Origin of the sequence: Lacrimispora algidixylanolytica (assembly GCF_003609635.1) — a bacterium.
Classification (GTDB): Bacteria; Bacillota; Clostridia; order Lachnospirales; family Lachnospiraceae; genus Lacrimispora; species Lacrimispora algidixylanolytica.
Genome location: NZ_MCIA01000021.1, coordinates 1 through 47725 on the forward strand (window position 1 = coordinate 1; position 47725 = coordinate 47725).

General features: G+C 30.7%; 23 protein-coding genes and 2 pseudogenes. 23 read left to right on the forward strand and 2 right to left on the reverse strand.

Features of this window, described 5'->3' with window-relative positions:
- The first annotated feature begins 244 nt into the window (after positions 1 to 244).
- The 6 genes from BET01_RS12260 (at position 245) to BET01_RS12285 (ending at position 24739) form a co-directional block, all read left to right on the forward strand.
- Positions 245 to 898 carry a 4'-phosphopantetheinyl transferase family protein gene (locus BET01_RS12260; protein WP_158585046.1) on the forward strand — a complete coding sequence of 218 codons (654 nt, stop codon included), beginning with the start codon at positions 245 to 247 and terminating at the stop codon, positions 896 to 898.
- A gap of 392 nt (positions 899 to 1290) precedes the next feature.
- On the forward strand, positions 1291 to 1986 hold the full coding sequence (locus BET01_RS12265) for a thioesterase II family protein (protein WP_120197114.1): 696 nt from the start codon (positions 1291 to 1293) through the stop codon (positions 1984 to 1986).
- Positions 1987 to 2003: 17 nt separating this feature from the next.
- Complete coding sequence (locus BET01_RS12270; RefSeq protein ID WP_120197115.1) at positions 2004 to 6473, forward strand: non-ribosomal peptide synthetase; 4470 nt, start codon at positions 2004 to 2006, stop codon at positions 6471 to 6473.
- Positions 6474 to 6750: 277 nt separating this feature from the next.
- Positions 6751 to 9828 carry a cyclic peptide export ABC transporter gene (locus BET01_RS12275; RefSeq protein ID WP_120197116.1) on the forward strand — a complete coding sequence of 1026 codons (3078 nt, stop codon included), beginning with the start codon at positions 6751 to 6753 and terminating at the stop codon, positions 9826 to 9828.
- A 33-nt stretch (positions 9829 to 9861) separates the two neighbouring features.
- Positions 9862 to 15354, forward strand: a complete 5493-nt coding sequence (locus BET01_RS12280; RefSeq protein WP_120197117.1) for a non-ribosomal peptide synthetase — start codon at positions 9862 to 9864, stop codon at positions 15352 to 15354.
- Between the two features lie 61 nt (positions 15355 to 15415).
- Positions 15416 to 24739, forward strand: coding sequence for a non-ribosomal peptide synthetase (locus tag BET01_RS12285; RefSeq protein ID WP_120197118.1), 9324 nt, complete (start codon positions 15416 to 15418; stop codon positions 24737 to 24739).
- A gap of 89 nt (positions 24740 to 24828) precedes the next feature.
- On the opposite strand, the pseudogene BET01_RS12290 reads toward BET01_RS12285, so the two are convergent.
- Positions 24829 to 25979, reverse strand: a pseudogene (locus BET01_RS12290) (IS3 family transposase).
- A 179-nt stretch (positions 25980 to 26158) separates the two neighbouring features.
- Between BET01_RS12290 and BET01_RS12295 the strand changes: the two are divergent.
- From BET01_RS12295 to BET01_RS12350, 12 genes are all read left to right on the forward strand, one after another.
- Entirely contained in the window at positions 26159 to 27466 is a 1308-nt protein-coding gene (locus tag BET01_RS12295; protein WP_120197119.1) for an ACP S-malonyltransferase, read from the forward strand.
- A complete protein-coding gene (locus BET01_RS12300) occupies positions 27435 to 31004 on the forward strand; it encodes a condensation domain-containing protein (RefSeq protein WP_120197120.1) in 3570 nt (1189 codons plus the stop codon). Before BET01_RS12295 ends, BET01_RS12300 begins: the two co-directional genes overlap by 32 nt.
- 16 nt (positions 31005 to 31020) lie before the next feature.
- Positions 31021 to 32790, forward strand: a complete 1770-nt coding sequence (locus tag BET01_RS12305; RefSeq protein ID WP_120197121.1) for a non-ribosomal peptide synthetase — start codon at positions 31021 to 31023, stop codon at positions 32788 to 32790.
- A 44-nt stretch (positions 32791 to 32834) separates the two neighbouring features.
- Positions 32835 to 34025 (forward strand): alpha/beta fold hydrolase, encoded by a 1191-nt coding sequence (locus BET01_RS12310; RefSeq protein ID WP_120197122.1) that lies wholly within the window; start codon positions 32835 to 32837, stop codon positions 34023 to 34025.
- Between the two features lies 1 nt (position 34026).
- Positions 34027 to 35649, forward strand: coding sequence for a radical SAM protein (locus tag BET01_RS12315; protein WP_158585047.1), 1623 nt, complete (start codon positions 34027 to 34029; stop codon positions 35647 to 35649).
- A gap of 63 nt (positions 35650 to 35712) precedes the next feature.
- Entirely contained in the window at positions 35713 to 36567 is an 855-nt protein-coding gene (locus tag BET01_RS12320; RefSeq protein WP_120197124.1) for a 3-hydroxyacyl-CoA dehydrogenase family protein, read from the forward strand.
- Positions 36568 to 36596: 29 nt separating this feature from the next.
- Entirely contained in the window at positions 36597 to 36863 is a 267-nt protein-coding gene (locus BET01_RS12325) for an acyl carrier protein (protein ID WP_243117208.1), read from the forward strand.
- Entirely contained in the window at positions 36850 to 37887 is a 1038-nt protein-coding gene (locus BET01_RS12330) for an HAD-IIIC family phosphatase (RefSeq protein WP_120197125.1), read from the forward strand. The genes BET01_RS12325 and BET01_RS12330 overlap by 14 nt, the downstream gene beginning before the upstream one ends.
- A 29-nt stretch (positions 37888 to 37916) precedes the next feature.
- Positions 37917 to 39050: an acyl-CoA dehydrogenase family protein gene (locus tag BET01_RS12335; RefSeq protein ID WP_120197126.1), complete on the forward strand. Its 1134-nt coding sequence runs from the start codon at positions 37917 to 37919 to the stop codon at positions 39048 to 39050.
- Positions 39051 to 39328: 278 nt separating this feature from the next.
- The gene (locus BET01_RS12340) at positions 39329 to 40105 is read left to right on the forward strand and encodes an electron transfer flavoprotein subunit beta/FixA family protein (protein WP_120197127.1); all 777 of its coding nucleotides are present in this window, start codon (positions 39329 to 39331) and stop codon (positions 40103 to 40105) included.
- Positions 40098 to 41063, forward strand: a complete 966-nt coding sequence (locus BET01_RS12345) for an electron transfer flavoprotein subunit alpha/FixB family protein (protein ID WP_158585048.1) — start codon at positions 40098 to 40100, stop codon at positions 41061 to 41063. The genes BET01_RS12340 and BET01_RS12345 overlap by 8 nt, the downstream gene beginning before the upstream one ends.
- Positions 41064 to 41323: 260 nt before the next feature.
- Positions 41324 to 42292, forward strand: coding sequence for an ABC transporter substrate-binding protein (locus BET01_RS12350; protein WP_120197129.1), 969 nt, complete (start codon positions 41324 to 41326; stop codon positions 42290 to 42292).
- A 215-nt stretch (positions 42293 to 42507) separates the two neighbouring features.
- Here BET01_RS12350 and BET01_RS22600 read toward each other — a convergent pair.
- Positions 42508 to 42745: pseudogene (locus BET01_RS22600) on the reverse strand (IS110 family transposase); the annotation flags it as partial.
- A 16-nt stretch (positions 42746 to 42761) separates the two neighbouring features.
- Here BET01_RS22600 and BET01_RS21875 point away from each other — a divergent pair.
- From BET01_RS21875 to BET01_RS21880, 5 genes are all read left to right on the forward strand, one after another.
- Positions 42762 to 42917, forward strand: a complete 156-nt coding sequence (locus tag BET01_RS21875; protein WP_207667610.1) for a hypothetical protein — start codon at positions 42762 to 42764, stop codon at positions 42915 to 42917.
- Positions 42918 to 43223: 306 nt separating this feature from the next.
- A complete protein-coding gene (locus BET01_RS12360; RefSeq protein ID WP_120197130.1) occupies positions 43224 to 43997 on the forward strand; it encodes an ABC transporter permease in 774 nt (257 codons plus the stop codon).
- Entirely contained in the window at positions 43997 to 44740 is a 744-nt protein-coding gene (locus BET01_RS12365) for an ABC transporter ATP-binding protein (protein WP_120197131.1), read from the forward strand. The genes BET01_RS12360 and BET01_RS12365 overlap by 1 nt, the downstream gene beginning before the upstream one ends.
- 314 nt (positions 44741 to 45054) lie before the next feature.
- Positions 45055 to 46677 (forward strand): recombinase family protein, encoded by a 1623-nt coding sequence (locus BET01_RS12370; protein ID WP_120197132.1) that lies wholly within the window; start codon positions 45055 to 45057, stop codon positions 46675 to 46677.
- 817 nt (positions 46678 to 47494) lie between these two features.
- The coding region (locus BET01_RS21880) for a hypothetical protein (protein WP_207667611.1) at positions 47495 to 47725 on the forward strand (231 nt) is incomplete at its 3' end.

Here is a 47725-nt window from a genome sequence, read left to right on the forward strand (position 1 = left end):
TGTTTAAAAGATTTTATCAACCATATAAGTTATAAATTAAATAAAGACGAATTATAAAAAAATAGTAAGACTTATTTCCCAATAAAAATAGATTTGGTAAAGTTGTAATAGAGACTAATAAGTTATATGCAATAATATAAAAAAGTAGTATAGTATTATTAGAGTTAGCCATATAGAAATAAATTATCTTGAGAGTCAGTGAAGATTTCTATAGCATTTATATATGATGGGGAAGGAAGTTTTTATGGATAGTTATATAATGTTTTTGGAAGATGATGTTTTTGATATGAAAGATTCTTTGATTTCACATATATCTTTTGAAAAGCAAGAGAAGATTAGACGTTATTATTTTGAAATTGATAAGAAGTTATCGTTTTATGCTGAATTAATGATACGTTTGGCACTTTCAAAATTATTAAAACTTCCACCACAAAAATTTAGACTGACAACTACGAAAAATGGAAAACCTTTTGTAATAGATTATCCAAATGCTTATTTTAATGTATCACATTCTAAAAATGCTATACTTTGCTCTATCAGTAATACCGGAAACGTTGGAGTTGATATTGAACAAATAAGTAAAATGTCAGAGGATTTAATTCCATATATTAGTCATCCTAAAGAAATGAATTATCTGAGTTCACTTCATCAAGAAATACAAAATTATGCATTTTACAAAATATGGACGCGTAAGGAAGCATTTGTAAAAAGAAATGGATTAGGAATCTGCCAAGATCTAACATCTATAAATACTCTTGTAAATGGAGACATTTATCAGTATTTTACCTGGAAAGAAGAAAACTATTTATGCTCTATTTGTTGTGATAAAAACGAGAAAAACATTAAATACTATGTTACTGAAGATATTATAAGAAAATATATGTATTCGTTTGTTTGAAATAATTACACTTTTTTGTAAGTGTATAAACAAAGAGTAGAATTGAGAAAAAAATTTTTTGATACTAAAAATCAATAAACAATTATGGAGAAAGAGTATTGTTCTATTAATTAATAATAATTTATATTTAAACTTTCATTGAAATAATAAAAATTTTTATTACTGATGTAAATAAATAAATTAAAATAATAATAAACTATCTTTTTGAATGAAAATTACATATAATGAATATAAAAATAATAGGCAGTAAATGTTAATTATGAGATTCTTAATTGATAGATATTTTTTATAATTAAATAAATGTTAGATTTTATAATACAATATTTATTTAATAAAAGATATGATATTATATTTTTTATTAATCATAAGATAAAGTAGGGGTGGTAAAAATAATGAAATTGTTTTGTATACCATATGCTGGGGGATCAGAGACTATTTTTTATAGTTGGAGAAAATATTTAGGGCATTCAATTGAATTGGTTCCTATACAATTAAAAGGTAGAGGAAGAAGATTTAGTGAATCTTTATACAAAAGTGTAGAAGAAGCAGTAGATGATATATTCGTTAATATCAAAGACAAAATAGTAGATGATGATTTTTGTATATATGGTCATAGTATGGGAAGCCTTTTAGCATATGAACTATATTATAAACTAAGTGATGGAGATTTTAAATTGCCTAAACATATCTTTTTTTCAGGACATAAAGCACCTAGTAAGATGTTACATAACAGAACTATTTTAGAACTTTCTGATAATGATTTTATAAACTATATAACAAAGTTCGGTGGAATGTCTGAAGAAATACTAGATTATCAAGAATTACTACAAATATTTCTTCCTGTAATTAAGAATGATATTAGAATACTTGACAATTATAATTATGAGGAGAAATTAGCGAGAATTAATTGTGATGTTTCGATTTTTTATGGTAAAAAAGATGATATTAGTATGGAAGATATCTTAGCTTGGAAGAATCATGTATGTAAGAGTATTGAGCTTTATTCGTTTGAGGGAAATCACTTTTTTATCAATGATAACATAGAATACATTACTAATATTATAAGCACGATTTTAGAAAGGTACTAAGTAAGGGGGGGGTTTTTGTGAATTATATAGAAAAATATTACTATAAATTAACTCATCCACAAAAAAGAGTTTGGTATGTAGACAAAATAAATTCGGGCTCATCCATTCATAATATTGGTGGCTGTTTGTTTATTGATAAGTATATTAATTTTGAAATAATGAGCAAGACGCTTAATATTATTATAAAAGAAAATCCGGAATTAAGAATTAGGTTTACGGTGAAAAATGGAGAACCAGTTCAATATATTCATGATTTTCTTGAAGAAGACATGGAATTTGTAGACTTTTCGAACTATAAGAATCCAGAGTTAGAGCAGAAGATTTGGGCAGAAGAAATATTTAAAATACATTTTTTACTGGAGGATAGTCAGTTATATAGATTAAAAATATTTAAAATAAGCAAAATTAAGTATGGTGTATTATTAACTATTCACCATATAATAGCGGATGGATGGTCTATAAGCCTTTTAGAACAGAAAATTTGTGAAGTATATAATAAATTAATAAAGGGAGAGTCGGTAAGTTTTTGCAAGAACTATTCTTATTTGGATTTTGTAGAGGATGAAAACAAGTATTTATCTTCTTATAGATTTGAGAAAAACAAAAAATTCTGGATTGAAAAATTCATTGATTCACCGAGAGATTTTTTGTATAAATCAACGAATAGTATAGAAGGTGATAGAGCGTCCTATAGCATAAATGAAAGAATGACATCAGGAATTAAAAAATTCTTAGTTGAAAATAAATGCTCCTTAAATACATTTTTTATTATGATTATACTTATATATATATATAAAATTAGTAATAAAAAGGATATAATCATTGGCGTTCCAGTATCTAATAGAATCGGAAAGCAAAAACAAGTAATAGGGATGTTTACAAGTACAATGCCATTTAGATTTATTGTAGATTATGAGCTTAAAATAGGAGAGCTAGTTGGTGTAATAAAAAAAGAATTGGGCATGTGTTTTTTTAATCAAAAATATCCATATGATTTATTACTTAAAGATTTGAATATAAATAGTGCGGGATATGACAGCTTATTTAATATATCCGTTAATTATTACAATTCTCAGTTTGTAAATGAAATTGATGGGAAGTCTACAAAAATCGAGGAATATTATAATGGAAACCAAAGCTATTCTTTACAATTGGTTATTAAAGAATGGGATAATAATAGAATTACAATAAATTTTGACTATAAAATATGTGAGTATTCAAAGGCTGAAATACATACGATGCTTGTATATATATCAAACATCATTCAAGAAATATTAGCAAATCCGAACATTAAAGTTAAGAATATTGAAATGCTTAGTAAGAATGAAATCGATTACAAATTGTTTCAAGTAAATGAAACATTTACTCTCTATCCGGCAAAGACTGTCAGCGAGCTATTTGAAGAAGAGGCTATAGCTAATCCGAATAGAATTGCATTAGAATTTAATGACAAGTTGATGTCTTATCAGGAGCTTAATAAGAAGTCTAATCAATTAGCTAAATATCTAATGATAAATGGAATAAAGAATAACTCTGTAATAGGAATTATTGCAAGTCATTCTATGGAATTAATAATAGGAATGCTAGGAATCATGAAGGCAGGAGGCGCTTATGTACCAATAGATCCTAATCTTCCTGCCGAGCGTGTAAACTATATGCTTGAAGATTCAGGATGTCACATACTACTAACTAATATGGAACTTCATAAAGAAACTGATTTTGTGGGAATTATTACAAATTTAAGTGGATTTAAATATGAATTGTATAGTAGCAGCACTTTTATTAAACCAGATGTTCCGTTAGATAATTTAGCTTACATTATTTATACGTCCGGATCGACAGGTAAACCTAAGGGAGTAATGATTGAACATAGGGGATTGACTAATTATATTTGGTGGGCTGCTAGAATGTATTTAAAAGACAAAAATGAAGTTATGCCATTATATTCATCAATTTCATTTGACCTAACCGTGACTTCAATATATACACCATTAATTTCTGGAAATCGTATTATAGTTTATGATTCGGATGAGACAGAGTTTATACTATATAAAATTTTGAGAGAAAATAAGATATCTGTGTTAAAACTAACACCGGCGCACCTAGTATTATTAAAAGATAGTGATAATAGTAAGAGTAGAATAAAAAGATTAATTGTTGGAGGTGATGATTTAAAAACAAATGTCGCTGATAACATTTACAACAGTTTTGGAAAGAAAGTAGAAATATATAATGAATATGGACCTACAGAAACAGTTGTGGGCTGTATGATATATAAATATACCCAAGAAACAAGTAACAATATGTCAGTACCAATTGGTTATCCAATAGATAACGTTCAAGTGTATGTATTAAACAGTGAGTTAAGTGTAGTACCTACTGGTATGGTAGGTGAATTGTATATTTCAGGTGACGGTGTGGCTAGAGGATACTTTAATAGCAGTAGTTTAACTTACGAAAAATTCATTGCTAACCCATTTATTAAAGGGAAAAAAATGTATAGAACTGGAGATGCAGCAAGGTATCTTGAAAAAGGTTGTATTATTTATGAAGGTAGAATTGATAATCAGGTAAAAATTAGAGGACATCGTATCGAACTTGGCGAAATAGAAGGACGTTTGATAGAGAATGAATATATACAGGATGCCGCTGTATTATACAGGCAAGACATGATTAAAGATAATGTACTAATTGCTTATGTAGTATGCAAAAAGAACATACTTGATTTAGAGATTCGAATATGGTTAAGAAAATTTTTACCTAGTTATATGATTCCATCATATTTTGTTTTTTTAGATAACTTACCATTAACAGCAAACGGTAAGATTGACCACAACTTACTTCCAATCCCTCAAATTGATAATGAATGTCCAAATCAACATTTCTCTAATACGGAAAAAATGTTTGCAATAGTGCTGAAAGAATTTCTGGGAGTTAATGATGTAAATATGAAAGATAATTATTATCAGTTAGGAGGGGATTCAATTAAAGCCATACAGATTTCTTCGAAACTTAAATCATTAGGATTGGATTTAATGGTAAAAGATATATTAGGCCTTGACACTATTGAAGAGACGGCTAGCAGAATAAAATATAATAATAGTGCAAATTTTATCGACCAGAATATATGCGAAGGTAATTTTAATGTCTTGCCGATTGTAAAGTGGTTTTTTAATCAAAAATTTATTAACGAGAGTATTTATAATCAATACTTACGTCTGAATGTAAAGAATATTGATATTGATAAGATGGGTTCGATTATTAATAAGTTAATTGAACATCATGACGGGCTAAGAGTAAATTATAATAGAGAATTGGGAATGCTTTATTACAATAATCAATACTTAACTGAGAAAAAAACACTCCGTTATTTAGATTTATCAAAGCATTCCTATGATGATCAAGTTAATGAAATCAATAAGTATAAATTGTGTAAGTTTGATATTGAAAATTCGTTGTTATTTAAATTTATTGTATTTGACTTAGGCAATAGCACTTACAGTTTATTGTTTGTTTCTCATCATCTAGTAATTGATGGTATTTCATGGCGAATAATTGTTAGCGATTTTAATACTCTACTGAATCAAGTATTAAATGGTCAGGAGTTCACATTACCAATGAAAACAAATTCGTTAAAAGATTGGTCGGACCAACTAATTCATTATAGTAAGAAAAATTATAACGTTGAAATAGGGTATTGGGAGAATATATTAAAAAGAACAAATTCTTATTCTATGCATTTAGTTGATAACATTGAAAAAGTAAAAGGTACATCTGTGTTAAGTGAACTAGTAGATGAAAAAACTACAAATGGTTTAATAAAAACAGTAAACGAAATTTATGGCACAGATTTTAGTGATACATTACTTATTGCTATGATTCTCGCCATAAATAAAGTAACTGGTAATGAGCAAGTAATATTAGAGTTAGAAAAGCATGGAAGGGAAAATATTATTGAGAGTATTGATATTTCCAGAACTATTGGCTGGTTTACTAATATATTTCCAGCATTTTTTGAGGTAAATTATGAAGAAATGGACTGTAATATAAAATCTATTAAAGAACAAATTAGAAAAATACCTAATAATGGTTTTGATTTTAGCATACTCAGTTATGAAAAAAATGAGTTTAGTTATAAAAGTGATAAACTTATACGCTTTAATTACTTAGGTGATTTAGATAACATTATTGATAAAAATATTATAAATTTTGATTTTGGCCTGGGAATGGATGAAAAAAATCATGTATCTTGTTTAATGGATATTGCAATTATGGTGGTTAATAAAAAAATCAGAATAGATATTACTTATAATAATGGTTTAAAATACGAAATAGTAAGAGACTTTTGCCAAGACTATATAAAGATTATGGGCTTAATTTTAGAAGAGAGTAACAATAAGTGTGTAAAAGAATTAACTCCGTCAGATTTTGATGTGGCTAATATTTCGCAAGAAGATTTAGATAGTTTGTTCACTTTGGGAAACTAAGAGTGGTTAGAGAATAGGACAGGCTTACATGCTATGATTATGGGAAATAGTATAGGAAAGTTTAAATGCTGTTGGCAATCTGTTATTTAATTCTTAAACGTAGGTATGCTATCTTTTGAGGCGTAAAACTTGTAAGTAATGCATAGTGCTATATATTTTAAAGTAGCCAAATTATTTAAGAAGAAATAGTGGCATTACACAAGAAGGAATGGTGTTAAATAAAGTTAATTCTTGGTAAATTCATAGTTGCCAAATTGGTTTTAAGGGGGATTGAGTTTTGAAAAAATTATATAAATTTATGATTTTTATATTTGTCTTTATTTGCACAATTCTAATTTTATTGAATAATAACGTTTTTGGATATTCTAATAATAATGATGATTGCTTTGATGACGGCGAAGAAAAAAAAATAGAGGAACTTATTTACGAAGAGATGAATGCAGCTAAGATTCCCGGAATGGCAGTAGCTATAGTTAGTGGTGATAAAACAATTTATCAAAACACTTTCGGGTATGCAGAATTAGAAAAGAAGAAGCCAATAACTTCTAAATCGCTGTTTGAAATAGGTTCTAATACTAAAGCTTTTACTGCTTTAGGCATTTTACAATTACATGAGAGTGGATTAATTGACTTAAATGATACCGTAAATAAGTATATCCCGTGGTTCAAAGTAAAATACAAAGGAAAAGTTGCAACGATTACTATCGAAGAATTACTTCATCATACAAGTGGTATTCCATTTAATTGTATTGACAAAATACCAATATCCGATGCTGATAGTGCCATTGAAGAAACTGTAAAAAATATAAACAATATTGAATTAGATAGTCAACCAGGCTTTGAGTTTCAATATTCATCAGTAAATTATGATGTTCTAGGTTTTATAATCCAGAATGTTACAGAGACTAGTTATGAAAGCTATATTGAAGAAAATGTATTAAAACCTATGGGGTTACAAAACACATCTTTAAATGCAAGTCAATTTTCATCAAAAAATATTGTTGAAGGATATAAAATTAGTTATTTGGTACCTCGCGTTTATAATGCACCTATATATCGAGGAAATAAGCCAGCTGGATACATAGTATCTAATATTGAAGATATGGAAAAGTGGTTAAAAATACAAATGGGTTCACTTGATAAATCAAAGTTTAACTTCGATTTAATTAAAGAGTCACATTTACCCAACTACAAAATCAAACCACTGAAAGATGGTTCTACTTATGCAGCAGGCTGGTTTGTTTCTCGAAATGAGGAGACATTTTTTCATGGAGGAAATAATCCGAATTTTTCTTCATATATTCTTTTCAGACCAAAAGAACAGTTAGGAATTGTTATACTCAGCAATATTAATTCTACATATACCTCAATTATTGCAAACGAAATAGATAATTTACTTAATAAAAGTGATAAATATTATGATACTAAAGATTTAAATATGACTGTAGATATAATTTCGCTTATACTTATAACAATTGAAATTATAGATATTATTTTGGTTTTGAGTTTAATTATAAGAATAATACTAGAAATACGTAATAATAGAAGAAGATTGTATTCTAGTGGATTAAAAGATGTTTTTAAGATTTTTTCTTCAATACTATTTGTGATGGGCATATTTTATTGTATATATAAAATACCATATGTTTTTTATAAAGGTGTTTCATGGGAATTTCTTTTTGTTTGGTTGCCTGTTAGCATACAATCAGTACTATTTTTATTAATTATATGTATATTATTGACAAATTTTTATTTGCTATTAATTACATTTTATAGAAAAAACAAACGTCTCCCACTAATATTATTATCATTTCTGAGCATTATTAGTGGATTTGGTAATGCGCTCGTAATTTTTATTATTAATTTATCTCTTAAATGTAGTAATAGTATGAAAATAAATTTATTTATGTTATTTATGATAGGTTTAATTTTTTATGTATATGGTCAAAAATTAATGAGAGAATGTTTGATAAATTATACAAACGATATAGTGTATACAAAAAGGCTAGAAATAGTTAGAAATATATTATTAATACCTCTAAATAAATTTGAAAATATTCAAAAGGAAAAAATAAAATCTTCGTTAATTAATGATACAGAGATAATAAGCAAATATGCTAATATTCTAATTAGTGGTCTTACGAGTTCAGTTACATTAATATTTTGTTTTTTATATTTAGCATTTATTGATTTTAATGCTTTTATACTATCAAATTTAATAATGATAATAATTGCTTATATATATTATTATGCTGGAAAGTATGCCAATGTAATAGAAGAGCAATCTAGAGATATACAGAATTTATTTTATAAATTTGTTAGCGATTTAATAAATGGTTTTAAAGAACTGAGTCTTAATGAAAAGAAAAAAAATGATTTTATAATTGATATAGAAAATTGTTGTATAAAATACAGAAAAAAAAGGAGGCAGTCGGCATTAGCATTTGCAAATGTACTAATAATGGGGGAGCTATTATTTACTTTAGCAATAGGTGCTATTGCGTTGGTTTTTCCGTTAATTATTGATGGATTGTCAAGCGAAAATGTATCAAGCTATGTATTTATTTTGCTCTATATGACAGGACCGGTACATGGCATATTACATATGATTCCTGAAAGTATAGAAGTGAGAGTAAGCATGAATAGAATTGATGTGTTGTTAAGTCAACTTTCATTTTCAAGTGATTGTGAAACGAATAATGCATGCATAATAGAAGGGGATAAAATCCTAAGGCTAAATGAGGTGGAGTATATCTATAATATAAAAGATGAAGGTGGTTTTAAGTTAGGACCGATTAGCTATGAGTTTAAACCTGGTGAAATAGTATTTATTACAGGTGGAAATGGTAGTGGTAAATCAACTTTAGCTAAAGTAATAACGGGTCTATATACTCCCAGTAAAGGTGATTTGTACTTAAACGATGTGCATGTAACAGCAAATTTACTAACAAGTAGTTGTTCTGCTATTTTTAGCGATTATCATCTGTTTGATGCACTCTATGGTATAGATTATTCTTCGAAAGAAGAAGATATTAGATGGTGTTTAGAAGTTCTAGATCTTGATAAAAAGGTTAGTATAGAAAAAGGAAGGTTTAGTACTACAAAATTATCAACTGGTCAAAGAAAACGGCTTGCTTTACTAGTTTCTTATTTAGAAGATAGACCTATTTATCTGTTTGATGAATGGGCAGCTGATCAGGATCCTGAGTTTAGATACTTCTTCTACAAATTCTTACTTCCCGCTTTTAAAAAGAGAAAAAAATGTATTATTGTTATAACGCATGATGAATCTTACTTTAACTGTGCAGATAAATTAATTAAAATGGAATTGGGTAAAGTATGTGATGTTGAATAAAAAAAGTATATACAACGAAAGAGAGGAACTATCATGGTAGCCTTAAGAAAAGAAGATATAGAGGATATTTTACCACTATCAAGTACTCAAGAAGGGATGTTGTATCATTATATAAGCGATCCAAATAGTATAAATTACCATGAGCAAATAAGGCTAGTTTTAAAAGGTGATATTAAAGCTGATATTATGCAAATGGCTTGGGATTTTGTGGTGGAATCTAATGAAATTTTAAGATCAGTATTTAGATGGGAAAATCTAGAACGGCCATTACAAATTATATTAAAAACTTATAAATCAACAATTAGTTATTATGATTTTACTGAGAATATAAGTGATAATAATTCTGTAGACGTCGTATTAAAGAGAGATTTTAGCAAAAGGATTGATATATCAAGTGAAAATGTGAGATTATATTTATGCAAACTCGATGGACATTTTGAAATGATTATTAGTAATCATCATATTCTGTATGATGGTTGGAGCAGCAGCATAATTTTAAAAGAACTAACATATGCATATACGTGCTTTTATAATGGAGAAGAACCAAATAAAAGAGAAAAAAGTAAAATTAAAGAGCATATAAAAATAATGAATAAGCAAGATAAAGGAATGCAAAAAGACTATTGGTCTGATTTTTTTCAAGGTTACAATTTAATGCTTTATAAAAAAGAAAACAAGGGGATAGTAAAAGATTTTACATATAAAATATCAGACGAATTAAGTTTAAAATTAAAAGTATATGCTAAGGAAAGAAAAGTATCATATGCGTCTATTTTATATAGTGTATGGGGAATTTTATTACAAAAGTATAGAGGTGTAGATGACTTTATATTTGGCACTACTGTATCAGGAAGAGGCAGTAGAGTAGTAGGTATAGAAGAAAATGTTGGTATGTTTATTAACACAATTCCTTTAAGAGTTACAGCTAATAATGGAGATACTCTTTTAAATATTATTACAAATGTGGGCGCAGAATTGGCTCAGAGAGAAGAATATGAAAATACACCTTTGCTAGAAATTAAGGAATATAGCCAAATAGAATCAAAGGACGAGATATTTGATTCTATTGTTGTCATAGAGAACTATCCATTAGAAACAGTGCTGATGAGTGACTGTCTGTTAAAAATTAAATCATATTCAACTGTAGTTAGAACAAATTATGATTTGACATTAGGAATTATGTTGTTTAAAGAACTTGAACTGAATTTCCATTATTACAATAATGTATACAGTGATAAAATTATTAGAAATATGGGGAGACAGTTTGAAGAAATATTAAAAGTAATCCTAGAGGATGATAGCTTAATTTATTCAAAGTTAAATATAACATCGGAGCAAGATAAAAACAGGTTTATACATCATCTAAATAAAACTAACTTGGAATACCCTAAAAATAAAACACTTACAAAACTTTTCTCGGAACAAGTATCTAGAAATCCGGAAGATGTCGCAATTGTATATGAGGATAAATCACTTACTTACGCAGAATTGGATGACAGAAGTAATCGATTAGCTAATATTTTAATAGAAAAAGAAATTACTAGTAATGCTATTGTCGCATTGTTACTAGATAGGTCATTAGATATGATTATAGGAATTATTGCTGTTTTAAAGGCGGGAGGAGCTTATTTACCTATAGACATTAAATATCCTAATGAAAGAATTAAATATATGCTTGATGATAGTAATGCAGCAGTGGTGATAACTCAAAGTGATTTCATTGATAATATTATGTTTAATGGTCCCATTATTAATATCCATGATGAAAAAGCATTATTAAATGACCGGTATATTGAAAACTCAAATAGTCCTAGTGATTTAGCATATATTATATACACTTCTGGTTCAACAGGAAAGCCAAAAGGGGCATTAATCACTCATAAAAATGTGGTAAATCTAGTATATGGCCTATCAAATACAATATATAGTAAATATAGTAGAAGATTAAACGTTGCATTAATGGCCTCGTATGTTTTCGATGCATCAGTTCAGCAGATATTTACCGCTTTATTGCTAGGACATAGACTACATATAATACCCACAAATGTTAGATTGAGCGGAAATGAATTAATAAAATATCTAAATAAGTATTCAATTGATATCTGTGATGGGACACCGGTACATATAGGTATTTTAACTGAAGCAAATTTCGAAAATACACGTATAAATGTTAAGCAATTTATTATTGGAGGAGATGTACTATTATCTAACGTTGTTAAAGAATTCTATAATAAGTTTCCAAAAGACGATTTTTGTGTAGCAAATATATATGGACCTACAGAGTGTTGTGTAGATACCACAATTTATCAAGTTGAACGAAATAATATTGATCAACTTACAAAAGTTCCGATAGGCAAGCCTTTGCCAAATACAATAGTCTATTTATTAGATAAATATGAAAATATGGTTCCTGAAGGAGGAGTAGGAGAAATATGTATTTCTGGTGATGGTGTAGGAAACGGATATCTTAACTCCTCCAAATCGACTGAAAAAAAATTTATTAAGAATCCATACGTTGAAAATCAAATACTATATAAAACTGGAGATTTAGGAAGATGGTTACCTGATGGTAATATTGATTTCTTAGGTAGAATTGATAATCAAGTAAAAATAAGAGGGTGTAGAATTGAATTGGGTGAAATAGAGAATAAAATACTTAATTATAATAAAAAAAGTAATTTTGATAAACAAATTAAGTATTGTAAGAGATGTTTGCTCCCTTCTAGTTATCCAAACATACAATTCGATGATGAAGGTGTTTGCAATATTTGCAATAATTATGATAAGTATAAAAGCAAAGCGAATAATTATTTTAAGTATAGTGAGGATTTTTATAAGATCATAAATAAAGCTAAGAAGTGTAAAACTTCTGTATATGATTGTTTGTTATTGTATAGTGGCGGTAAAGATAGTTCTTATGTTTTATATAGGCTTGTTGAGATGGGATTAAAAGTACTCACGTTTACTTTTGATAATGGATACATATCTGATACGGCATTTAAAAATATAAGCAGGATTACTAGTGAATTAGGTGTAGATAATATTATTTCAAAAGTAGAAAATATGGACAAGATATTTTTGGAGAGTCTAAAAGAAGAATGCACTGTATGTACAGGTTGTTTTAAGGCACTAACAGCAATTAGTACAAAAATTGCTTTTGAAAAAGGAATAAATGTAATTATCACAGGGTTATCAAGAGGACAAATATTTGATACGAAATTACAGGAACTGTATAATCAAGGAATTTTTGATGTAGATGAAATTGATAACAAACTCCTGCTTTTCCGAAAAATGTATCATGCTGTAAAAGATGAGACTACTAAACTGTTAAATGTTAAATTAGATGATGAACAAGCTTTTGATAAGACTTATTTCATTGACTTTTACAGATATGAAAATAAATCTTCTAGCGAAATTATAAATTACTTGAAAAATAAAGATGATTTTTGGAATCTGCCTACAGACACGGGATTTTGTTCTACAAATTGTTTTATTAATGATGTGGGTATTTATGTTCACATAAAGAATAAAAAGTTTCATAATTATGCTTCACCATTGGCATGGGATTTCCGCTTGGGCTTAGCAACACAGCAGGATATTATTGCTGGACTTAAAGAAGAGTTTGATTTAGATAGTATAAATAATATATTACAGAAAATAGGATATCAAAATATAAATATTGACGATAGTATTATTCAATCAGTTGCTGTTATTGACAGAGAAGATAAAAGTGGTAATAAATACCTGTGTGCTTTTTATACTTCAAATGTAAAAATAAGTAATCTGGATCTTAAAAGATATTTATCTAATGTATTACCGTCATATATGATACCTTTCCATTTTATGCAATTAGATGAATTACCTTTGACTAATAATTTAAAGTTAGACAAAAGGAAACTACCAGTTATTAATCTTAGTGAAACTATAGAAGAATATCAAGAACCAAAAAGCGAGATTGAAATAAAATTAGTTAAAATATGGTGTAATATTCTAGAAATTGAAAAAATTAGTTGTAAAGATAACTTTTTTGAGAATGGTGGGCATTCATTAAAAGCTATGACTCTTATTAATAAGATTCGAAAGGAATTGAATAAAAAAATATCCCTGGAGGAGCTCTTCGAAGCACCTACAATTAAAGAATTGGCTCATCTGATAGAAATTAAGGAAATGGATTATTATGTGCAGATACCAAAGATTGAACCAAGAGATTGTTACGAGGTATCATCCGCACAAAAAAGATTATATGTTTTTCAAGAGCTAAATAAAGATAGTACTGCATATAACATTCCTTCACTATTTAAAATGACTGGTGAGATTAATACTCAAAAGATAGAAATAATATTTAAGGAGTTAATTAATCGACATGATTCGTTAAAAACCTATTTTTCAGTTAGAAATGGTGAAATAGTACAGTTGATAAAAGACAAGCTGGAATTTGAATTAATTGTAATTGAAACCAATGATAGTATAGATGAGTTTTCTGATAAATTGATAACCCCATTTATGCTTGATAATGCTCCTTTATTTAGAGCGTATGTAGTGGAGACAAATGGTAATAGCTATCTTTTTTTAGATATGCACCACATAATATCAGATGGGGTTTCTGTAACTGTACTTATAAAGGAATTTATAGAATTATTTGAGGGGAAAGAATTGGAGCCACTCAAGCTTCAATATAAAGATTTTGCGGCTTGGCAAAATAACTTTTTGAAATCGGATGCAATAAAAAGGCAGGAGAGATATTGGCTTAATACATTTAATGGTATGTTGCCAGTGTTAAATATGCCAATAGATTATGATAGGCCTAATATACAAAGTTTTGAAGGAGATAGATATGATACTAGAATTGACGAAAATACAACGGAGTTATTAAGAAGTATTTCAGCAGAAACTGGAACTACGACAAATATGCTACTATTAACAGCCTTTTACATATTACTTTCAAAATATAGTGGACAAAAAGATATTGTCATTGGTATTCCCGTAGCTGGTAGACAACATGCAGATTTACAGGAAACAGTAGGTATGTTTGTAAACACTTTGCCACTAAGGAATAAACCTGAGGAGCATAAATCATACTTAGAATTTTTGAAAGAGGTGAAAGAGAGTTCCGTACAAGCTATTGAAAATCAGAGTTATCAGCTTGAATTTTTGGTAGAACGTCTATCATTGAAACGGGATGCTAGTAGGAATCCTTTATTTGATATTATTTTTAATTCTAATGATGTACCTAATGAAGAGATTTATATGAAGAACTTTTCAATGAAGATGTATCCCGTTAATTCAAGGGTTGCAAAAGTTGATTTGGAACTGGCATATACAGAAAAGGAAAAGGATATAAAATTGGTTTTTGTATATGCTACCATACTTTATAAAAAAAGTACTATTATTGATATAGCTGAAAATTTTATAAGTATTCTAAGAAAAATAGGAGCCAATAGAGACATCCTTATAGGAGATTTGAGTTGTATTAAAGAAGATTTTGAAGAAGATAATGAACTAGATAAATTAGAGTTTATATTTTAATCAATTTTTAATGACATTTTTAATAGAATACATCAGATTAAAATTGTGAGAGGAATAATATATGGATAAAAATTTATTAGCGACAAACTATTGGAAAAATGAAATTAAACAATCTTTAAACAGCGAAAAAATTATATTAAGTCATTTTAATGATGTTACGAATCGTAGTGCCAAATATAAAATGACAATTGAGGGTTCTACTGTAATAGCCTTAAACAATATTTGTGGGAATAATAAACTGCTAATGTATGTTTTCTTTGTATCTGTTTTTAACATAACTTTGTATAAGTATTTCATGGAGAATGACTTTGTAGTAGGTATAGCAAGTTATAAAGGAAGATTAGGTAAAATAGAAAATAATATTTTATTGCCGCTAGTGTCAGAATTACATGAAGAATATGTGTATGAAGATTATATGAGGAACATAAAAAATAAAATATCGAACCACTATAAGTATCAGGATTACTTGACATCACAATCGTTATTGGATAGTGGAGTTAAGGAAGTGTTGAATATTGCATCCGCTAATATTTGTATGAGGGAATTGCATTCTGAAAAGCTAATAGATTTAGTATGTAATTCAAATCAAAATGAGCTTCTCTTTCTATTTAATAGTATAAATAAAAAATGTATTGAGTTGAGTGTTATTTATAATGATGGTAGAATTACAAGTGCAAATATCAACAACATATGTAAAACATTCAAATTAATTCTAGATACAGTGATTACAAATCATAATATAAAAATTAAGGATATAGAATTGTTATCAGAGGTGGAGAAGAATAAAATATTACAAGATTTTAATATTACAAAAACTGATTATTTAAAAAATGTCACAGTATATGAGCTGTTTGAAAAACAAGTAAAAAAGACTCCAGATGAGATTGCAGTGGTGTTTGGAGACAGGAAACTAAATTATAGAGAATTAAATGAAAAATCCAATAGTCTTGCTAGGATATTACGAAATAAAGGAGTAAAGCCAAACTCCATAGTTGGATTAAAAATGGAAAGATCATTGGAGATGATTATAGGAATAATGGGGATATTAAAGGCTGGTGGTGCATATTTACCAATAGACCCTAATTATCCGATTGAGAGAATTAAATATATTTTAAGAGATAGTGGTTGCAATATTATTTTGACTGAAAATGGAGAGAAAAATGAAAGTGATTTCTCTGGAGAGTGCATTGACTTATCAAATGATGATATATTCAGTGAAGAGGTAAGTAATCTGAATAAAGTGAATTGCCCTAATGATATGATATATGTTATTTACACCTCTGGAACAACTGGAGAGCCGAAGGGAACAATGGTAATGCATGGCTCATTTACGAACTTAATTGAATGGTATTGCGTTGAATTCCAGATATCTAAAGAAGACAATATCCTTTTAATGGCATCAATAAGTTTTGATTTGGCACAGAAGAATATATATGCGCCATTACTTGTAGGTGGTAAGCTGATATTGGCTAATAAAGGGCTTATTAATTATGAAAGTGTTATAGGAGAAATATATAATAATAAAGTAACTATAATTAATTGTGCGCCTAGTGCATTTAATCCTATAGTGCAACTTTGCTCTGATAGAGATTTTATTAGATTAAAAAGTCTAAAATATGTTTTTTTAGGTGGAGAACCAATTAATCTAAAAGTGTTAAGTGATTGGACTAAATCAAACTATTTTAATGCTGAGATAGTAAATACTTATGGTCCCACAGAGTGTACAGATATTGCAACATTTTACAGAGTTAGTGTTAGCGATAATGGTGCTGTACCCATTGGAAAGCCTATAAATAATGTAAAGGTATATATTTTAGATAAAACTAGAAAAACGCGACCAATTGGTGTTGTAGGAGAAGTTTTTATATCCGGAGTAGGGGTTTCAAGGGGATATTTACATAGACCGAGTATAACTTCTGAAAAATTTGTGGATAATCCATTTGATGTTGGCTCTAAAATGTATATGACGGGAGATTTAGCGGAGTGGCGTTCCGATGGAAATATAGAATTTGTTGGAAGAATAGATGATCAAATTAAAATCAGAGGAGTTAGATTAGAACCTGGTGAGATAGAAAGCAGACTATTACAGCATGATGATGTTCAAGAAGCAGTTGTTCTTGCAAGAAAAGGAAAAGATGGGGAGCATTATCTTTGTGCGTATGTAGTAAGTGAAAAGGTACTATGTGACCTAGATCTTAAGACATACTTAAAAGAAATATTGCCAGAATATTTAGTGCCATCTTTCTTTATTCAAGTAGAGAAAATGCCATTAACAGGAAACGGAAAGGTTAATAAGAGAATGCTCCCAGAACCAAACTCTGAAGTTTCCATAAGAAATTATGAAGCACCAATTAATAAGACTGAAAAAGATTTAGCTAAAATATGGTGTGATGTGTTAGACGTGGATAGGGTAGGAAGAAACGATGATTTTTTTGAACTTGGAGGACATTCGCTAAAAGCAACAATACTTCTTTCAAAAATTCATCATATATTAAATGTGGAGATAACAATAAAGTCTATTTTTAACAATTCTACGCTTCACAAAATGTCAAAAGTTATTGAAGATCTAAGCATAGTTGAATGTAAAAACATTGAGCGAGTTAAAGAACAAGAGTATTATATTTTATCATTAAACCAAAAGTGGATGTATACTTTACAATTTCATAATCAAAACAGCATTAATTATAATATATCAGGAGCGGTTAAAATTGAAGGAGCATTAAACATTCCTAAATTAGAGTTAGCATTTAGGCAATTAATTAACCGACACGAAATATTGAGGACTTCATTTCATGCGTTAGATTCAGGGATAAAACAAAAAGTAAATAAAGAGGTTGATTTTGAGCTGATTCATTATAATGCTGAAGAGATGAATGTTATGCGAATTATAAAGGAGTTTATTAAACCGTTCGATTTAAGCAAATCCCCTCTTATTAGAGGTGGTATAATTGAAATTGTAGATAATAATTCAACATGTAAAAAAGCAATTTTTATTATTGATATGCATCATATAATAGCTGATGGTATTACATTTAAAATATTAATAGAAGAAATTATTTCTATATACGAAGATCGTGAATTACCTGAACTTAATATTCAATATAAAGATTATGCGTATTGGCAAAACGATCGTATTAATATGGAAACTTTTAAGAAGCAAGAAATATATTGGCTGAAATATCTTGAAGGGAAATTACCTATTTTAGATATTCCCACAGATTTTGTAAGACCAAGTGTACATGATGCTAAAGGGGATGTTATTGAAATAGTAATGGATAAGGATTTGACGGAGAAGATAAATAAACTTGCATATGATACTAGAACAACTTTGTATATGGTATTATTAAGCGCATTTAATATACTTCTGTATAAATACACAGGTCAAAATGATATTATTATTGGAACTCCGGTTTCTGGAAGAAATCATGTGGATTTACAAAACATTATGGGGATATTTGTTAATACACTTGCAATTAGAAGCAATATAGATTTTAATCAAAATTTTCAAGATTTTATTAATGATGTGAAAATTAATGTCATTAATGCATATGAAAATCAAGAGTATCCTTTTGAAATGATTGTTGAAAAAATGAAAATTCCTAAAAACTTAAATCTAAATCCAGTTTATAGTGTGATGTTTGCTTTACAAGATCCAGTTAATATTAAAAAAGAAATTGGAGCGGCAAATATAAGTGAGCACAAGTTTAGTAGTGCTGCTGCTCAGGTTGATTTGCAAATTGAGGCTTTTGAAGATAATGGGAATATACGGTTTAAAGCTAATTACTCTACAGACCTTTTCAAAGAAAATACTGTAAATAATATGATGATGCGTCTCAAAAAAATTTTGAACAAAATAGTTGAAAATCCGACAATAAAATTGGGGGATATCGATATACTCACTACTCAAGAAAGAGACCAGATTTTATGTAATTATAGCAATGTAGAGCAGGTTTCTGATAGATATATTTCACTGATTCAATTATTTGAAAAACAAGTAAAAAGAACTCCGTATAATGAAGCTGTGGTATTTGAAAATAAAGTATTAACTTATCAAGAATTACATGAGAAATCTAATCAAATAGCACACTATCTGATAGCCAAAGGAATAAAAGCTGGTGATGCAATAGGTCTCCAAGACAAGAAAAGTCTCGAAACAATAGTAGCCTTATTAGGTATATTAAAAGCTGGTGGAATGTATATACCTATTAGCACAGAATTTAAAACTAAAAAAATAAACCAAATTATAGCAAATAGTGGCTGCAAAATAATAATAGAAGGTGGTGAACAATTAAATAAGCTAACCTCGTTACATTCAGTAAAAGATGTGAAATTAGATATGATGTCTGAGTCTGCAGTGTGTATTATTTATACGAGTGAGTATACAGAAAGCCCCAAAGGTATTATCATTACGCAAGAAGTAGCAGTTAATTCAATTATTAATATAAATCAAAGGATTATGACTAATGAGAATAGTAGAATTGCTTCATTGCATTCACTTTGTTCCGAATTTTCGCTATATGATGTATTTGGCGTGTTGATAAGCGGTGCTACTTTAGTGCAAATCTCTGATTATAATAACATAGATAAGCTCTGTTTCAATTTAGATTTTAATAAAATTGACATATTAATATCTACATCAGTCCTCATGAATAGAGTAATCAGCAAGTTAGATAATAATTATGTAAATACTAATCTTCGTTATCTTCTACTATGCGATAACTGGCTACCTATTAGAAATAGTATTGCACTGAGAGAGCATTTTATTAATATACGGACTATAACTTTGGGTGGAGTATTAGAAGGATCTGCTTGGGCCATACATTATCCTTTTATGAAATTGAAAAAAACATTAAATAAACTATTACTTGATAATTTAAGATTCTTTGTGCTGGATGTTGAAAAAAAATTGTGTCCCATCGGTGTAAGAGGGGAACTATACATTGGTTATGATGAGACCAAAGTTTTAGAAAACTTCAAATCTGAGACAAATAGTTCTTTGATATTAAATAATAAAGTGGATTATTTATTCAAAACTGGAGATTATGCTGTTTTACGTAATAATGGAGAAAAAAACAATAAAATCTATATCGAGCTGTTAGGTAATAATATTTCACAAGTGACTATTAAAGGTTATTGTGTAGATAAGAGAGAAATTGAAGCATGCTTACGCAGATTCTGTCAAATAAAAAATGCAATTGTTGTAACTAAGATGGATATGAACGGAGATGAATATCTTTGTGCATATATCGTTGCAGATGACTCTATTGATTATATAGGACTTAAGACATATTTATTAGGTCTTTTGCCATTTTATATGGTTCCGCAAGAATTTATGAAAATTGATAGAATACCTATTAATGATAGTGGGGAGATAAATTTTGCTGCTTTACAAAATATGGAAATAAATTCGAATAGTGAAAAAAAGTTAGATTATATTTCGCCAATTACTAATACTCAGATGAAGCTCGAAGAAATGTGGAGGACTTTTTTTAATATTGATCGTCCATTAGGTATTAAAGATAATTTTTTTGATCTTGGTGGACACTCTCTAAATGCTGCCTTTTTTATTAGCAAATTAAAAAAAGAAATGGATACTGTATTAGGTATAAAAGAATTATTTCAATATCCTACAATAGAAACTTTGGCGGATTATATTGATTCTATAACAAAACTAAAAGAATCCCAAATAAGAAAACTGGAAAAAAAGGAGTTTTATGAATGCTCTTCGGCACAAAAGAGAATGTTTTTTATTAATCAAATAGAAAGTGCATCAGTAGCCTATAATAATCCCATGTGCTTGCGTGTGATCGGAAATCTTAAAATTGATAAATTATATGAGGCTATACACTTATTGATTCAAAGGCATGAGGGACTTAGAACCTCTTTTGAGTTACACAAGGGAGATGTAATGCAAAAAGTGCATGAGTATGTAGATTTAGAAATTATTAATTCAGAAGCTGCTAACTCAAATTATGAAAAGGACTTTATTAAGCCATTCAATTTAAGCAAGGCGCCTCTTTTCAGAGTAAATATTATAAAAATCTCATATAATGAGTATCGGTTATTGTTTGATATGCATCACATAATATCGGATGGAATATCCATGTGGATATTAGTAGATGATTTAGTAGCGCTTTATCAAAATAAATCATTGGAAACATTAAGTGTACAGTATAAGGATTATGTTGTATGGCAACAAGAAATGAGAACAGCAGAGGCATTTAAACGTCAAGAGAATTATTGGCTTGAAATGTTTAAAAGTGAAATTCCAGTTATAAATTTACATTATGATTATTCACGGCCTCCAATGCAAAGTTTTGAAGGTGCTCATTTAAAATATAGCTTGGATAGTGAAATTGTTAATAAATTAAGAATGTTATGTAAACAATCTGGAGCTACTTTATATATGATCTTGTTGGCTGCACTTAACGTATTGTTTTATAAATATACTGGTCAAGAAGATATTATAATTGGTTCTCCCGTTGCTGGAAGAAATCACGATGACGTAAAAGGAATAGTAGGTATGTTTGTTAATACACTTGCTATGAGAAATTATCCGCAAGGAACTAAAACTTTTAGAGATTTTGTTGATGAGGTTAAAGTAAATGCGCTTAATGCCTATGAAAATCAGGAATATCCATTAGAGGTACTGCTTGAAAAAATAAATATAGAGAGGGATTTGAGTAGGAATCCATTGTTTGATGTTGTTCTAGTTCTTCAAAATATGGAGCCAAGAGAATTAGATACAGAGGATTTGAAGTTTTTGACTTATGAAATCGATAACAATATTTCTAAATTCGATATTCAAATTACTGTGGAAGAAAAAAAGTATGATCTTGATATTGATATAACATACTGTACTAAATTATTTAAAGAGGAGACTATTGATAGTTTATATGCTCATTTAAATAATATTTTTAACATCGTTTTGGAGAATAGTAATATTCAATTACAAGATATTGATTTATTGTCTAAAAATGAAAAGATGCAGCTATTATGTGAATATAGTAATACAGGTATTGCATATCCATCAGATATGACAATTAATCAACTGTTTGAGAAACAAGTACTGAGAGTTCCCAATTATACTGCATTAATATACGAAAATAAAACATTAACTTATAGACAATTAAATGAGAGAGCTAATCAGATTGCGAGATTATTAATACAGTATGGTGTTGGTCCAGACACGGTGGTTGGAGTCGTGATGAATCAATCCATTGAACTAATAGTTGGGATTATTGGAATCTTAAAAGCTGGCGGTGCATATCTCCCTGTTGATCCGGATTTTCCAGTAGATAGGATTAGTTATATGTTTCAAGATAGTGATATTAGAATAATTCTTACTCAGTGTGAAATTAAGGAGACTTTACATTTCGGAGGTGTAAGTATATGTCTTGATGATGATGATATATATAATGGAGAAACCACAAATTTGGGAAAAGTTTGTTTACCATCTAATCTAGCTTATATTATTTACACTTCTGGAACAACAGGAGTCCCTAAAGGTGTAATGATAGAGCATAAAAATGTTGTGAGTCTATTATATAATCAAAATTTTCAGTTCGATTTTAGTGAGCATGACATATGGACAATGTTTCATTCGGCATGTTTTGATTTCTCTGTTTGGGAGATATTTGGGGCACTTTTATATGGAGGAAAATCACTTATAATATCTAAATCTGTAGCTCGGAATGCAAGTAATTGTTTGGAAGTAATAAAGAAACATAATGTTACAGTATTAAATCAGACACCATCAGCATTTTATAATCTTATTAGTGAAGAAATGAAGACTAACGTTAAGCAATTAAACTTAAAATATGTTATTTTTGGTGGAGAGACATTGAAAACGTTAATGCTAAAAGAATGGAAGCGGAAGTATCCAAATATAAAATTAATTAATATGTATGGTATAACGGAGACTACAGTTCATGTAACTTATCATGAAGTAACTGACCTTGATATACAGACTGAATTAAGTAACATAGGAAAACCACTACCAACAACTTCAGTATATATTCTGGATAAAAACAAAAAACTTCTGCCAGTTGGAGCCGTAGGAGAAATGTACATAGGAGGAAGTGGAGTTGCTAGAGGTTATTTAAATAGTGATTCACTCACAGCAGAGCGTTTTATAAAAAGTCCGTTTGAATTTGAAGAGAGGCTATACCAATCCGGAGATCTTGCCTGTTATTTACCAGATGGAAATATAGAATATTTGGGAAGAGCTGATAATCAAGTTAAAGTAAGAGGCTTTAGAATTGAACTGGGAGAGATTGAAAATTGTCTACTAAAACATGAAAATATAAATGAAGCCATTGTAATAATTAGAGAGAGGAGTTCAAAAGACAAATATCTTTGTGCATATATCGTTGTAAATGAAACCGTTTCTGCAACGGCATTGAAAAATTATTTGTCTACTTTTTTACCTAGCTATATGGTGCCATCATATTTTGTTGAAATGGATAAATTGCCGCAGACTTCAAATGGCAAGGTGGATACTAAAAAATTACCGATACCATTAGGAAATAGTGTTGAGGGAACTATGATTGCTACTCCAAAGAGTGATACAGAAATTGTTTTATCAAATATTTGGAAAAAAGTATTAGAAATAGAAATTGTAGATTGTAATGAAAACTTCTTTGATTTAGGTGGCAATTCACTGCTTGTTTTACGCTTGTTTGATGAAATAGCTAAGAATTATCCAAATAAAATTTCAATAGCTGATGTATTCTCATATCCCACTATTACTAAATTGGCAGAATTTATAGATGTTAATAGATATCATAATAAAGATATAGTATTATCATTTGTAAAATTCCCAGATAAATATTTTTCTTATAGTAATAATGAAAGTTCAGTAATAAAATTTAGCGTTACAGGAAAGTATTATAAAGGTATTAAGATATTGGGGGAGACAGCGCATACAGATACATATACAGTACTACTTGCTTTCTTTAGCTATATAATATCACATGCAGCAGAGACTTCTTATGTATGTATTCAGACGATGATTGATGAACAAAATGTAATAGAAGAGCTTAATGCCGATATAATAAAAAATGAAAATGAATTTGATTTAATAAATAAGTGTAAAGAAGATTTGCAGCTTAAGGTTGGAAATAGATACAACTTAGAAGACCTCTTTAAGATGAGAAATTCAAAGAGCGGAAATAGTATTTTACCATTATTTTATAGAAAGGATTTGTTATTATCAAAATTTATGCTTACTGATATCTACGATATAATTCTGGAAGTTTGTGATCAAGAAGAGCGTATTGATTTTATATTTGATTATGATGCGTGCAGATTAGATGGAAATAAGCAAGAAGTATTAATTAATAGTTATATTAATCTTATTACAGAGGTATGTAATATTTCTTGAAATTTGAGTGAGTAGTAATGTTTTATTAATATGCACTATAGTCAAGTAAGTAGACACGATTATTAGAAAAAACTTTCTGGAACCAGTTACTAAGCTTGACTCCAGAAGAGTTCTTCTTTTTCATTAGGAGTTAGCATTCCAAGAGAACCATGTGGTCTTCTAGAGTTGTAGAGACCTTCAATATACTCAAATATGGATAACTGTAGCTCCTGTAAAGAGTGATAGGTTTTACGATTGGTTTCTTCTTTTTTTAAATATTTGAAGAAAGATTCACAGCAGGCATTGTCAAAGGGATAACCTTTCTTAGAAAAAGACTGCACTACATTAAGAGAATCTAATAACTGTCTGAATGTAAATGCAGTATATTGAGATCCTCGATCAGAATGGAACATGAGCCCAACAGGGCATTTCCTTTTATCATAAGCTTTTTTGAATGCAGTCATTACCAGTTTGACATCAGGTCTAGCTGAAATGTTCCAAGAAATGACTTTGCGAGAAAATAGATCCATTACAATGCAGAGATAATACCATTTCCCGGAGACTTTGATATAAGTGAAATCACTTGCCCAGACAATGTCAGGAGATTTCTGGTTGAATTCCTGACGGAGATGATTGGTGCAATCACCATTATCTTTATGCCGATAGTTACGATATGGCTTCTCCGTGGACATTCGTGGTTATTGAAGTGTTTTCATCAGTCGGTACACTCGTCCAACACTGATGTGGATGCCATGATCACGCCGGAGGACATAGGTAATCTTATATGCACCAAGACGCTTGTTATAATCAGCGTAGATTTGGAGAATTCGTTTGGCTATCTCCTGATTTTCTTTGGTGCGGTCAGCAGGTACTGAGTGGAAATGCTTATAATATGTACTTCTGCTGACACCTAATACATTGCAAAGAATCTTTATGTCATGCTGAAAACGAAGCTTATGAACAGCATCTAATAGTTGCTGGAGTGTGGCGTGAAGATGGCAATCGCTTTTTTTAATATGAGTAGTTCCTCCTCAAGCTGAGCATTGCGTTTTTGTAGATCTTTCACTTGTTTGGCGGTCAAGACTTCGCCATCATCTGTTTTGACTGTTGAGTATTGTTTGATCCAACGGGTAAGAGCAGTTAGAGATACCCCGTATTCTTTACAGAGAGCAGCCTGAGTTTTACCGCCAGATTGATAAAGGTTAACGAGAGTACGTTTGAAGTCCTCGTCATACCGTGTTCCAGTTTTACTTGTGGACATGAGTAGATACCTCCTTTTTGTGTCTACTTAATTGTAATATATGGTTACTTATCGTGTCCACTTTTATAATATAGATCCAATATACTGGCCTGGTGGTATTAAGCGAAAAAATTATTTTTTAATAGCTTTTAAGGATAGCTACTGGGTCAGTAAATAAAACGGCGTGAAGGGATAAAATAATGGATAAAATAGTATTCCTATTTCCGGGACAAGGTGCTCAGTACATTGGAATGGGCAAAAGCCTTTATGATGAATATGCTTTAGTAAGAGAAACATTTGATGAGGCTAGTGACTTATTAGGATTAGATTTAAGAAATATTTGTTTCAATGGAAGTTTTGGAGAGTTGAATAAATACGACAACACATTTATATCTGTATTAACAATTGGTATTGCAATCTTTAGAATTTATATGCAAGAAGTCGGTATTCCTCCTAGTTTTATAGCTGGTCATAGTTTGGGAGAATATGCAGCTTTGACTTGTTGTGGAGCAATGGATTTTGAATCTGCGCTTAAGATTGTACAATACCGAGGAAAATTGTTACAAAAGGTTGCGGAGCAAGAATCTGGTGGAATGACCATAATAAATAATATAGAATATGATATCGTTGAAAAAATTTGTAGAGAAATTTCTAAAGAGAAACAATTAGTAGGGGTGTCTTGCTATAATACAGAAAAACAGACAGCAATATCAGGACATAGACTTGCTGTTTCGAAAGTAGAAGATATACTTTTAGGGATTAATGCACAGATAACACCTCTTATAGCAAGTGCACCGTTCCATTCTCCATTATTAGAAAGAGAAAGTGAAAAGCTCAAATCTGAACTACTAAAATATAGTTATAGAGATTTAAAGTGGCCTGTTATATCAAACGTAAATGCTAAGCCCTATGGCGGGAAAGAATCTATTATAGAAAATTTACAAAAACAACTCAGAAGCCCTGTGAGATGGCTAGATACATTAGATTATTTGCAGGAACAAGGTGTTACCATGTACATAGAAATGGGAACGAAACCAATACTGAAAAATATGTTAAGTATTAATAAAAGAGAAAGTCTTGCTTTTACCTTCGGCAGTAAAAAAGACAGAGATGAATTAAAAACGTTTATCGAAAAAGAACATCAAGCTAGAAAGGTAGCGATTGAGCAGAAATCAGTAATAGCAAGATGTCTAGCCATGGCAATTAGTACAAAAAATAATAATTTCAATGAAGAGGAGTATCTAGTTGGTGTAATTCAAAAATATGAAGAGATGAGTAAAATTCAACAGTATATTGAAGCTAAGGGGGAAATTCCTTCGGTTAAACATATGCAGAAAGTTCTTAAAATACTAGTGGAAATATTTGAGACTAAGAAAGTTCCTTTTCAAGAGCAAATGAGCCGAATTAAATATGTGTTACAAGAAACTCAAACAGAGGATTTGTTGAGTGACTTCTTAAGAAGGGAGTTGAAAGTGAATGGAAGGCAAATTGAACAAAGTGGATTTTAACCAGTTGAATGCAAAAGACGAAATTAGTGTATCCAAAATGTCCAAAAATGATATTGCGATAATTGGTATAGCAGCAGAGATGCCCATGGCTAATAGTGTAGAAGAGTTCTGGAAAAATATTGAAAGTGGAAAGGACTGTGTAAGGCCTATTCCTGTGGAACGTCAAAATCATATTAATTCTTATCTCACATTTATCAATCAGAATAATAACAGTATCGATATAGAAGAACAGGGCTACCTCGATGAAATAGATAAATTTGATTATGGCTTTTTTAATTTATCACCTAATGAAGCAAAAGTAATGGATCCAAATCATAGAATGTTTCTTCAGACGGCTTGGCATACTATAGAAGATGCCGGATACAGTGGTGATAGAATTAGGGGAACAAAAACAGGAGTATATGTAGGATTTTCCAGAAGTCTAAGGGATAACTATGAAAGATTAATATATGAAGTTAATCCAAATGTGGCAAATGGGTCTGCAACAGCTAATATACCTTCTATATTGGCCAGCCGAATTTCCTACATACTAGATTTAAAGGGCCCTGCATTAGTTATAGATACAGCATGTTCATCTTCTCTTGTTGCAGTTCATTTGGCTTGCCAGGGATTAAAGACAGGAAATTGTGAGATGGCTATTGCTGGAGGAGTGAAATTATCACTTCTTCCTTTAAGGAATATAAGCGAAAAAGTGGGGATAGAATCTCCTGATTATAGAACACGAAGTTTTGATGATAGCGCTAATGGAGCGGGGGCTGGCGAAGGGTGTGTCGCAATGCTGCTCAAACCTTTAGAAAAAGCACTAAGAGATAGAGATAACATATATGCGACGATTAAAGGAACTGCTATAAATCAGGATGGAAGCTCCCTTGGTATAACTGCACCAAATTCTTTAGCGCAAGCGGAAGTTATGGTTGCAGCTTGGAAAGATGCAAGAATAAATCCTGAAGAAATATCTTACATTGAGGCTCATGGTACAGCTACAAAACTTGGGGATCCAGTCGAAATTGAAGGCATTAGTGAAGCTTTTAGGAGGTATACGAATAGGAAGCAATTTTGTGCTATTGGTTCAGTTAAATCTAATATTGGTCATTTAGATACCACTTCCGGAATTGCAGGAATGTTAAAAGCGATTATGGCGTTAAAACATAAAAGAATACCTCCTACAATACATTTTATCAGACCAAATCGTAACATTAATTTTCACCTCTCTCCAGTGTATATAAATGAAACAATTCAAGACTGGAATACAGAACATCATACAAGGCTGTGTGGAATTAGCTCTTTTGCATTGAGTGGCACTAATTGTCATGTTGTTCTAGAAGAAGCATCTTCCCAGATTATTGTGGAAAAAAGGATGCCGTTACAGGTTTTGACGATATCTGCAAAGACCAAAGATTCATTAAGGTGCCTAATTGATTCATATAGTTTATTCGTAAATAGTAATGAAAATGCTAATTTACAAAATATTTGCTATACAGCAAATACGGGAAGAGAACATTATTCTCATAGAATAGCAATTATAATAGAAAATATAGAGGATTTAAAAATAAAGTTATCATTATTAAAAAAATCCGAACTAAAAGAAAATGTGCCAAAAGATATTTTTTATGGAAAAGTTTATACCAATGAACTTAAAGTAGAAAAGAATAACTTTGAGAAAAAGTTATCGGTATCTTGCAAGGAATTGTTGATGGATTCATCTGGAAAAAGAAATGACATACTCCATGAGATGTGTCTTTTGTATGTAAAAGGTATGTTTTCAGATTGGAATGCTGTATATAAGGAATTAGGGTGTTGTAAGATATCTTTGCCTTTATACCCGTTTGCTAAAGAAAAATGCTGGATAGACTTTCCGCTTACATCAAATGTTATTAATCTAAAAAAGCCTCATGCTAATGAAAATAATATTGGAGGAGAGAATAAATTTGTTACCAATATAAGCTTAGAAGGACGAGCGGATGGGGCATATACAATAGCAGAAAAGAAGATAGCGCGGATTTGGTGCGAAATACTTGGTTTTGAAATGATTAATATTAATCACAATTATTATGATTTAGGAGGTGATTCGATTAAAGGAATAACCATAATAAACCAAATCAATAAACAATTTAGTGTTAATATTGCTACGGTAGAATTTTATAAGCATTTGACTGTTAAAGATCTTAGTCAATACCTTGAAAATGAAGCTTTAAATTCAAATGATTATATTGTACTGAAAAGAAGTAATCTAAAAAAGTATTATCAAACGTCATCTGCTCAAAAAAGAATATTTATGCTTAATAAAAACCATTTAGATATTTACAATTTTTTTAATGCTTTTATTATATTGGGGCAATTAGATATGGAGCGTTTGAAAAAAGCTCTAGAGAAACTTGTACATATACATAGTGTGTTACGAACTTCTTTTCAAGAGATAGGTGGAAATATAATGCAAATTGTACATGAAACAATGGATTTTAATCTAGAAGAAGAAACAATAAAAGAAGCAATCGTACAAGTAGATATAGAAGAAATAATTAAAAAATTTATAAGGCCTTATGATTTGGAAAATTCACCATTATTTAGAGTAAAAATAATAAGATTTTCAGAAGAAAAACATCTGATGATTTTCGAAATTCATCAGATTATAAGTGACCGTTTATCAATGATGATATTTGAGAATGATTTTCAAAAATTATATACTAATAATTGTTTGGAAGAAACAAAGTTTCAATATATAGATTTTTCCGAATGGAAAAATAAACTTATGAAGACTGATTATATTAAACTTCAACTGGATTATTGGAAAAATATTTATATGGGTTCAATTCCAACTGCGAAGCTACCAACAGATTATATCAGGTCATCAAACCGAAATTTCAAAACAGCTAGTCATGTCCTAAAAATAGATAGGTGTTTAACCAATGCATTAAAAGAACTTGCTTCAAAAAATGGAGCCACATTAGATATGATTCTTCTAGCAGTATACTATATTCTGCTTAACAAATATTCTGGCCTAGAGGATATTGTAATCGGATTCCCAGTAACTGGGAGACCATATAATGAATTACAGAATGTAATGGGGCCTTTTGCTAACATACTAGCAATACGGACGTTTCCTTCAAGCAATAAGCTCTTTTTGCATTTTTTGAATGAAGTTAAAGTTAGCGCTTTAAGCGCATTTGCTAACCAAGATTGCGAGGTTGACGACTTAGTAAAATGTCTTGCTGTAGAACCAAGTAAAGCAGGAAATCCATTATTTGACGTTATTTTTATAATGCATATTTTTGATTCTATGGATATAGGTACTGAAAACTTAAAATTTGAAAGTTGTGAGTTTAGTAATCGTATATCGGAATACGACTTGATCTTAAATGTATCTGAAAGAAAAGATGGAGAAGGAATTAATATTAGTTGGGATTATGGTATTGAACTTTATAAAATTGAAACGATTCTAAGTTTAGCAGAGTCATATATAGGGATATTGAAAGAAATAGTAAATGATCCTTCTAAAGCTTTATCTGATTTAAAAGTAATTAAAAATAAATATATATAGAAAGGTATGGGAAGTTATGAGTTTATTAAAATCTATAGAAAAACAGGCTAATTTGTATTCGATTTTTGAAGAGGTTGTTAGTCAAAATAGAGATGGAATTGCTGTATCAATAGGAGATGAAGAAGTTACATATGGAAATTTAGAAGTTAGAGTTTCTAATTTTGCTTCCACGCTTATAAAAACGGGCATACAAAAGGGAGAATTGGTATGTCTTTGTGTTGAAAAAAGTGTTGATATGATTATAGCTATTTTAGCTATTATAAGAGTTGGGGCTGTATATGTTCCAATTGATTATAACTATCCTAAGGATAGATGTAGAAAGATAATTGAAAAAAGTAGAGCAAAATATATTATTGTTAATAATAAAAATATGTTTGAAATGAATTGTAAAATTATAGAAATTACTAAAAACACTCAAAATACGTATTATGACTATGTTCCTGCGGTAATGACTACATCTAGTGATTTGGCATATATAATATTTACGTCCGGATCAACAGGGGAGCCCAAAGGAGTTATGATAGAACAAGGAAGTGTGATTCGTTTATTTGAGGAGACTAAAAAAGTATTTAACTTTAACTCAAATGATGTTTGGACTAACTTTCATTCAGTTGCTTTTGATTTTTCGGTTTGGGAAATATGGGGTGCACTGTTGTTTGGTGGACATCTTGTTTTAGTACCTGATTCTATAGCAAAAGATCCTGATACTTTTTATCAATTAATATATGATAAAAAGGTCACTGTCTTGAATCAAACACCAACATCTTTTAGGAATTTAATTCCTTCAGCTTTAGCTAACAAATTACTTCTTACTGAACTTCGTTATATTATTTTTGGAGGAGAGCGGCTTGATTATCAAACTTTAAAGCCGTGGACTAATCTTTATGGGATTACAAAACCTAAACTAATAAATATGTATGGAATTACGGAGACAACAGTTCATGTGACCTGGAAATTAATTGATTATGAAGATATAAATAATAATGGTTATAGCTTGATAGGTAGGCCGATAGATGATATGAAAATATGCATTGTTAAAAATGGTGAGGTTGTGCCAATGGGAGAAGAAGGGGTTATGTTTATTGCTGGTCCAGGAGTTGCTAGAGGTTACTTATATCGAGAAGACCTTACTTATGAGCGCTTTATACAAATTCAAGGAAGCAAACTCACATGGTTTGACTCTGGAGATCTTGGAATTCAAATAGATGAGGATGAATATGCATATGTCGGACGTGCAGATAGGCAGTTAAAAGTAAGAGGTTATAGAATAGAACCTAATGAAATTGAAGAATGTATTAGAACAGTACCTTATGTACAAGATTGTATTGTTTTATCAAAAGATTATGGTGAAGGGGATATACGCTTAGTATCATATATTGTCGCAAGTAAAGAAAATAGTGCTAAGTTGATTGTTGATGAAGTGAAACAATGTGTATCTAAAGGTCTCCCTAATTATATGCAACCATCAACATATTTTATTGTTGATAAGATTCCAACTACAATTAATAACAAATTGGATATAGACATTTTAAATAAAATAGATGTTGTCCCTTCCAGTAATAATACTATTGTAGAAAAACTGAAATTATTTTGGGAGGATATTCTTGAAATTGAGAATATTGAGGAAAATACTGATTTTATGAGTTTGGGAGGGACCTCTTTTTCTTTAATTCGTATGCTTAGAACTGTAAACAAACAGTTTGGAATTAATGTGAACTTAAATATACCATTGAATGAAATGACAATAAGAACATTGGCAGAAATTATATCAAATTCTATAAAATAGAATAAAAAACAACTTAAGAAAATTGACTGAAATGGTAGGTTGATATGAATAATATAATAGAAAATGACGTTAATATAGTTACTAAATTAGTTAAGAGTATAAAGAAGATACAGTCCTTCATTCGGGAGAGTCAACAAAATTTAAAGCTCTATGCGATAAATATTGAAGATGATAATATTTGTTTTGCAGAAGATGAAATTAATATAATTAATAATTTTTTGGTATTGATAGGAGAAAAATTTAATATAGTCATACCTAAGTTCGTATGGCCCATTCCAGAAAACATAACTGGTTTGGATATGTCCTTAAGCAATTTTGTAAATCTGTCAGGGAACGATTGGAAACGAATAGTAGAAAATCAAATAAATGTGGATATATTAACTTATATATCTGTAAATAAAACGGAAAATAAAGAAATATGCAAACCCGATGGTCTCCCTGAATTCCAAGTGTTCTTTAGCGGAAATCAAGAAAATGAAGCGATAATAATTATACCCCCATGCGCGGTTCCTGTTGATGTTTTTGAGCCAATGATTAAAGAATTATCAAAATACTACTATACTGTAATATACGAAAACCCCTATTTATTTAATTTATGGCGCTCACTTTCTGAACCAACTGGTAATATTGAAGATGAAGTGGCATATATAGGAACAATATTGCAAAAGCCTAATATAAAGCATGCTCACCTTATTGGTATTTGTGGAGGAGCTCCCATTGCAATAAGAGCAGCAGAAAGATTCGGTGATTTAGTTAAATCTTTGATTGTTTGTCACGGGGATTTGAATTTCGGTTCAGACGTAGCACGAACATCTTTTAAAAGAGAATTTGCAAGCCGTCTATCATATGCATTAAGGAATACGGATTCTGCAGAAGAGGTTTATAGTATGTTTCTTGATCCATTACTTTTGTATGGGGTTGAAGATGAGTTAGGACCGTTTATTATGTATCCATATGTTAATTATAATTTATTTATTCGATATGCAAAAATAAATCTTGCATTAATGGAATTTGATTCAACCGTAAGCGCTAATAGTATAAATCAGCCGGTATTAATTATAACAAGTAGTGATGATCGGATGGCCCACCCGGAAGGATCATATAGATTTCATCAAATGATACCAAATAGTGAACTAATTATTACAGAATCAGGAAATCATCATGATGTTATGCTAGAAAATAGTAAAATTTATTTAAATATACTAAAATTTTTAGATGAGTTGGAAGGAGTTTAAAATGGGATTGGATTTTGTGATAGTGGGGTATAACCAAATACCGATGAATGACATTCTAGAGGGACTTGAGGTTACACAAAATTTGTCAGGGGCATATAATCATATGGCCGGACAATCAGTTGTTTTTAGTAATAGGAGATATAGCTATTCTGATCTTATAAAGGAAAGTATATCAAATGCTATTGGGAGACCTTGTGAGTTTGATATATGGAATATGCCTATTTGTGCAGTTCACTATTTAGTTAGTATTTTGCGTAAATCAGGTTTATCGGTTGAAGGTGTAAATAGTTTTAATAACGATAAAACAAAATTAATAGAAATTCTTAAAAAATCGCCTAGAGCGATTGGAATATCGACTTCTTATTATATAGACAATGACCCAATAAAAGAGATAGTCGAATTTATTAGAGATTATGATAAAGATGTTATAATTATTGCTGGTGGAGCATATATCGCTAATTTATGTTTCGAAAATGATGTAAACCAACAAAATTGGCTATTTAAGGATATGGGAGCGGATATTTATTTAAATGACTCACAAGGTGAAAGAACATTAATTAATTTGTGTCATGAATTAAAGAAAGAGGCCCCGGATCTTAATAGCATCCCTAATTTAGTCTATAAGGAAGGAAAAAGCTTTTGCTATACTGCGAGGGTGAAAGAAAATAACACTTTGGATTATAATTATGCTGATTGTTATTCATTTGTAAAAGACAAACCGATACCAGCTGTTTTTACAAGAACTTCTCGTAGTTGTTCAAATCATTGTGCGTTTTGCCGCTATCCATTTTTGGGTGGAAAATATACCTTAGCTTGCCTGGAATCTGTTGAGGAAGAATTGGATTACCTAAAGTCTATTGGTGTAGAATATTTGGTTTTTGTAGATGATACTTTTAATATTCCTCTTGCAAGATTTAAAAAGTTATTAAAATTATTAATACAAAAAGATTACAAATTTAAATGGTTTTCATTTTTAAGATGTTCAGATATAGATGATGAAGCTTTTGATTTAATGTCAATAGCTGGGTGTAAAGGTGTATTTTTGGGAATAGAATCTGGTGATCCCCAGATCTTATTAGGGATGAATAAAAGGGCAACGATAGAACAATATAAGTATGGAATTAACAAGCTAAAGGAAAAAGGTATAATGACCATGGCTTCTTGTATGATAGGCTTTCCAGGAGAAACTGAAGAGACAGTAGCAAATACTATTAAGTTCATTAAAGAGACGGAGCCAACATTCTATTCATTGCAGATGTATTTTCATGAAACAAAAGTTCCTATTGCTGATAAAGCTGATATTTATGGCATAACAGGAGGGGGATATTCGTGGTGTCACAACACTATGGATTGGAGAATGGCTTCTAACTTGGTTTATAAAGGTCACCAAGAAATTAGTAACTCTTTATTTTTGCCTATATACTCATTTCAATTGTGGTCCATATGTTATTATATGAGTCAGGGATTTACTAAAGAAGAATTATGTGAGTTTTTACGTTATGCAAAAGAAATGATGTTAGATAGCTATAATAATTCTAATCCGGAATACAGGGGTGGACAGGATAAGAAGATTTTAGAAGTATTTAAAAATTCTAAGATGGTTATGAAATATAAAGAGGAGTGAGGAGGATAGATTATAAATATAATAGGTGTGTTAATTAAAAATACTAAGAGGTGAAAACGAAATATGGGTGAATATAAAGTTAAGTCCGTTGGAATTTTGGGAGCGGGTGTTATGGGGACGGGAGTAGCACAAAAAATGGCGCAGTGCCATTATGATGTTGTACTAGTTGATATTTCGAATGAAATTTTACAAAAATCTCTTTTAACTATTAAAAAAAATCTTATGCTAAATAATATGATGAAACTCTCAAAATTTAATGTGGAAGAGACTATTAATAAAATACTTTTGACAACAGATTGTGAAGAACTAAGAGACGTAGATGTGGTAATAGAAAATATTCCGGAAAAAGTTGATGTAAAACTTAATCTGTATGAGAAAGTTTCTAAAATTTGCAAACAAGAGTGTATTTTTATGGTCAATACATCTTGTATACCAATATCAAGAATAGCCAATGCGTTAAGTTTCTCTGATAAGGTAATAGGAGTACATTTTTTAAATCCTGTTCCTGCGCAAAAAATTTCTGAAGTCATAAAAGGAAATAGTACATCGGAAGATACGGTCGTTTTAACCCAAGAATTTTTAAAAAGTATTGATATAGAAAGTACTGTAATAAATGATAGTCCTGGTTTTGTGACAAACAGATTATCTCATTTATTTATGAATGAAGCTGCTAATCTTGTAATGGAGGGGATTGCCGAACCAGAGCAAATAGATTTGATTTTTACTAAAGGATTTCATCACGAAATGGGACCTTTGCATACAGCAGACCTTATCGGAATTGACACAGTAGTTGATTCAATTGATATTCTCTATTCATACTATCATGATTCAAGATATGTATGCTCGCCATGCCTAAGAAAGATGGTGGAAAAAGGGGAATTAGGAATAAAAAGTGGGAAAGGTTTTTTTATTTACTAAATTAAAAAATGCCAAAGGAGTTTATGATAATGCAAATCAAAGAAAAAGTAAGAGAATTTTTATCAAGATTTTTAAGAAACTATAATGTGGCGGATGATGAGAATTTATTTGATAATAAATTAGTTAATTCATTATTTGCTATGCAACTAATAGTCTTTATTGAAAGAGAGTTTGAAATTGCTTTGACAAACGATGATTTTCAGCTAGAAAACTTTCAGACAATTAATTCCATTGCAACTTTAATAGAATTAAAGAAAGGAAGTGTATTAGGAGAAATCAATAATGGTGGTCAATAAAATTAAATGTGTTGTTTGGGATTTAGATAATACGCTCTGGAGTGGAACTTTGGTTGAAGGTGATAACGTTACAATTAATAAAAATGTGGTAGAGGTTATAAAAAAACTTGATGAGCGAGGTATTCTTCATTCTATTAGTAGTAAAAATGAATACCATGATGCTATGAATAAATTAATTGAATTTAATGTAGCTGAATATTTTCTCTTCCCTCAAATAAATTGGGAACCTAAATCTACGGCAATTTCTACTATTGCTAAGTCAATTAATATAGGAATTGATTCAATTGCTTTTGTAGATGATTCAATGTTTGAAAGGGAAGAAGTTAAATTTTATTTTAAAGAGGTACTATGTATTGGAGTTGACGATATTTCTCAGATGCTTGTCATGGATGGGTTTATGCCGAGATTTATAACAGAAGATTCTAAAAACAGACGCTTACTATATAAGGAAGATATGGTTCGTAAACATGCAGAAGAAGTATTTCAAGGAGCGAAGGAAATATTTTTGGCAACATTAAATATGGTATTTATAATTACAAAAGCAAAGGAAGAAGATTTAAGACGAGTAGAAGAATTAACAATTCGAACGCATCAATTGAATTCGACAGGTACAATCTATTCATATGACGAGTTGAGAAATATGATTCATTCAGAAAACTATTTGGTACTAATTGCTCAACTTAATGATAAATATGGTAGTTATGGAAAAATTGGTATCTGTGTCATAGAAAAGAATAGTGATAGTTGGTATATTAGATTATTACTAATGTCATGTAGAGTTGCATCAAGGGGAGTTGGTGCTGTTATGATTAATTTTGTAATTAATTTAGCGATACAAAGCAACGTGAAACTATTTGCAGATTTTGTACAGAGCGAACGTAATAGAATTATGTACATTACATATAAATTTAATGGTTTTTGCGAAGTATCTAGTACTAGTGGAAAAATTTTATTTGAAGCTGATATAAGAGAACCTAAATCATATATGGATTATGTAATAGTATGTGATCAACTTAACGTATAATCTATACTAGAAATGGAGAGTAGACTTTTATGGATTTTTCAATGTCCCAAGAACAAAATATGTTTAAAAGAGAAACAATTGATTTTATAAGAAACAATTTGAATTTAGAGGAGTTCTATGAAAAATATTCACCAGAAATGTGGCAAAAAGTAGCAGAGTTTGGCCTTTTAGGCATTACTATTGGTGAAGAATATGGAGGCCTAAACGAAAGCTATTTAACAGCGGCTATAATTTTCGAGGCTTTTGGATATGCGTGTAAAAATAATGGGTTTACATTTGTTATAAATAATCATATTTGGGTTTCTCAAAATCTGATTTATTTGTATGGAGCACGTTTTTTAAAGGATAAGTATCTAAAACTTATGGTCAGTGGGGAGAGAATTGGTGCCATTGCTATTACTGAAGTAGAAGCAGGATCTGATGCATTAAGTATGCATGCTAGAGCAGAAAAGGATGACCAGGGTTATGTATTGAATGGAAATAAAATGTTTATTTCTAATGGTCCAATAGCAGATATTTTTATCGTATTTGCAGTAACTGAGCATAGTCAACCAAAGAAAATAACGGCGTTTGTAGTTGAACGGGAATTTAAAGGTGTAAAAATCGGTAAAGAAATAGGTAAAATGGGATTAAATGCATGCCCAACTTCAGAAGTAATTTTTAATAATTGTTATATTCCAAAAGAAAATGTTTTGGGACAATATAATCAGGGAGAGTTACTTTTAACGTATGCACTTGAATGGGAGCGCTTTTATGAATTTGTTCCGCATATTGGTGTAATGCAAAGGATTATGGAGCAATGTTCTGAGCATGTAAGAACGAGGAAGCAGTTTGGTATAATAATAGGAGATAATCAATCATTGTCACATAAAATTGCGGAAATGAAAGTCGCAATAGAGATGTCAAAGCAGATGATGTATAAAATTGCTTGGTTAAAGGATTGTGGCAAAACAGCATTTACAGAAACATCAATTTTCAAACTATATGTTAGTGAAAATTACATTAAAACATGCAGAGACGCGCTACAAATATTTGGGGCTTACGGATATACGAAGGAATACGATATAGAACGAGAATTAAGAGACGCTTTAGCTTGCAGTATTTATTCAGGGACAAATGAGATGCAAAAAAATACTATTTATAAAATGCTATCTTTTATTTAATTATAACTATTATTTATTTACTTAAATATATGGTATTATATTTTAATGATTTCCTAGATAATTGAATTAGTATACATTATTATCGGATATACAATGTCATTTAAAAATGGTTGATTTTTATGTGGTTATTTATAAAAAATATTTATTACTTGAAAGATAAATTTGCGGATTTTAGTATGCAATGTTTCTATTGTTGTTTGATTTTGGATAATAAAAATTACATAAACTTTGGAAAGGAATATTATGGTATATAAGGTATTATATCATTAATTAGAGAAATGAAAATAATTGTATGTGTTAAAGCGGTTCGGCAGGAGTTGGTTTTTATTAATAAAGTTCAACAATCAACATATGTAATAAATCCATATGATTTATTAGCATTACAGAATGCCATAAATATTAAAAATACTGAAGCGTGTACTATAGATTGTATAAGTATGGGACCTGACAGTATAAGAGAAGTATTAGTAAAATGTTTAGCATTAGGAAGTGATAATGCTTATTGGTTGAATGATAAAGCATTTGCAGGGGCTGATACCATAGTTACAACATATGTTCTTTCAAAAGGGATTAGTAAAATAGGAGAGTATGATTTAATTATTTGTGGTGAGCAGACGGTAGATGGTGAAACTGGTCAGGTTGGTATTGGTTTAGCAGAAAGACTAAATATACCTTGCATAACTAATGTTGAAGAAATAATTGATTTCACAGATAAATACATAATTGTTTGTGTTAAATATGAGGACCATGAGGAAGTTCTAAAAATTCAACTTCCAGCACTTGTTGTATTTAAAAACTTTAAATTGATATCAAATACGGTGAGTTTATTGCATTTAAAGAAAGCACAAAGAAAAGAAATTGTACGTTGGAGCTCTAACGATTTATGTTTTGAAAAGAATTGGTGCGGGCTGGCTCAGGCGAAGACCAGAGTAGTAAATGTTACACCTGAACTAATTGTAAAAGAAGGACGACTTATAAGCGGTAATGCTAAAAAAAAGGCAGTAGTAATCAGTCAATTAATTCAAGGGAGGTTTGATGCGGATAATTATGGATAATGATATCTGGGTTATTTGTGATAATTTAAAGTATGATAGTGATCATAGTCTACAGTTGATTACAAAAGCAGCTCAGCTTAGCTTGAAGATAACTGCTATTTGTATAGGAAAGCTAAATAGTGAAGCAATGGAAAGATTGTTTAGCTATGGCGCCACAAAGGTTTTATATAGCGAATGTGAAAATGATAATATTAGAGTTATTGCTAGCATCCTGAAACAGATGATAATATCTTATAATCCAGGAATGATAATGTTTTTGAGCTCAAGCGCTGGTAAATATTTAGCATCTGTCAGTTCTACTTATTTTGAGTCGGGATTAACGGCGGATTGCATCGATATAGCTATAGACATAGACAACGAATATGTATTTTCACGAGCGGCTCTTAATTCATCTGTAATTGCTAAAATTAAATGCCAGAATTCGCATATTCGAATGTGTACTGTAAAGAGGAATGTGTTTAGTATTATTTTATTAAATATGCAAAGAAAAGTGGATATAGAGCGCTTTGAGTATGCTAAATCTTCGATTAGCGATAAGAAGCAAGTTATAGAAAAATTGAATTTTTTAACATACAATAAATATGTGAATAATGATAACTGGATGGCAGCAAAAATAGTTTTTGCGATTGGTAGAGGTGTATCTAATAAAAGTAATGTGGATCTGATAAAGCGTATTGCATTAAAGTGTGGTGCAGAGATAGTCGGGACCAGGGCGGCTGTTGAAGAAAATTTAATAAAAAAATCGCGTCAAGTAGGTCAATCTGGTGTAAATATATGTCCTAATATTTATGTAGGCTTAGGTGTTTCTGGGGCGTCTCAGCATATGGTAGGGATTAAGAATGCAAAGATGATAATTGCAATTAATAGTGATGAAAATGCTCCGATTTTTCAATATGCAGATTATATGGTGGTAGATGATTTAAAAACAATTTTAACAGAATTGAACACTCTTTTCTGATTTTTTATATAGTAATAAGATTGGTGTTTATTGAATTAAAAGCAAAGATGGATAGATAATTGCCTGACAATACCATAGCTTTTGTCATAATTAACGGCTTGCCTGGCTAGCTTGGTTTACAAGATGAGGATCTCCAATATATATTTGGTCTCGACTTACGGCTGTGAGTGAATGAAAATCATCTAAAACTAGTCTATACCATTATATTTAAAAGATATTATAAAATTGCTCAATTGGGTAAAATGAAAAGGATAAAATAGATGAAAAGAATAATCCCCTTTGTACTAACTTTAATCTTAATTACCGGTTTTATTACCGGCTGTGCAAATAACATTGTTATTTCGCAAGGAACTGATGTGCCTACGCAGGAAGTCAAAAACACCTCTGAAAAGAAAACAATAAAAATAGCCTATTTGCCTATTACACATGCTTTGCCGGTTTTTAGAGAAAAGGAATTGTTTGAAAAGGAAAGTTCCAACATAGAAATTGAACTTATAAAATATGGCTCATGGCCGGAATTGCTGGATGCTCTCAATACCAACCGAGTAGACGGCGCTTCTGTTTTAATCGAACTTGCAATGAAATCAAAGGAGGAGGGAAACGACATAAAAGCAGTTGCTCTAGGCCATCATGACGGCAATGTAATCATTGTGTCCAATGATATCAGTAGTCCTGAAGATCTAAAAGGGAAAAAGTTTGCTATACCACACAGACAATCCTCTCATAATATACTTTTAAATGAAATGCTCAATCAGGCAGGCATATCCCTGCGAGAACTTGAAATTGTAGAGCTGGCTCCTCCTGAAATGCCTTCCGCGCTTGCATCAGGTCAGATTGCTGGATATTGTGTCGCGGAACCTTTTGGAGCAAAAGCAGTAGATTTGGGTGTAGGAAAAGTTTTATACGATTCTACTGATCTGTGGAGAGACTCCATTTGCTGCGCACTTGTTATGACGGATAAATTTCTGAACGAAAATAGTGATACAGTTAATCAATTCATAGCTTCTTATAAAGAAGCGGGAAATCAGCTAAACAATGAAGAGGCGGAAAAAATTTCCAAGGAATATTTGGGACAAGAAAAAGATGTACTTGATATCTCATTAAAATGGATTTCTTATAATGACTTAGATATTACAGAAGAAACTTATAGTGCACTTATTGATAAGGTAAAAAAGTATGGGCTTTCTGATAATCCCCCATCTTTTGAAGAATTTGTTTATAAGCCTTAATTATTATAATTTTACTAAGGCGTACTAATCTTTTATCAGTACGCCGTGATTTAATAGTAATGAAAGACTAACTAATAAAAGTCAAGACTAAAAATGATATTTTCTGAGTGAATCGGAGAAATGCATTTCATGTAAATTTGTACATTGAAAACTCCATGACAATCAGAGCATCTCTACAGGTGCTCTAAAAGGAGTGAGATATTTTCAGAAAACAATTAGGCAGCTTTTATGTATGACTGTCCGGATTTTTCGAGTTGGTAAATCACTCTCACAAGTTTTTCGCGGCGTGGAACAGAGTGATATTATAGTGTTTCCCCTTGGCTCGTTTCTTTTCCAGATATGTACCAAAGGTTTCAGCCTAATGACAGGTATATTTTTATAAAGAGCGTATCGAAGGTAGCGTGAACCACGCTTTTTCACGAGGGTATAGTAATTATCAAGCTGATCGGATTGCTAGGTAGGAGGAGACGTGCAAAAGAAGATTTTAACTTATCTCGTTCTTTTACCCTATCAAAATGATAACGGATTAATGACTTTAACCCCTCTTTATGATATGATGCACTATTCTTTGAAAAAATTAATCAAAGTCATGCCTGTTGTTAGAAATGGTAAAAGATTTGAATAAAACTTCTCCATCCGAGTTAGTGATAAAACAGTCGTGCTTAAATCATAAGAATACTTTTTTGAATAAATATTTGATACTGTTGTAGAACTACTGGTACTTCTTGCAATTGTAACCTCGTCCTAAATAAACCGTCATGCGGTATCTAACTGATTAAAAAATATACAAAGAGACTGTGGTTATAGAATTTCAAGAACCATCAAGTGGTAGGGAGGAGAAAAACAATCCTCAGTATCTCCAATAGTATAGCATACAGTCCTTGGAGAGGGACTATAAATACTACTACTCTATAATACGAGGAAGTTATTTATGAAATATATCCATTCTATAAAAAGAATTTTTATCTCTGGTACTTTGTTTATTGCTTTGTGGCAAATTATCTGTTGGACTACGGATTTTAATCCAAGCCTTCTACCTGGCCCAGTACGTGTGTGGTATGCCCTTATACAGATGTTTGGCGAGGGGAATATTCTTAATGATATACAAGATAGTATGTATCGTTTTGCTATTGGATACCTGCTTGCCGCACTATCGGCCATTATTTTAGGACTAACTCTTGGATGGTTTAAAGAAATATTCGCATATATTAATCCTATCGTACAACTCTTAAGACCCATATCTCCAATTGCTTGGATGCCTTTTATTGTTCTTCTGTTTGGAATTGGGGATGTTCCGGCGATCGTCATAATTTTTATCTCTGCATTTTTCCCTATTCTGCTTTCAACTATTTCGGCTGTAGGAAATGTAGATAAAATGTATTTAAAGGTAGCGGATAATTTTGATATTAAACAGCCATACGTCTTAACAAAAATCATATTTCCTGCGACTTTCCCGCAGATTGCCAATGGATTGCATATTGCACTTGGTTCTTCTTGGATCTTTCTTGTTGCAGGAGAGATGGTTGGATCACAGACCGGATTGGGGTATTTAATTATTGATGCGAGAAATAATCTACGTACTGATATACTTTTGGCAACAATTATAATTATAGGTGTCATTGGACTTTTTTTAGATACTCTAATCAGCCAGTTTGAAAAACAGATCTATACACGCTGGGGGTATGAAAGAGAGGGTAAAAAATAATGTATATTGATATACAGGGTTTAACAAAAAAGTTTAAAAGAGGCGAGCAGACTTTAATGGTACTGGATAATATATCGCTAACAATAAACCAGGGAGAATTTATCTGCCTTTTAGGTCCCTCTGGCTGTGGAAAAACGACTCTGTTAAATATATTGGCAGGTTTTGAAAATGCGTCAGAAGGAAGTGTTTTAATAGATGGTGAAGTTGTTTCAACCCCCACTTCTCGCTATGTGACTATTTTTCAAAACTATGGGTTACTTCCGTGGAGAAATGTGAGGCATAACGTAGAATTAGGGTTGGAAGGAAAAAAGATATCAAAATCCAAAAGGAAGGAAATAGCAGAAAAATATATCTGTCTTGTCGGGCTCGATAAATTTGCTAATAGTAATCCTGCGCAGTTATCAGGGGGAATGCAGCAACGTGTTGCAATTGCACGAGCACTGGCTGTTTCACCGGATATTATTTTTATGGATGAACCTTTTGGCGCTTTAGATGCAATGACCCGCATGAAAATGCAGGATGAGATTCTGGAGATAAAACGTTCCCAAAATAAAACTATTATTTTTGTGACTCATGATATTGATGAAGCCGTTTATCTTGCGGATCGGATTATTGTATTTTCACCGAATCCGGGAAGGATTAAAGAAATAATCCAGGTGCAATTAAAATTTCCTCGTGACCGTAACGGATATGATTTTATTCGTATCAGAGATAAAGTTTTTTCGTTGTTTGACATTCATTAATGATTTGTTTTTGAGTTTTACTTAATATAATTTAGCTATTTATAAAATAATAATAAAATTTAATTGATTATTTCTTGCTTGTATTATGAATTTTACATGCTATTTTATAATTAGATATTATGATTTTTCAATATTGAATGTTTTTATTTTTTATAATGCTATACTTTGTTGCAATTAAAAAAACTACTATTTACGTAGCTTTCCAATGACTTGTGTGAGATAATGATGTTGGCGTAAGCTTAAGTACCTTGACAATTTTATATATCAAGTGTCCAGTCTCTTACACAATTTTTATATGAGAGGAAGGATACAATATGGCTGAAAGAGTTTATTGTTTATACAGAGTATCTACTACCAAGCAGGTAGATCACGATGACCAGAATCAAGCAGATATACCTATGCAGAGAAAGGCCTGTCGTGAATTTGCAGAGCACATGGGCTGGACAATCGTTCGTGAGGAGCAGGAGACCGGCGTTTCCGGATTTAAGGTTAGTGCAGCGGATCGGGATAAACTTCAACTTGTTAAAGATCATGCTGAAAAAGGAAAGTTTGATGTTCTTCTGGTATTTATGTTTGATAGACTAGGAAGGAAATCTGACGAAACTCCTTTTGTTGTGGAATGGTTTGTAAAGAAAGGCATCAAAGTATGGAGCGTCAACGAAGGAGAACAACGTTTTGAGTCACACACTGACCGATTAACAAATTACATACGTTTCTGGCAGGCTGATGGAGAAAGTCAAAAAACTTCCATAAGAACCAAAACTGCCCTCGGTCAGATGGTTCAGGAAGGTCGCTTCTGCGGTGGCATAGCGCCATATGGATATCGGCTTGAAAAAAGCGGAGTAATGAACAAGCGTAAGCATGAGGTCAATAAACTGGTGATTGCTGAAGAAGAAGCTGAAGTAATACACATGATGTATAGCTTATGTGTATCTTCCGGATATGGACGCTGGCGTATCGCTATGTTTTTAAATGACAAAGCCATAAAAACCCGGAATGGTGCGAACTGGCATGAATCATCAGTGGGAGCAATTTTAAAGAATGTAACTTATAAAGGGGTGCTTCGAAGTGGAGCCACATTTTCGGAACCATTTAAGGAACTGCAAATTATTGATCCTTACACTTTTGATCTTGCTCAGGAGCTAATGGAAGAACGCATCAATGAGAAGAAGGAAATGAGAACTACTCCATTAAATACTTCAGGACAATCACTTCTATCAGGAAATGTATTTTGCGGTCACTGCGGAGGCCGTCTGGTCTTAACAACTAACGGCAAAGTAGTTAAACTTGCGAATGGTGAAACAAAAGGTGTTAAGCGAATACGATATATCTGCTATAATAAAACAAGGCGCCGTCTTGAATGCGATGGTCAGACAGGATATACAATGCACTTACTTGACGATGCTGTTACTCAAGTATTACATCAAATTTTTGACCGCATGTCAATAGTACCTGACAACATGATTGTTGGCAACGCTCAAGATCGTCACATGGCAGAACTTCGAACGGAAATTAAAAGGGTGAAAACTGATAATTCCAAGGCAAATACGGAATATGAATCATTAAAGGCTGAAGTTGTTAAAGCCGTACAAGGGAAAAGTAAAATGCCCGTGGATGTCCTGTCGGAGTTAGTCAATGAAAGCCGTGAAAAGGTTCTTGCGACCAGTGAACGACTAACTGCACTTATGGCAGAGCTTGATAGAAGTAATGAAAAGGCTGCGGAAATGAAAAATGAACTTTCTCGTATTCGCACATGGTCAGAAATTTTTGATGACAGTAATATGGAAGTCAAGAAGATGATAACCAGTTACATTATAAAACGGATAAATGTATTTAAGGATTATAAGCTGCATATTGAGTTAAACCTGAATATACAGCAATTTCTTAACGGAATTGATAGTATAACCGAGGAAAAAGCTACTACAGTAGCATCGTAAAGTAATACACATTCGTAATAAGCTCTTCACAGCTAAGTAAAATATATCCTACATATAAAAATTTGCTATTTGGGGGTGCACACCCGACATATCGGGAGAGCTCTTGAATGGCATTCAAGAGGTCGTGGGTTCGAGTCCCACTTTCTCCATTACATACATAAAGCCATAGGCAATGTGGCTTTAATTTTTAGAGAAGGGACGTATTTGTTCTTTGTCTCATATAAACAGTACTTCTTTTGCCATATGCGCTATAAAGTATAGTTGAATAAATTGAGGAATCATACTTTTAATTAGTAAAAGTATATGGAGAGAATCCGCATAAAAATAAAAAAACCATAGAGGAAGCATTATGTTATTTTGCAATAATACTTTATTAATACGATAATATATTGTAATAAAGAAGTTTGTAATGAGAAATTTAAAAGAAGACTATTCATTTTTATTTAGGGAGATTGGGAAAACACAAAAGTTTCGTAAAATAACAGGTTTATTTCCGATTGCTGTCCAGAATTCGGTGTTTTTTGAGATCCACGATAATGAAATGATGTTTTTTACGTGCCTTAATAATAGGATAAAAATTAAATTATGGCAAAAATATATGTTATTTATTCCATAAACAAAAAAATGATTTGATATATATGCTAATATATATAAATGATATCAATCGAGTGTTATATGTTAACAACTGGATTCTTAGAATGATGTCTCAATTTTGTGAAAGAATTACTTAATGATTTTTTAGTTTCTTTATTAGCAAAGGAAAGGAGAGTATGGTTATTGCTCTAAAATACAATCATACAAAAATGAGATGAAGAAGTTGCTTGTTTTCCCGCCTGGTTGGACACCTGTAGGCCCCTATTTAGCATTACCTATACTTAAATCATATTTAAAAGAACGAGAAAATATAGATATAAATATTGTGGATCTAAACATTGATTTTTATGATGAACTATTATCTACTGAACGTGTAAAAAAGGCGTTGGGTATAATAAAAAATGAAAGTTTATTAAACGATCGTGAACAAATAACTTATGAATTAGTTAAGGAA

Coding starts and splice junctions, on each gene's coding strand:
- BET01_RS12260 (WP_158585046.1), top strand. CDS start 245: ATGGATAGTTATATAATGTTTTTGGAAGATGATGTTTTTGATATGAAA.
- BET01_RS12265 (WP_120197114.1), top strand. CDS start 1,291: ATGAAATTGTTTTGTATACCATATGCTGGGGGATCAGAGACTATTTTT.
- BET01_RS12280 (WP_120197117.1), top strand. CDS start 9,862: ATGGTAGCCTTAAGAAAAGAAGATATAGAGGATATTTTACCACTATCA.
- BET01_RS12285 (WP_120197118.1), top strand. CDS start 15,416: ATGGATAAAAATTTATTAGCGACAAACTATTGGAAAAATGAAATTAAA.
- BET01_RS12295 (WP_120197119.1), top strand. CDS start 26,159: ATGGATAAAATAGTATTCCTATTTCCGGGACAAGGTGCTCAGTACATT.
- BET01_RS12300 (WP_120197120.1), top strand. CDS start 27,435: ATGGAAGGCAAATTGAACAAAGTGGATTTTAACCAGTTGAATGCAAAA.
- BET01_RS12305 (WP_120197121.1), top strand. CDS start 31,021: ATGAGTTTATTAAAATCTATAGAAAAACAGGCTAATTTGTATTCGATT.
- BET01_RS12310 (WP_120197122.1), top strand. CDS start 32,835: ATGAATAATATAATAGAAAATGACGTTAATATAGTTACTAAATTAGTT.
- BET01_RS12315 (WP_158585047.1), top strand. CDS start 34,027: ATGGGATTGGATTTTGTGATAGTGGGGTATAACCAAATACCGATGAAT.
- BET01_RS12320 (WP_120197124.1), top strand. CDS start 35,713: ATGGGTGAATATAAAGTTAAGTCCGTTGGAATTTTGGGAGCGGGTGTT.
- BET01_RS12325 (WP_243117208.1), top strand. CDS start 36,597: ATGCAAATCAAAGAAAAAGTAAGAGAATTTTTATCAAGATTTTTAAGA.
- BET01_RS12330 (WP_120197125.1), top strand. CDS start 36,850: ATGGTGGTCAATAAAATTAAATGTGTTGTTTGGGATTTAGATAATACG.
- BET01_RS12335 (WP_120197126.1), top strand. CDS start 37,917: ATGGATTTTTCAATGTCCCAAGAACAAAATATGTTTAAAAGAGAAACA.
- BET01_RS12340 (WP_120197127.1), top strand. CDS start 39,329: ATGAAAATAATTGTATGTGTTAAAGCGGTTCGGCAGGAGTTGGTTTTT.
- BET01_RS12345 (WP_158585048.1), top strand. CDS start 40,098: ATGGATAATGATATCTGGGTTATTTGTGATAATTTAAAGTATGATAGT.
- BET01_RS12350 (WP_120197129.1), top strand. CDS start 41,324: ATGAAAAGAATAATCCCCTTTGTACTAACTTTAATCTTAATTACCGGT.
- BET01_RS12360 (WP_120197130.1), top strand. CDS start 43,224: ATGAAATATATCCATTCTATAAAAAGAATTTTTATCTCTGGTACTTTG.
- BET01_RS12365 (WP_120197131.1), top strand. CDS start 43,997: ATGTATATTGATATACAGGGTTTAACAAAAAAGTTTAAAAGAGGCGAG.
- BET01_RS12370 (WP_120197132.1), top strand. CDS start 45,055: ATGGCTGAAAGAGTTTATTGTTTATACAGAGTATCTACTACCAAGCAG.